Annotated in this window: 66 protein-coding genes (2 of these 66 only partly in view); 63 read left to right on the top strand and 3 right to left on the bottom strand. The window is 29.9% G+C overall.

The annotated features are described in order from the left end of the window. From FDK22_RS03235 to FDK22_RS03085, 32 genes are all read left to right on the top strand, one after another. A protein-coding gene (locus FDK22_RS03235) for a terminase large subunit (RefSeq protein ID WP_138151449.1) crosses the window boundary here: on the top strand, positions 1-1,061 show its 3' portion. It extends 628 nt beyond the left edge of the window; the window shows 1,061 of its 1,689 coding nt (coding positions 629-1,689); its start codon lies off the left edge, out of view; its stop codon occupies positions 1,059-1,061. 64 nt (positions 1,062-1,125) lie between these two features. Continuing rightward, positions 1,126-2,325, top strand: a complete 1,200-nt coding sequence (locus FDK22_RS03230) for a phage portal protein (RefSeq protein ID WP_138151448.1) — start codon at positions 1,126-1,128, stop codon at positions 2,323-2,325. Continuing rightward, positions 2,312-2,941: an HK97 family phage prohead protease gene (locus FDK22_RS03225; protein WP_138151447.1), complete on the top strand. Its 630-nt coding sequence runs from the start codon at positions 2,312-2,314 to the stop codon at positions 2,939-2,941. The genes FDK22_RS03230 and FDK22_RS03225 overlap by 14 nt, the downstream gene beginning before the upstream one ends. A gap of 2 nt (positions 2,942-2,943) precedes the next feature. Next, positions 2,944-4,104 carry a phage major capsid protein gene (locus tag FDK22_RS03220; protein ID WP_138151446.1) on the top strand — a complete coding sequence of 387 codons (1,161 nt, stop codon included), beginning with the start codon at positions 2,944-2,946 and terminating at the stop codon, positions 4,102-4,104. 12 nt (positions 4,105-4,116) lie between these two features. After that, positions 4,117-4,425, top strand: coding sequence for a hypothetical protein (locus tag FDK22_RS03215; RefSeq protein WP_138151445.1), 309 nt, complete (start codon positions 4,117-4,119; stop codon positions 4,423-4,425). Then, the gene (locus FDK22_RS03210) at positions 4,425-4,946 is read left to right on the top strand and encodes a head-tail connector protein (protein WP_138151444.1); all 522 of its coding nucleotides are present in this window, start codon (positions 4,425-4,427) and stop codon (positions 4,944-4,946) included. Before FDK22_RS03215 ends, FDK22_RS03210 begins: the two co-directional genes overlap by 1 nt. Next, entirely contained in the window at positions 4,946-5,263 is a 318-nt protein-coding gene (locus FDK22_RS03205; RefSeq protein WP_138151443.1) for a phage head closure protein, read from the top strand. The genes FDK22_RS03210 and FDK22_RS03205 overlap by 1 nt, the downstream gene beginning before the upstream one ends. Then, entirely contained in the window at positions 5,260-5,685 is a 426-nt protein-coding gene (locus FDK22_RS03200; RefSeq protein ID WP_138151442.1) for an HK97-gp10 family putative phage morphogenesis protein, read from the top strand. Before FDK22_RS03205 ends, FDK22_RS03200 begins: the two co-directional genes overlap by 4 nt. Then, positions 5,672-6,037: a tail completion protein gp17 gene (gp17, locus tag FDK22_RS03195; protein WP_138151441.1), complete on the top strand. Its 366-nt coding sequence runs from the start codon at positions 5,672-5,674 to the stop codon at positions 6,035-6,037. Before FDK22_RS03200 ends, gp17 begins: the two co-directional genes overlap by 14 nt. Next, the gene (locus FDK22_RS03190) at positions 6,037-6,498 is read left to right on the top strand and encodes a hypothetical protein (protein WP_138151440.1); all 462 of its coding nucleotides are present in this window, start codon (positions 6,037-6,039) and stop codon (positions 6,496-6,498) included. The genes gp17 and FDK22_RS03190 overlap by 1 nt, the downstream gene beginning before the upstream one ends. A gap of 66 nt (positions 6,499-6,564) precedes the next feature. After that, positions 6,565-6,858, top strand: coding sequence for a hypothetical protein (locus tag FDK22_RS03185; protein WP_138151439.1), 294 nt, complete (start codon positions 6,565-6,567; stop codon positions 6,856-6,858). Positions 6,859-6,929: 71 nt separating this feature from the next. Further along, complete coding sequence (locus FDK22_RS03180; RefSeq protein WP_138151438.1) at positions 6,930-7,154, top strand: phage tail assembly protein T; 225 nt, start codon at positions 6,930-6,932, stop codon at positions 7,152-7,154. Between the two features lie 3 nt (positions 7,155-7,157). After that, the gene (locus tag FDK22_RS03175; RefSeq protein ID WP_138151437.1) at positions 7,158-9,119 is read left to right on the top strand and encodes a phage tail tape measure protein; all 1,962 of its coding nucleotides are present in this window, start codon (positions 7,158-7,160) and stop codon (positions 9,117-9,119) included. Next, positions 9,119-9,448, top strand: coding sequence for a hypothetical protein (locus FDK22_RS03170; RefSeq protein WP_138151436.1), 330 nt, complete (start codon positions 9,119-9,121; stop codon positions 9,446-9,448). The genes FDK22_RS03175 and FDK22_RS03170 overlap by 1 nt, the downstream gene beginning before the upstream one ends. Further along, complete coding sequence (locus tag FDK22_RS03165; protein ID WP_138151435.1) at positions 9,448-10,074, top strand: hypothetical protein; 627 nt, start codon at positions 9,448-9,450, stop codon at positions 10,072-10,074. Before FDK22_RS03170 ends, FDK22_RS03165 begins: the two co-directional genes overlap by 1 nt. Further along, on the top strand, positions 10,067-10,465 hold the full coding sequence (locus FDK22_RS03160) for an NlpC/P60 family protein (RefSeq protein ID WP_138151434.1): 399 nt from the start codon (positions 10,067-10,069) through the stop codon (positions 10,463-10,465). Before FDK22_RS03165 ends, FDK22_RS03160 begins: the two co-directional genes overlap by 8 nt. After that, complete coding sequence (locus tag FDK22_RS03155; RefSeq protein ID WP_138151433.1) at positions 10,453-13,881, top strand: phage tail protein; 3,429 nt, start codon at positions 10,453-10,455, stop codon at positions 13,879-13,881. The genes FDK22_RS03160 and FDK22_RS03155 overlap by 13 nt, the downstream gene beginning before the upstream one ends. After that, positions 13,874-14,569 carry a phage tail protein gene (locus FDK22_RS03150; RefSeq protein ID WP_138151432.1) on the top strand — a complete coding sequence of 232 codons (696 nt, stop codon included), beginning with the start codon at positions 13,874-13,876 and terminating at the stop codon, positions 14,567-14,569. Before FDK22_RS03155 ends, FDK22_RS03150 begins: the two co-directional genes overlap by 8 nt. Before the next feature lie 2 nt (positions 14,570-14,571). Continuing rightward, a complete protein-coding gene (locus tag FDK22_RS03145; protein ID WP_138151431.1) occupies positions 14,572-15,111 on the top strand; it encodes a hypothetical protein in 540 nt (179 codons plus the stop codon). Continuing rightward, on the top strand, positions 15,104-15,313 hold the full coding sequence (locus FDK22_RS03140; RefSeq protein WP_138151430.1) for a hypothetical protein: 210 nt from the start codon (positions 15,104-15,106) through the stop codon (positions 15,311-15,313). The genes FDK22_RS03145 and FDK22_RS03140 overlap by 8 nt, the downstream gene beginning before the upstream one ends. A gap of 9 nt (positions 15,314-15,322) precedes the next feature. Beyond that, a complete protein-coding gene (locus FDK22_RS03135) occupies positions 15,323-15,577 on the top strand; it encodes a hypothetical protein (RefSeq protein ID WP_138151429.1) in 255 nt (84 codons plus the stop codon). Between the two features lie 151 nt (positions 15,578-15,728). Then, a complete protein-coding gene (locus tag FDK22_RS03130; protein ID WP_138151428.1) occupies positions 15,729-17,213 on the top strand; it encodes an SGNH/GDSL hydrolase family protein in 1,485 nt (494 codons plus the stop codon). A 52-nt stretch (positions 17,214-17,265) separates the two neighbouring features. After that, positions 17,266-17,442, top strand: a complete 177-nt coding sequence (locus FDK22_RS15655; protein ID WP_171012900.1) for a hypothetical protein — start codon at positions 17,266-17,268, stop codon at positions 17,440-17,442. Beyond that, positions 17,442-17,666, top strand: a complete 225-nt coding sequence (locus FDK22_RS03125; RefSeq protein ID WP_138151427.1) for a hypothetical protein — start codon at positions 17,442-17,444, stop codon at positions 17,664-17,666. Before FDK22_RS15655 ends, FDK22_RS03125 begins: the two co-directional genes overlap by 1 nt. A gap of 2 nt (positions 17,667-17,668) precedes the next feature. Further along, positions 17,669-18,013, top strand: a complete 345-nt coding sequence (locus tag FDK22_RS03120; protein WP_138151426.1) for a hypothetical protein — start codon at positions 17,669-17,671, stop codon at positions 18,011-18,013. Continuing rightward, the gene (locus FDK22_RS03115) at positions 18,014-18,352 is read left to right on the top strand and encodes a hypothetical protein (RefSeq protein WP_138151425.1); all 339 of its coding nucleotides are present in this window, start codon (positions 18,014-18,016) and stop codon (positions 18,350-18,352) included. Further along, a complete protein-coding gene (locus tag FDK22_RS03110) occupies positions 18,309-18,560 on the top strand; it encodes a hypothetical protein (protein WP_138151424.1) in 252 nt (83 codons plus the stop codon). The genes FDK22_RS03115 and FDK22_RS03110 overlap by 44 nt, the downstream gene beginning before the upstream one ends. Continuing rightward, entirely contained in the window at positions 18,557-19,096 is a 540-nt protein-coding gene (locus FDK22_RS03105; protein ID WP_138151423.1) for an N-acetylmuramoyl-L-alanine amidase family protein, read from the top strand. Before FDK22_RS03110 ends, FDK22_RS03105 begins: the two co-directional genes overlap by 4 nt. A 254-nt stretch (positions 19,097-19,350) precedes the next feature. Continuing rightward, on the top strand, positions 19,351-19,902 hold the full coding sequence (locus FDK22_RS03100) for a Spy/CpxP family protein refolding chaperone (RefSeq protein WP_138151422.1): 552 nt from the start codon (positions 19,351-19,353) through the stop codon (positions 19,900-19,902). Further along, the gene (locus FDK22_RS03095) at positions 19,899-20,588 is read left to right on the top strand and encodes a response regulator transcription factor (RefSeq protein WP_138151421.1); all 690 of its coding nucleotides are present in this window, start codon (positions 19,899-19,901) and stop codon (positions 20,586-20,588) included. The genes FDK22_RS03100 and FDK22_RS03095 overlap by 4 nt, the downstream gene beginning before the upstream one ends. Further along, positions 20,581-21,834, top strand: a complete 1,254-nt coding sequence (locus FDK22_RS03090) for an ArsS family sensor histidine kinase (protein WP_138151420.1) — start codon at positions 20,581-20,583, stop codon at positions 21,832-21,834. Before FDK22_RS03095 ends, FDK22_RS03090 begins: the two co-directional genes overlap by 8 nt. A gap of 29 nt (positions 21,835-21,863) precedes the next feature. After that, positions 21,864-22,967, top strand: a complete 1,104-nt coding sequence (locus FDK22_RS03085; protein WP_240534025.1) for a BaiN/RdsA family NAD(P)/FAD-dependent oxidoreductase — start codon at positions 21,864-21,866, stop codon at positions 22,965-22,967. Positions 22,968-22,980: 13 nt separating this feature from the next. Here the strand turns inward: FDK22_RS03085 and FDK22_RS03080 are convergent, their stop codons facing one another. Together FDK22_RS03080 and FDK22_RS03075 are read right to left on the bottom strand one after the other, a co-directional pair. Further along, complete coding sequence (locus FDK22_RS03080; protein WP_138151418.1) at positions 22,981-24,954, bottom strand: BCCT family transporter; 1,974 nt, start codon at positions 24,952-24,954, stop codon at positions 22,981-22,983. A 129-nt stretch (positions 24,955-25,083) separates the two neighbouring features. After that, the gene (locus FDK22_RS03075; RefSeq protein ID WP_138151417.1) at positions 25,084-26,637 is read right to left on the bottom strand and encodes a BCCT family transporter; all 1,554 of its coding nucleotides are present in this window, start codon (positions 26,635-26,637) and stop codon (positions 25,084-25,086) included. 229 nt (positions 26,638-26,866) lie between these two features. Between FDK22_RS03075 and FDK22_RS03070 the strand changes: the two genes are divergently transcribed. The 11 genes from FDK22_RS03070 to FDK22_RS03020 are packed head-to-tail and all read left to right on the top strand — an operon-like array spanning position 26,867 to position 36,261. Further along, positions 26,867-27,694, top strand: a complete 828-nt coding sequence (locus FDK22_RS03070; protein WP_138151416.1) for a TIGR00282 family metallophosphoesterase — start codon at positions 26,867-26,869, stop codon at positions 27,692-27,694. After that, positions 27,687-28,349: a 3-methyladenine DNA glycosylase gene (locus tag FDK22_RS03065; RefSeq protein WP_228711619.1), complete on the top strand. Its 663-nt coding sequence runs from the start codon at positions 27,687-27,689 to the stop codon at positions 28,347-28,349. Before FDK22_RS03070 ends, FDK22_RS03065 begins: the two co-directional genes overlap by 8 nt. Then, entirely contained in the window at positions 28,346-29,137 is a 792-nt protein-coding gene (locus FDK22_RS03060; protein ID WP_138151415.1) for a nucleotide-binding protein, read from the top strand. The genes FDK22_RS03065 and FDK22_RS03060 overlap by 4 nt, the downstream gene beginning before the upstream one ends. A gap of 5 nt (positions 29,138-29,142) precedes the next feature. Continuing rightward, entirely contained in the window at positions 29,143-29,382 is a 240-nt protein-coding gene (locus FDK22_RS03055) for a hypothetical protein (protein ID WP_228711618.1), read from the top strand. A 32-nt stretch (positions 29,383-29,414) separates the two neighbouring features. Continuing rightward, positions 29,415-30,125: a bifunctional demethylmenaquinone methyltransferase/2-methoxy-6-polyprenyl-1,4-benzoquinol methylase UbiE gene (gene ubiE / locus FDK22_RS03050; RefSeq protein ID WP_138151413.1), complete on the top strand. Its 711-nt coding sequence runs from the start codon at positions 29,415-29,417 to the stop codon at positions 30,123-30,125. A 25-nt stretch (positions 30,126-30,150) separates the two neighbouring features. Further along, entirely contained in the window at positions 30,151-31,338 is a 1,188-nt protein-coding gene (xseA, locus tag FDK22_RS03045) for an exodeoxyribonuclease VII large subunit (RefSeq protein ID WP_138151412.1), read from the top strand. 51 nt (positions 31,339-31,389) lie between these two features. Next, positions 31,390-33,567 carry a methyl-accepting chemotaxis protein gene (locus FDK22_RS03040; RefSeq protein WP_138151411.1) on the top strand — a complete coding sequence of 726 codons (2,178 nt, stop codon included), beginning with the start codon at positions 31,390-31,392 and terminating at the stop codon, positions 33,565-33,567. An 8-nt stretch (positions 33,568-33,575) separates the two neighbouring features. After that, positions 33,576-33,980, top strand: coding sequence for a PAS domain-containing protein (locus tag FDK22_RS03035; protein ID WP_138151410.1), 405 nt, complete (start codon positions 33,576-33,578; stop codon positions 33,978-33,980). 4 nt (positions 33,981-33,984) lie between these two features. Beyond that, a complete protein-coding gene (locus FDK22_RS03030) occupies positions 33,985-34,479 on the top strand; it encodes a chemotaxis protein CheW (protein ID WP_138151409.1) in 495 nt (164 codons plus the stop codon). Positions 34,480-34,495: 16 nt separating this feature from the next. Continuing rightward, positions 34,496-34,885, top strand: a complete 390-nt coding sequence (locus FDK22_RS03025) for a response regulator (protein ID WP_138151408.1) — start codon at positions 34,496-34,498, stop codon at positions 34,883-34,885. A gap of 2 nt (positions 34,886-34,887) precedes the next feature. Then, positions 34,888-36,261, top strand: coding sequence for a PAS domain-containing protein (locus FDK22_RS03020; protein WP_138151407.1), 1,374 nt, complete (start codon positions 34,888-34,890; stop codon positions 36,259-36,261). Positions 36,262-36,276: 15 nt separating this feature from the next. Here FDK22_RS03020 and FDK22_RS03015 read toward each other — a convergent pair whose 3' ends face one another. Further along, the gene (locus tag FDK22_RS03015) at positions 36,277-36,807 is read right to left on the bottom strand and encodes a peptidylprolyl isomerase (protein WP_138151406.1); all 531 of its coding nucleotides are present in this window, start codon (positions 36,805-36,807) and stop codon (positions 36,277-36,279) included. 152 nt (positions 36,808-36,959) lie between these two features. On the opposite strand from FDK22_RS03015, the gene FDK22_RS03010 reads away from it, so the two are divergent. The 20 genes from FDK22_RS03010 to FDK22_RS02915 form a co-directional block, all read left to right on the top strand. Continuing rightward, positions 36,960-37,322: a (2Fe-2S) ferredoxin domain-containing protein gene (locus tag FDK22_RS03010; protein ID WP_138151405.1), complete on the top strand. Its 363-nt coding sequence runs from the start codon at positions 36,960-36,962 to the stop codon at positions 37,320-37,322. 12 nt (positions 37,323-37,334) lie between these two features. Further along, positions 37,335-37,718 carry an aspartate 1-decarboxylase gene (gene panD, locus FDK22_RS03005; RefSeq protein WP_138151404.1) on the top strand — a complete coding sequence of 128 codons (384 nt, stop codon included), beginning with the start codon at positions 37,335-37,337 and terminating at the stop codon, positions 37,716-37,718. Further along, on the top strand, positions 37,711-38,031 hold the full coding sequence (locus FDK22_RS03000; protein WP_138151403.1) for a YbaB/EbfC family nucleoid-associated protein: 321 nt from the start codon (positions 37,711-37,713) through the stop codon (positions 38,029-38,031). The genes panD and FDK22_RS03000 overlap by 8 nt, the downstream gene beginning before the upstream one ends. 3 nt (positions 38,032-38,034) lie before the next feature. Further along, complete coding sequence (locus tag FDK22_RS02995; protein WP_138151402.1) at positions 38,035-38,901, top strand: polyprenyl synthetase family protein; 867 nt, start codon at positions 38,035-38,037, stop codon at positions 38,899-38,901. A 132-nt stretch (positions 38,902-39,033) separates the two neighbouring features. Continuing rightward, positions 39,034-39,291, top strand: coding sequence for a co-chaperone GroES (groES, locus tag FDK22_RS02990; RefSeq protein WP_138151401.1), 258 nt, complete (start codon positions 39,034-39,036; stop codon positions 39,289-39,291). Then, positions 39,291-40,928: a chaperonin GroEL gene (groL, locus tag FDK22_RS02985; RefSeq protein ID WP_138151400.1), complete on the top strand. Its 1,638-nt coding sequence runs from the start codon at positions 39,291-39,293 to the stop codon at positions 40,926-40,928. The genes groES and groL overlap by 1 nt, the downstream gene beginning before the upstream one ends. A gap of 156 nt (positions 40,929-41,084) precedes the next feature. After that, a complete protein-coding gene (locus tag FDK22_RS02980; RefSeq protein ID WP_138151399.1) occupies positions 41,085-42,902 on the top strand; it encodes a UvrD-helicase domain-containing protein in 1,818 nt (605 codons plus the stop codon). 264 nt (positions 42,903-43,166) lie between these two features. Further along, the gene (locus tag FDK22_RS02975) at positions 43,167-43,943 is read left to right on the top strand and encodes an inositol monophosphatase family protein (protein ID WP_138151398.1); all 777 of its coding nucleotides are present in this window, start codon (positions 43,167-43,169) and stop codon (positions 43,941-43,943) included. Between the two features lie 59 nt (positions 43,944-44,002). Beyond that, a complete protein-coding gene (gene glmS, locus FDK22_RS02970; protein WP_138151397.1) occupies positions 44,003-45,808 on the top strand; it encodes a glutamine--fructose-6-phosphate transaminase (isomerizing) in 1,806 nt (601 codons plus the stop codon). 217 nt (positions 45,809-46,025) lie between these two features. After that, positions 46,026-47,234 carry a methionine adenosyltransferase gene (metK, locus tag FDK22_RS02965; RefSeq protein ID WP_138151396.1) on the top strand — a complete coding sequence of 403 codons (1,209 nt, stop codon included), beginning with the start codon at positions 46,026-46,028 and terminating at the stop codon, positions 47,232-47,234. A gap of 52 nt (positions 47,235-47,286) precedes the next feature. After that, on the top strand, positions 47,287-48,159 hold the full coding sequence (accD, locus tag FDK22_RS02960) for an acetyl-CoA carboxylase, carboxyltransferase subunit beta (RefSeq protein ID WP_138151395.1): 873 nt from the start codon (positions 47,287-47,289) through the stop codon (positions 48,157-48,159). A gap of 50 nt (positions 48,160-48,209) precedes the next feature. Further along, a complete protein-coding gene (locus tag FDK22_RS02955; RefSeq protein WP_138151394.1) occupies positions 48,210-48,668 on the top strand; it encodes a 23S rRNA (pseudouridine(1915)-N(3))-methyltransferase RlmH in 459 nt (152 codons plus the stop codon). A 48-nt stretch (positions 48,669-48,716) separates the two neighbouring features. Further along, a complete protein-coding gene (gene dksA, locus FDK22_RS02950) occupies positions 48,717-49,070 on the top strand; it encodes an RNA polymerase-binding protein DksA (RefSeq protein ID WP_138151393.1) in 354 nt (117 codons plus the stop codon). A gap of 13 nt (positions 49,071-49,083) precedes the next feature. Next, positions 49,084-50,094 (top strand): hypothetical protein, encoded by a 1,011-nt coding sequence (locus FDK22_RS02945; protein WP_138151392.1) that lies wholly within the window; start codon positions 49,084-49,086, stop codon positions 50,092-50,094. Positions 50,095-50,097: 3 nt separating this feature from the next. Next, positions 50,098-51,030 (top strand): tRNA dihydrouridine synthase, encoded by a 933-nt coding sequence (locus FDK22_RS02940; RefSeq protein ID WP_138151391.1) that lies wholly within the window; start codon positions 50,098-50,100, stop codon positions 51,028-51,030. 43 nt (positions 51,031-51,073) lie between these two features. Further along, positions 51,074-51,880 (top strand): 50S ribosomal protein L11 methyltransferase, encoded by an 807-nt coding sequence (locus FDK22_RS02935; RefSeq protein ID WP_138151390.1) that lies wholly within the window; start codon positions 51,074-51,076, stop codon positions 51,878-51,880. Between the two features lie 15 nt (positions 51,881-51,895). Next, a complete protein-coding gene (gene ftsH / locus FDK22_RS02930; RefSeq protein WP_138151389.1) occupies positions 51,896-53,980 on the top strand; it encodes an ATP-dependent zinc metalloprotease FtsH in 2,085 nt (694 codons plus the stop codon). A gap of 2 nt (positions 53,981-53,982) precedes the next feature. Further along, positions 53,983-54,573: a phosphatidylserine decarboxylase gene (locus FDK22_RS02925; protein WP_138151388.1), complete on the top strand. Its 591-nt coding sequence runs from the start codon at positions 53,983-53,985 to the stop codon at positions 54,571-54,573. A gap of 239 nt (positions 54,574-54,812) precedes the next feature. Beyond that, complete coding sequence (locus FDK22_RS02920; RefSeq protein WP_138151387.1) at positions 54,813-56,366, top strand: 2-isopropylmalate synthase; 1,554 nt, start codon at positions 54,813-54,815, stop codon at positions 56,364-56,366. Between the two features lie 139 nt (positions 56,367-56,505). Next, on the top strand, positions 56,506-57,671 hold the 5' portion of the coding sequence (locus FDK22_RS02915; protein WP_138151386.1) for a DUF1538 family protein. Its footprint extends 862 nt past the window's final position; 1,166 of the gene's 2,028 nt are visible here — the first part of the coding sequence; the start codon lies at positions 56,506-56,508; its stop codon lies beyond the right edge, outside the window.

Here is a 57,671-nt window from a genome sequence, read left to right as displayed (position 1 = left end):
TTATGTCAGATGGTTTGGCAGGAAGAAACGAGCCTTTAGAGATACACCTTTCAACTGCAGGCTACAATATGCAAGGTTTCTTTTTTAGACTTATATATACTTATGCTAAAAAAGTTAAAAAAGGAATAATAAAAGATGATAGATTTTACCCTGTACTGTTTGAGCCAAGTGAAGAAGATTTAAAAAATGATGACTTTTGGAAAGACAGAGAGATATGGAAAAAAGCTAACCCAAATTTAGGTGTGAGTCCAACTTATTCATATATGGAAGGTAAAATCTCACTTGCTAATGAATCAGAAGAAGCATTAATCGCATTTAAAACAAAACACTTAAATGTTTGGTGCGATAAGCCTATGACTTGGATTAAAAGCAATGTGTGGACGAGAGGTCAAGAAAAAATTGGCTTCACTAAATTAAAAGAGTTAAAAACAAAAATAGCTTATGGTGGACTCGATTTAGCTTCAACAACAGATATTGCAGCATTAGTTTTAATTTTTCCTACTGAAAGTGGCTATATGGATATACTCACTAGATTTTGGATACCAAAAGACAACCTAAGAGAAAGAGCAAATAGAGACAAAGTGCCTTATTTAGATTGGGAAAAGCAAGGATTAATAACTGCCACAGATGGAAATATTATTGATTACAATGTAATTAAGAAAGACATTCAAAGATATTGTGAGTTTTTTAATATAAAACTACTAGCGTATGATAGATGGAATAGTAGTCAATTAATAACAGACCTAAATAATGAAGAAATTACAACTTTAGTTCCATTCGGACAAGGGTTTGCTTCAATGTCAGCACCAACAAAGCAAATTGAAGTTCTAGCACTACAAGACAATTTAAATCATGGTAATAATGAAGTGTTAAATTGGATGTGCAGCAATGTAGTATTAAAACGTGATCCATCTGATAATATAAAAATAGACAAAGATAAATCAATTGAAAAAGTAGATGGCATGGTAGCACTTGCAGAAGCAGTTGGAGTCTATCTGACAGATAAAAAAGAGGAAGAAGAAATAAACCCTTATGAAGATAGAGGCTTTAGATTTATTTAGTCTATATTGATTCCAAGTAGTCTAAAAACTTAAAGCTAAATAGCCTTAATGCTTAAAATAAGGCATGAATTTAAATCCATTTAATTGGTTTAGAAGCCAAGAAGTAGCAACATCATCACAAGAATTTAGTGAACTATTCGCACCTAGAGAATCAACAAGTGGCGAAAATATCACATTATCTAATGCAATGAAAATATCAACAGTTTTCTCATGTATTAGAGTTTTAAGTGAAACTACTGGCTCTTTACCTATTCATTTATACGAATACAACTCAAAAAACAATAAAAAATCAAAAGCATATACACACAACCTATACGATATTTTAAATTTAGAGCCAAATAAAGATATGACTTCTGTAACTTTTTGGGAAGTTTGTATCGCTCATTTATGTTTAAATGGGAATTTTTACGCACAAATTATTAAAAGTAGAGCAGGGAAAATACTTGAATTAGTACCTTTACTTGCTACAAATGTAACAAAATATAGATTAGAAGATGATTCTATTATATTTACATATAACAATGGAAAGCATACCTACGAATTCAAACAAGATGAGATTTTTGAAGTAATTGGTTTTTCAAAAGATGGGTGGAGTGGAATGTCTCCTATTGAATACCAAAGGGATTCTTTAGGGCTTTCAAAATCTGCCGAAAACTATGGAAGTAGATTTTTCAAAAACAATGCAACACCACCAATTGCAGTAAAAATCCCACAAACACTAAATGATGAACAATACAAAAGATTAAAGAAATCTTGGCAAAAAGCACATAGTGGCGAAAATGCACACAAAGTAGCATTATTAGAAGGTGGAGCAGATATAACATCAATCGGATTATCAAATAGCGATAGTCAGTTTTTAGAAACAAGACAATTTCAAAAATCAGAAATATGTGGAATGTATAGAGTTCCACCGCACTTAGTAGCCGACCTTTCAAAATCTTCATTTAACAACATTTCTGAACAATCGCAAGAATTAGTTAAATATACATTGCAGCCATATATCAACAGAATTGAAAAATCTATTAAGAAGCAACTTTTATCGAAAGAAGAAAGAAAAAAATACTATGCAAAATTTAATGTTGATGGGTTACTGAGAGGGGATATCCAATCAAGATTTAATGCTTATAACATTGGTAGAAATATGGGTGTTTATAGTGCAAATGAAATCCGAGAAAAAGAAGATATGAATCCTATCAAAGATGGAGACACTTATTTAGTTCCACTAAACATGACGGAGCAAAAGGACAATAATGAAGCCGAATAAAGAACAGTTAAGAAGTGCAATTTGTTCAAGGGTTATGTATAGAAGTGCATCCCTGGTTTCTAAACAAAAAGAAACAGAACAAAGAGCAGATGCACAAGCAAATACAAACGCTGATGCAACATTTATTTTAATCTCAACAGATAATGCGTGTGAAAGATACGATTGGTGGGATGACACAATTTTTATTGAGGAATTAGACATAAAAGGTGCTGATTATTCAGGCCTAAAGACTTTTTTCAAAGACCATAACCCAAGTGTAGATACTGCATCTGGTGTGGTTGAGAATTTAAGGGTTGAAAAGAATCAGTTAATTGGGGATGTGAGATTTGGAAAAGACGAACAATCACAAATACTCAAACAAAAATATGATGACGGAATCTTAACTGATGTGTCGATTGGTTATCGAATAGATGATTATGAATATACAGAAAAGAAAGATGACAATGACCTACTGCTAGTAACTAAATTTAGAATAATTGAGTTAAGTGCAGTTTGGAAAGGTGCAGATGCAGGAGCAATAAAAATCAAATCTAATGAGCCTGTTGAAGTTAATGAGAAAAGATATTCATATGAAATATATGAAAAAAAATTAAATTCAAATAATAGGAGAAAATAAACATGAATTTAGAGCAATTAAGAGCCTTATTAGCTTCTCTTGACGTTCAAATGAGAGGGATTATCGAAGGTGCAGACAAAGAAAAAGGTTTAACAGAAGAAGAAGCGACAAGATATGATTCTTTAGAAAAGCAATTTGAAGATGCACAAAGAAATATTGAGAGATTAGAAAAAGCAGAAAAAAGAGCCTCATTTATGAATGAGCCTGTATCTAAGCCAGTTGTTGTAGTTGCAGCAGATGAAAGACAAGATAATGATATTGATGAAGCAAGAGAAAACTTTTGGAATATGGCAAGAGGTTTAAATTTTGAGAAAAGATCATTAAACACAGCAACTAATTCAGAAGGTGGTTATTTAGTGCCTGAATCTTTTGCAGATACTATCATTATGAAAACTGCAGAAAAATCTTATATTAGAGATTTAGCAACAGTTTCAACATCAACACATACTGAAAATATGCCTGTAGAAGGTGACGATGGAGCAAATGGATGGATTGATGAAGAAGGTACTTACCCAGAAAGTGATCCAACAATCGGAACAATTCAATTGAAAGCATATAAGACAGGTAGAATCTTAAAAGTTACAGATGAGTCATTACAAGATTCAGTCCCATCAATTGAGGGATATGTTGCAATGAAATTTGCAAAATCTACTACAAAAGCAGAGGAAGCAGCATTTATTAGTGGTGATGGAAATTCTAAGCCAACAGGCGTATTAGTTACTGCAACAGTTGGTAAAACAGCGGCTAGTGCAACAGCGATTGCACCTGATGAAATCCTAGACTTAATGACTTCTTTAGATGAAGATTATGAAGGTAATGCTTATTTAATGATGAATAAAAACACTAGAAATGCTATTAGAAAGATGAAAGATTCTAACGGACAATATTTATGGGTACAAGGGTTTGGTGGAAATCCTGACACATTCGATGGGAAACCAATTAGAATTAATAAATATATGCCTGATATCGCAGCAGGAGCAAAACCTATTGCATATGGTGATTTTTCATACTACCACATTAAAGACAGAAAAGTTATGACTTTAAAAAGATTAGATGAACTATATGCAGGAACAGGTCATGTTGGTTTTAGAATTGACAAAAGAGTTGATGCGAAACTTGTTTTAGCAGATGCAGTTAAAACGCTTCAAATGGCAGCTTCTTAATAGGAGTTTGCCATGAAAGTTAAATTTTTAACTTCGCTTGTCGGAAAAGATATTAACTATCAGACTGGCAAAGAAGAAACAATAAATGACAACGAAGCTTTTAGACTTATAAAAAATGAAATTGCAGTACCTTTAGGGGATGCAGCAGAGAAAAAATATAAGTCAATGCTTGCAGCAGAAAAAAAAGAGTTAGAAGCAGAAAAAGAAAAAGAAAAAGCACTTGAAAAAGCACTTTTTGAAGATGACTTGAAAGCAGAAAAAGCAGAACTTGAAAAAAGAATTGCTGAAATTGATGATATTTTAGGAATCAAGGAAAAATAATGCTTAAAAAAACAGTAACACCAACTATTAATGTATTAGAAGAAGTAAAAGCATATATGAGGATAACAGATACAAATGAAGATGCAACTATCCAAATGTTGATAAATTCAAGTGTAGCTTTTGCAGAAAACTATACAAATAGACAATTTGGTGTTGCAACTTTTGAGTTTTATATTGATTCTTTGGTAAGTGGTACTTGTTTAGCTAAGACTCCGCTTGTGTCGGTTGATAAAATCGAATACATGGACGACAACGGAGATTATCAAATATTAGACACATCAATCTACTACTCTTACGAAGAAGATGGAATCGGGAAAGTTGAAATTATAGATGATATTCCAACATACAAAGAGCATAAATATGCTTTTAAAATCACATTTCAAGCAGGATATTCAGATATTCCTGAATTATTAATGTCATGGTTAGCTTATAAAGTTTTAGAGCAGTTTGATGGTGTTGAAACGCAAGTGTCAAAGTTTGCAAATAATGTATTAGACCAATTTAAAATAAGTGAATTTTAATGTATGCAAGAAACCTAAGACACAGAATTGCATTTCAAGAGCAAAGCAGCACTACAAATGCTTTCAATGAAAAAATAGACTCATGGAATGATGTTTTTGAAACTTGGGCTTCGATTCAAACTATATCAGGGAAAGAGCAGTATTTGAGTAATCAAAACTATTCAACACTATCTCATAAGATTAGAGTTAGATATTCAGTTTTGATTGATTCAAAACAAAGAATTTTATTTAACAATAGAGTTTTCAAGATTTTAAGTGTTTTAAATATCTTTGAAAAAAATCAAGAGTTAGAAATATTATGTGAGGAAGTTTTATGAGTATTGAAATTAAATCTACTTTAAAAACAGATGATTTACTTGAAGCACTAAAACAATTTCCACAGAATATTCAAAAAAATGTTTTGAATGGTGCATTAAGAGCAGGGTGTAAACCAATTCTTGATGCTGCTAAAGAAAATGTACCTAAAGATACAGGTAATTTAAAAAAATCTCTTGGAATCATAAAAAGAAGATCAAGAGATAAAAGTAAAGTTAGATTTTCTGTAACTCCTAGAAGGGGTGGTAAATATGATGGTTTCTATGCACATATGATTGAGTTTGGAACTTCAAAAATGTCAGCACAACCTTTTATGCGTCCTGCATTTGAGAATCAAGACAATCAATCTATTGAAGCAGCTAAAAAGTATATGGCAAAAAGAATAGATAAAGAAGTGGAGAAAGCAAAAAATGGTAGAAGTTGATTTAATAAAACACTTATTAAATGATGCAACATTACAAACACTTATTTCAAATAGTGTTTATCCACTGCTTGCACCAGAAAATTCACCTTCACCATATATTACTGTTCAAACAATAAATATAAATGATGAAACTTCATTAGAAGGTGTTAATTATTCAAGTAAGTACACTTTTCAAATTGATGTTTTTTCGAGTTTTTACGAACAAATGAAAGAGATAACAAGTGCTGTTAAAAGTAGTGTATATCAGTTTAGTCATATTGTCTATGAATTTAATTCAAGAGATATTTATGAAAAAGATACACAACTTCATAGACAGTTAATAGAATTCAAAATTAATAAAAGAGGTGATTAATGGCAATTTCAGAATCTCCTGAAGTATCAGGAATAAAAATTAGTGTTGATGCAGCACCAAGTGGAACACCTGCAGGAAGTGCATCAGTAATAGGGCATATCGATAGCATAGGAAATATTATTGACAAATCAAGAAACGTAAACAAATACACACCTGTAAATGATACAGAATATAGTGAAATTGTAGCACTTGGGAGTTTACAACTTGGAACATTTAACGCAACTGTTTTATACAATCCATCGGGGACAGAAGGGGTTAATAAAATTGAATCAGCAATTGATAACAACGAAGAAGTTCAAATTATTATAGAGTTAAATGATTCATTAGGAACAAATGGAACAACAATCGCTCAAATCTGCAAGATTTCGGGGTTTACTGTAGATGGTGAACAAGACGGATTTTATAAAGCGAATATTACAGCTGAAAGGGTTGGATTACCAACAATTACTGCTGCTGCATAAAATTAGGGGTTTTCGTTTTCCTTTCCCCTCACTCAAAAAAGGAAGAATATAAAATAAGGGAAAAATATGGTTGATTTAAAAGATTTAAAAAGTAACTTTCCAATTGAAGAGAAGAAGGTTAATGTTGATTCATGGAAAGGCGAAGTAAAAATCAAGAGATTAACGCTTGAGGAAACTAGCCGATATTATCAAATTCAGAAAAATGAAGGATCAATTTCTGGAATGATTCAAGCAGTTAGTGATTGTTTGGTAGAGCCAAAAATTAGTGTTGAAGAATTAAAGTCTTTAAATGAATCATCTTTTAAAGGTGTTGAAGAAATCTTCGGTTTTTTGATGGAGTTTTCTAACGAAAAAAAGTAGTTAAAAACCATAGGTTTATATTTAAACTTGCGGTTTTACTTGGTAAAACAGTAGCGGAGTTAAGAGCAACTTTGACTCATGCAGAATTGTTGGAGTGGCAAGAATATTATGATTTAGAGCCATTTCCTGCAGACAGACAAGAATATCAACTTGCAGTAATAAGTCAGATATTAGCAGCCTCTGTTGGAGCAGATAAAAAGACTGAAGATTTTCTTATAAGTCATAAGAAGAAAGTTAAGCCTAAAGACAATAAAAGGCTTGAAGAAAATATTAAAAAAATATTTGGAGTGAAATAACAGATGGCACAAACAATTGGATCAGTTCTTATTGATGTAAAAGCAGATACCCAAAAACTTATTCAAGGTTTTGAAAAGGCTGAGAAGAAAGTTGAATCCGCTACAAAATTAATGAAAAATGCCATCGTTGGACTTGCTTCTGCTGCTTCTGTTGGTGTATTTGCAAATATGGTTAAATCTTCTGTTGATTTAGCTGATGCCACAGGTGAAGCTGCTGAAAAAATTGGAGTAACTACAGAATATCTTTCTAAAATGAGATATGCAGCAGAATTTTCTGGGGTGAGTGTAGGTCAATTAGATGCTGCAATATCTGCAATGATTCGAAGAACAAACAATTTCAAAAGAGATGGTGGCGGTGCTGCTGCTAATGCTTTAAATGAACTTGGGATTAGTGCAGATTTTGCAAGGAAAAACTTTACTGATGTAGAAACTACATTTAATATTATTGCTGACAGACTTTCAAAACTTCCTGATGGGTTAGAAAAAACAGCAATAGCACAAGACATATTTTCAAAAAGTGCAAGTGATGTTGTAAGACTTGCTAATCAGGGTGCAGAGGGTATAGCAGAATTAGGGCGACAAGCAGAAATAACAGGGAATGTAATATCAACTGAATTTGCTGAAAATGCAGGTGCATTAAATGATAGTCTTGATACTTTATCTAAAGCATTTACAGGGATTGGAAATAAATTAGCGGTTGAGTTGGCACCATCTATCTTGACTGCGACAAGAGCCTTTGAGGGTTTACTAGGAATTCAAAGAGAATTATCAGAATATGAGATAAATCAAGAAATTAAAAAAACAACAGAAGAAATTCAGAAATTAGGATCTGAATGGAACTCTATGAATGATGATTTAAATGAAGGTTATAAAAACATTTTTAGTCTTTTTAAATCTGAAACAATGCTTGAAAATGGTATGGATTCCCATATTCAAAAGATTGAAAAACTTTCATCAAAATTAACAGAATTACAATCAAAATTATACAAAGAGACAAAGACAAAAGAAGAATCAGGAATTCAAGGTCAAAAAACTCTTAGAGAAATACAACTTGAAAGAGAAATAAAAGCACTTAAAGATAGATTGGCATTATTAAATAAAAGTAATAATCCTGTTATCGATAAAGATTTAGGCTACGAATTTTATCAAGCAGAAGCACAATTTGAAGCATTAGATGAATTATATGAGAAAAAAGACCAACTTGTAAAAAGTTTTGCAGATAAATATAAACGTTCAACTATGGATAAATATGACTATGAAAGAGAAATGCTTTTAAAAGAAGTTCAAGAACTTGAAACAACAGAAGCAGATAAATTACAAATCAGAGAATATTATGATAGTGAACTTCAAAAAATAAACGATAGACAAGTAAAAGAGTTTGAAAACTTACAAGATGAGTCTAAACCAATTTGGGAACAAATGGGAGAGGATTTTGATAGTGGCTTTGGAAATGCCTTTGCTAACACTCTACTAAATGGGGAAAATGCTTTTGATGGCTTCTTAAAATCACTTGCAAGTAAATTTATTAGTTCTCAAGTTAATAAAATGTTTGATGGAGTAGGAAGTAGTCTATTTGGTGGTGTAGGTAGTTTTATTAGTACATTATTCAACGCAAACGGAAACGCTTTCATCAATGGACAAGTTCAAGCCTTCGCAACGGGTGGAGTAGTTAATTCACCAACACTTTTTAGTCATAGTGGAGGACTTGGGGTTGCGGGAGAAGCGGGAAGTGAACTTATTGCACCTATGAGAATGGGTAATGGTGAAATGGGTGTGCAAAGTAAGCCTTCTAAAGTAACATTAAACATCACGAACAACACATCAAGTGAAATTACAGCAGAACAAGTATCAGAATTAACAAAAACAAATCAAAATGGAGAGCAAGAAAGAGTCATTACACTTGTACTTGATGCAATATCAAGAAATAAAAATGGAAGCAGAGATGCACTTAGGAGTTTAGTATAATGGCTATTTATCCAACACTAATCGCAACTTCAATTAAAGAAACAAGTTCTAAAAAGGTTTTAAAATCAGATTATCAAGGTGGATACACTCAAACAAGACCACAATTCACTAGAAAATTAAAAACTTTTACTATTGGGTATTCAGTTTTAACAGTAGCAGAAGCCGAAACACTAGAAAACTTTATCATGGATAATCAAGGTCTTTCATTTACATTCCAACATCCAATAACAGATGAAATACATGAGGTTTACTATACACAAGATGACATAGATATTAATTATGTATCACCTCTTTATAGAAGCACAACAGTTGTGCTTAAGGAAGTGTAATGTTAAATCTTAGTTCAGTTGTAGCGGTAGAAAAAAACAAACTAAATACAGATAGCTTATTCTTAGTTTTATTAGAAATAAACATTCCTGATACTGACACAATTAGAATAGTAAATAACAATGAAGATATTGCTTGGAACTCTTATACATGGCAAATGTTTCCTTTTTCTATTGATGAAAGAAGCGAAACATCAAATGCTGAAATTTCACAATTTCAAATTAAAGTAGCAAATATAAATAATGTAATAGGAGAGTATGTAAGGAAATATGAAACATATGTAAAAACAAATGGTTTTACACCTATTACTTGTACTTTGTATGTTGTTAATACAAAAGATTTAGACAATACTACACCCGTATTTAGTACAAACTTGATTTTATCATCAACTAGTATTAATTTTGCAGAGGTTTCTTTTAAAGTTAGTGCAAGAGATTTATTTAGAGCAAGAACTCCACTTTACAGAATGTATCCAAATAATTGTAGATTTAAATTTAAATCAACTCAATGTGGATATTCGGGAGTTGCCTCATCGTGTGATAAGAGTTTATCAAATTGTAGAACTCTTAGTAATTCATCAAGATATGGCGGTTTCCCTACTATTGGGAATGGGAGTGTAAATGTATAACTTAGAAAAACTATTAGACATTCCATTTGTAGATAATGGCAGAGATTTTAATGGAGTAGATTGCTACGGACTATTAATGCTTTACTATAAAGAAATACTTGGAATTGATGTTCCTGATACAAAAATAACAGCATATCAACCAAATAGAACAATGGCTATGTATTTAGATTATGTTAGTAGAAATTGGAATGAAATTAAAACTCCTAAAAAACATTGTGGAGTAGCATTATCCCTAAATCAAAATCACCCAAAACTAGTGACTCATTTCGCAGTTGCTATTGATGAAAAAAGAGCAATACATACAGTAAAAGGTAAAAATACACATATCATAGATATGGATTCACCAATGTTTAAACCATTTATAAAAGGATTTTACGAATGGCACAATTAATCGTAATAAATAATCCTTTTGATAGACATAATAAAACGATAACACAAATAGATGGTGGTTTAGCAATATTTCATTATTTAAACACACAAGATGAATCTATTGAATATGTTGCATCCTTAAATGGAAAGATTACAGAAGATTTTACTTATATTCTAAGACAACATGATTGTTTAGCAGTAGTGCCAATACCTAAAGGTGGTGGCGGTGGTAATAAAGTTCTTAGAACTGTTGCTATGTTAGCACTTTCAGTTTTTGCACCACAAATGGGAGCATATTTATCAAAGATTACTTTTGCTTCAAGTATAGCCACCTCAATATTTACTGGAGCGGTATTTTTAGCGGGGGGTATGATTATTAATGCTCTACTCCCAGTTGCTACTCCTTCTGTAAATACAAACACATCACTAGAAGAAGTTTCGCCAACATATTCATTTAGTGGTAGTTCAAACGCAAGAGAAGTTGGAACAACTCTACCTATTATGTTAGGGAAAGCAAGAATTACACCACCTATTATTGGAAGTTATTTATCACTAGAAGAAGATAAGCAATATTTAAATGTCTTGATGGCTTTAAATGATGGTGAAGTTGATTCAATAAGTGATATTGAGATAAACAATCAGGCAATAGATAACTTTGATAATGTTACTTATGATACTAGACTTGGAACTAACAATCAAACTTTAATTAACGGGTTTAGAGATTCTATTTTAACATCAAATGTTGGTATTGGATTAGATACAACGGGTGGAGACACAGTTTATACAACAATAGGAAATTCAATCAATGAGTTGGAAATTGTATTGACTTTAGGAAGCGGACACTATTATATAAATGATAGTAGTAAGTATGTTCTTCCAGACACCCCAATTCAATACAAAATAGAGTATAAATTAAGTACAGATACAGAATATACAACATACGAAACTAAAACAATAAGTAAGGTTTATAAAACTACTCAAAGACTTGCAATAAATATAAAAGACTTAGAGCAAGGTCAATATGATATTAGAGTTACAAGGGTGTCATCTTTTAGTGAAGATACAAGAACAGCAAACTCTTTAACTTTAGAATATGTAAATGAGATTATATATGATGATTTTATTTATCCAAATGTAGCATTGTTAAGCGTAAAAGCTATGGCAACAGACCAACTAAATGGAAATTTCCCAACAATAACTACAATAGTAGATAACACAAATACTAGAAATGTTTTATATCCTAAAAACAATCCCGCTTGGGCTTGTTATGATTTATTAAAAAGAGAAGGAATACCTGATTCAGATATCAACTTAACTAAATTTCAAGAGTGGGCGGATTATTGTGACACAGAAGGCTTTACTTGTAACTTATACTTAGATTCACAACAAGAACTACAATCTGCATTAAATATGTGTTCTGTTCTAGGAAGGGCAACAGTCGTTCAATTTGGAAGTATATTTACTCCTATTGTCTCAAAAGTTGTTGATGTTCCTACTCAATCATTTTTATTTACAAGTGGAAACATTTTAGATGGAACATTTCAAGTTGATTATGCACCATATAACGATAGAGCAAACATTATTGATGTTACTTATTACGATTCAACTGATTCATACAATGCTAAAACTGTTCAAGTACAAAGTGATGACTTTGATAGCACATCAACGGAGAGAAAAACAGAAATTAATTTATATGGATGTACCGATAGAACTATTGCTTTAAGATATGCAAAATTTCTTTTAAACCAAAATAGGTATTTAAGTGAAACAGTTTCTTTTGAAGCAGATATTGATTCAATTGCTTGTACTGTTGGTGATGTAATTAAAGTTGGTGTTAAGTATATGAGTAATACTTTAGCTGATGGTAGATTAAGTGGAATTAACGGAACGACTATAACTTTAGACCAAGAAATAGATTTAGAAGAAAATGAAGATTATGAAATTCAATTAAGGTTAGAAGATGATTCTATATATTCTTATAACTTTACAGCGGATACGACAGAATCAACCAATACTATTACAATAGATACAACACTTACAGATGAAGCAAAAAATGTAGTATTTGCTTTTGGTAAACTAGATACAGAAGCAACAAATTTATATAGAGTTACAAACCTTTCAACATCAAATGATTTTATAAAAAAAATTACAGCATTAGAATATAACCCAACTGTTTATGATGATGATGTGACGATAGAAGTAGAAGAATCAACAACTAGTGCCGAAGTATCAAACCTAAAAGCACAAACATTCTTAATCAAAAATCAAGAGTCTTATGAGGTTGGATTAAATGTATCTTGGGTTGGCAGAAAACTAAGCTACCCAATATACTACAAACTTTCAACAGATACAGAATATACATTTTTAAAAAATGTAAGTCAAAATAGCACAACAATAACTGATTTAATCTATGGTGAAACATACGATATTAAAGTTGATACACAAACTGTTCAAGTAGTATTTCAAGATAACACAATACCGCCTGATGTTAGCACTTTCACAATTAGTGGTGCTACAAAAGAAATGAAAACTTTAAATTTCACTCTTGCAAATAAACCTATTGATTTTAAAGGGTATGAAATTAGATATCAATTAGGTGATTATCCTGATTGGAACACAGCAATACCATTAAGTGATAGTTTAATTACCGCTTCACCATATCAAACTGAATTATTAAGCACAAAAGGTACTTACACTTTGATGATAAAAGCGGTTGATATTTTTGGAAATGAAAGTGCAAACACATCAAATATCATCTTCACTCAATCAATTTCTTTATACAACAATTTGGTATTCACAATGGATTATGCAGACAATGGATTTAATGGAACTATCTCAAATGGTACTGTAATAGATGGCGAATTAGTAGCAACAACTGACAATGGTGATAGCACTTGGGATATGTCATTTATTGGTATCTTTTATCCTGATGTAGGGGAAACAGCAAAGGTTATATATGAAGGGGATGGAAGTCCAACAATTTATTATAGAACTTTTGGTGATGAATTATTCTTTGATAGTGACGATGCTTATTTACCAAGTGGCGATTATCTTTATAGAGAAGCAACACAAAACGATTGGGAAGTTTATACAAGTGGATTTAAAGCAAAAGCAAACACACCCTATCAAATAAAAATAGAGTTTGATGATTCACCTACACAACCAATTATCAGAGAGTTTAAAGTTGAAATTGATGCAATAGATATATTAGAGACTTTAGATGATGTTGAAATTCCAATAGAAGGGAAAACAGTTACAGCAGAAAATATTGATTCAGTTAAATGGGTAGGTGGAGTTTTACAAGATGATGGCGGTGATGCTTATTCAGTTAAGTACATAAAAAATACAAACGGAGCATTAATCAAAGTATATGATATCAATGGCGATGCAACTACTGGATTGGTTGATATATTAATGAAAGGATATAACAATGGCTAATTTACCTGATTTTTCAGATAGTAATTTAACCAAAGGTGGATTTTACACCCTAATAAATACATTACGAGATTTTTTAAGTGGAAGCATTGGAACAACTGGAACTCCAGAAGGTGTTAAAATGGCTTTAGGCTTAGATAGTGTTGAGAACACAAGTGACTTAGGGAAACCTATTTCAACATTAACACAAGAAGCACTAGATTTAAAATCGAATAGTGATCACACCCATTCTTTAAAAACTATAAATGAACAATCAATATGGGGAAGTGGAGATTTAACTATTGAGGGTGTTCCAAGTGGTTGTATTCTTATGTGGAGTGGAGCAATAACTTCTATTCCTAGCGGTTGGTATTTATGTGATGGTACAAATGGTACTCCTGATTTGTCAGATACATTTATAATGGGTACAACAACAGAAGCAGATATTGGAACAACTGGTGGTAGTGCAGATGCAGTAGTTGTAAAACACTCTCATACAGGAAGTACAAATACAGCAGGAAACCATACTCATACCGCTTTTGTTGGAGGAAACACATATGATAGTAATGGATATGGAAATTCTTATTCTCTTAGCAATACAAATAGTGCAGGAGACCACTCTCATACAGTAACAATTGATAATGCAGGTGTGGATGGTGCAAATAAAAATTTACCACCATATATGAAGTTAGCATATATTATGAAAGGTTAATTATGAATTTTGCAGATATTAAAACTATGACAATTATTGGAAATCTTGTAATTATAGATGGTGTAGAAATAGAAATTGATACAATTTGTGAGCATGATGCAGTTCAGTTTCACAAAGGTAATAACTTTGTTTTAATTGAGCCTAATATGACAAAAGGAAATTTAGAGGATTATCAATATGCTTTAGATGAATTTGAAATAAAAAAATATGAAATTGAAAATCCTACTTATACAGATGAAGAACAATTTGCCATAAACTTAAATAATATTAATTCAGAGTATGAAACGAAGGTCGCTTTATTAACAAGTGGTGTTCCACAAAGTGAAAGATTAACTTGGACTAAGCAAGAACAAGAAGCAAGAGCATATTTACTTGATAACAAAGTTCCAACTCCACTAATAGATAGTATTGTTGAAAACAGAACAAAATATACCAAAGATGAGCTTATAGCTAAGATTATCTATAAAGCAGACAATTATGCAAGTGCAATAGGTACTTTAGTAGGAATAAGACAAGCACAAGAGGACTTATTAGATGAATAGATTATGGAACATTTTAATAGCTTTCGACCAACTTGGTAAAACAATAATCTATGGTGGAAACCCTGATGTAACAATCTCGCACGAAATTGGTGTGAGAATCAGAGAGAACAGAGCAAATAAGGTCGAGATTTTTATAGCTAAAGTCTTAAACAAAATAGACAAAAATCACACTTCAAAATCTATTGAAGAAGATGAAATTTAAAGGATAAATATGAACACTACAAAATTTACAGCAACATCAACTCCAACATATGTGCCAGTTTCAGGTTTAAAAATTACAAACAATTCTAACAGCATCATTTGGTATTCTGTTTCAGATACAGAAAAAACAATCAATAAAACAACCGATGGTAAACACCCATTAATGCCTTATCAAGGATTAGAAAAAGACGTGCATTTTGAAGCTGACGATTATGTTTATGTTTGGGTTGAATCAGGAACAGCCGAACTTGGTGTAACTTCATAAGGCTAACCCATGTTTAACAGTTTTAACGCATTTAGAGGGTTAAGGGGAAGTTTTGGAAGAATCAAAAAGGTTTTTTCATTCATACTTACAAGTGATGGATATTTAAGAATAACTAGTGATGGATATATAAGATTGAGAAAAAGGTAATAATATGTCAAGTTTAACAGAAAAAATAACTGGAAGTTTAGGAACACTTTTTAATTTATGGCAAAGCGGAAATGGATTAACAGCACAGCAAGAAGATGAAGCGATAAAAAAAGCACATGATAGAAGTGCTGAACTTGACAAGATTGAAGGATTAGAGAGTAGTGCTAGTAAGATTGATGAAACTATAAGTAGAAATCAAAAGTTTCCTGTATCGAAAGACATATCTTCTAGTGAAATAGAAATTAGTAATTATGGAGCTAGAAAAAACATTTGGAAATATACAGAAGATATACATAACAGTATTTATGTTGCAGTTAGTTTAACCAAAGAAGCAGACAATATTGAAATCGGGGGGATAAAGCTAACTAAAGTAAGCACAACCTCTTTCAATGGAGCACTTGTAGTAGCAGGTAGTAATGTGCCTTTAGTCGCAGGGGAAAGATATTTAATGTCCTTTTATTCTTTTGCAGGGAAAGAGTCTTTTTTTGGTTACCAAAGAAGAGTCGTGGCTACTTACAGTTACGGACATGGTGCAAGACTTCACACTAATGAAATTAGAAGACATTGGATTTTAATAGAAGCTTTATCTTCGGACTCTATTGACAATATTATAGACCCGACAATAGCTTTAGGAAGTGGTGAGGCTTCTTCTTTTACTTGGTATAAGCCTGACCATAACCCTAGAGAAGTCTATATAGGGGGGTTTCAATTAGAAAAAATTGAAGATTCTACTTACACTGATGGGATTGCAATGATAGGAGACTCTACAATGGCTGGAGCATCAGACCAACGTGATTTACCAACCAATCTAGAGGTTTCAAGATGGCTCGAAGCAGAGCTTAGAACAAATGTATTTAATAGAGCAGTAGGGGGTCAAAGATTGGATACAATGGATGCTAGATGGGAAACTGATATAACACCTTTAAAAGTAAATTCTAAGTATGTGATTATTCAAGGAGGTCTTAATGATATTGCACAGGGAAGAACTTTAGCTGAAATGCAAACAAGTTTAAATTCTATGAATACAAAAGCTTTAAATGATGGCTTTATTCCAGTATTTTTTACTGTTACACCATTTGACAATGCACACAATGATGCAGAAAAAGAAGCACTTAGAACAGATTATAACGCATGGTTAAAAGAAAACTTTGAAAATGTTATAGACATTGCTTCAATTGTTGCAGACCCTTATGACGAGAGTCGGTTAAATGCCTACAATGATATGAATGGTGATGGAGTACATTATACTCAAGAAGGAAGTCGATTAATAGGGCTAGAAGTTGCAAAATGGTCTGGTTGGGACTTTATTAAACCAAGTCCATACCAAAAAATTGAAGCTAATACTTGGAACAATGGTGGGGGTTTAACAGAAGGAATGGGAATAGAATTAAAAGGCTCTTTTGATACTTCTACTGCAACTACTGAGCAAACAGCACAAAGAGTATTAGCTTTAGAAACTATCCTTAGAGATAGTGGATTGATAGATTAAGCTTTATCATGAAAAACTTAACAAAACAAGCATCTAGTACAAAGCTAAAACAATGACACTAGAAACTATATTCTACACTCTTATCACAATAGCAGTTATTGCTATTGTATCTATTGTATTTTACATATCTAAAAAACAAGTTGATTTTGAGTTAGAAGATGATGGAGTTGATGAGTTGAGTGAAAAAAGAAGAATAAAAAGAGAACTAATGGAGAAAGTAGGAGCATAATGAATTATCTACCAATCTACTTATTCGTTTCAATCACTCTAATAGCTTTAACACTATTAGTTCTGCATATATATAGAAAACAAATTCCTTTTTTAAAGGAAGATAAAGAAGAAGTAAATCTCGACTTAGAAAAAAAGTTTGATGAACTTAATGAGTTGATTGAAAGTGCTAGTAAGAACATAGATAATCAACGAGAAATCAATAAAGAAATGAGAAGGTTGTAGTAATGATAAATCCCGAAGATACATCATATTTAATTAAGTTTTTAATCTCATTAAAAGATATATTTTTGGGATTTATTGGTGGCTTTATAGCTTACTTATTTGACTATTCAAAGGCGAGAAGAAGCGGTGATGACTTTGCATTTAAGTGGACTTCACTATTGATTAATATAATTTTAGGTGGATATGTTGGCTTTGTGATTGGTGGATTAATCCCGAATGAATTATGGTGGAGAGATGCAGTCATTTCAATGTGTGGTGTTTCTTCATATAAAATCTTAGAAGTAGCACAAGCAAGATTCGGAGATATTGTACTAGACAAAATCTCTAATTTATTCAAAGGTAAATAAATGATTTTGGATTTAATTAAAAATATCAAATATATAAAATATATTCCTTATTTACTAGTGGCTATTGCTTTATATTTCGCAGTATCTTTTATAGTTGATACATATATCGAAAACAAAGAATTAAAGCTAAATATCGCAACTATGAAACAAAATGAAAAGGATATTATAAATGCTTACGAATACTCTATTAAAGAACTTGAAATTAAAAATAAAACAGAAGCTACTAATAAAGAAGCTAAAAGCAACGCAGAAAAATCAATTGTACGATTAAAAGAATTGAATGAAAGGCATAAAGATGAAACTGTTACTAGTAACAATTTTGTTGATTTTAGTTTTTAGTGGATGCTCGCAAAAAGAGCCACAAGTAGTTATTCAAAAAGAATTAATTTGTGTGACACAATATAAAACTGAAAGACCTAACGCAAATATCAAAATTTTGAATGAAGATTGGAATATTGAAATTGCAAAAGCATATAAGGATAGCCTGAATGAAGTATTTGATTTTTATGAGGATCAAGTAGATAGAAATAATAGGATGTGTAAATGAAAAGAATAGCAATTGTTGTAGGTCACAGCGTGTGGTCTAAAGGTGCATATAATGAGAATCTAAATTTACATGAGTTTTATTTAAATGATGTACTTGCAAAAGAGATAAAAAATGCACTTAGTTTAAATGATGATTTTACACCTTATTTAGTTTATAGAAAAAATGGTTACGCAAAACTACCAAATGATATAAACCATACAAGTCCTGACATTATAATTTCAGTTCATCATAATTCAAGTGCAAATAAAAATGTTCAAGGAACAGAAACACTTTATTATCATAAGTCCACAAATGGAAAAGATTTAGCTACTTTAGTTCAAAACAAAATGCTTGAAGTTTTAGAGTTTAGAGATAGAGGTATTAAAGCAGTTGATAGTGAAGATAGAGGTGGATATGTTTTAAGATATACAAATGCACCTATGATTTTAATTGAGCCTTATTTTATGAGCGATGATGATGGCGTTGCAAAAGGTACTAAATTAAATACTGAATTAGCAATGGCAATAAGAGAAGGCATTGAGGAATATTTAAAATAAACTTAAAAATAGCACAGTTAAGAATTTTACTTTTTTAATGTGTCGATTTTGTGCTAAAATTTAATGTATTAATTGTATTTATTATATATGTAATATTTTTAAATATAAATAGAAAGTGCGATTTTATGGTTAAATCTTATATATATTATATACAAGAAAAACAAGTATTGTTAAACTGTCGTTAATATAAAATTAAAAATCCATTAAAAGCTTCGTGTCATAATTTCACTGTAATAAATAAAAAAGGATTTACAATGAAAAGAAAGATTTTAGCTACTGTAGCATTAACAACATTATTAGGAACAGGTCTTTATGCAGCTGGGTGTAATTTCCAAGGTCAAGGTATGCCAGGAATGTATGGTATGCAAGGACAAGGGATGCAAGGCATGAAAGGTCAAGGTATGCAGGGGATGAAAGGAATGCAAGGAAATAAATCTTGTGGCATGTCAAAAAAAGGTTCAAAAGGATCAAGAAATTCAGTTATGAATATCTTTAGAAAATTGAATTTATCTTCTGACCAATATATGAAAATGGCACAAATTAGACAAGAGGTATTCAAAAAATATGCAAATTCTACTAGTGTAGCTTTTACAAAAGATTCATTTGATAAAACAAAATATATTGAATTAATGAAACAAAAAAGAGATAATATGATAGAATCAAAAGCTGAAATTGTAGAAAAATCATATGCATTATTAACTCCAGAACAAAAAGAACAGTTTAAAGTTCTTTTAGATTTAAGAGAAGAAAGAAGAAATACAATGATGCAAAATAGACCTTATATGAGAAAAGGAATGAATTTTTGATAAAAATTGCAATGGTTGAAGATGATTTAGAACTTGCAGATGTTTTAACTCAATATTTAAAGCAATATAATATAGAAGTAACTAACTACGAGGAGCCTTTTTTGGCTCTTAGTAGTTTAAAGTTCAATAAATACGATTTGATTATATTAGATTTAACTCTTCCTGGAATGGATGGTTTAGATGTTTGTAAACTTATTGTAAAAGATTATAATATACCAATAATCATTTCTAGTGCTAGAAGTGATATAACTGATAAAGTAACAGCTTTACAATTAGGAGCTGATGATTATCTTCCAAAACCTTATGACCCAAGGGAATTAGAGGTTCGAATAAAAACAATTCTTAGAAGATTTAATTCCAATCATGAAGATACAAATTCAACACAAGAAAAAGTAAAACTTTTTAATTTAGATATTGAAAAAAGAGAAATTACAAAAAATGGAGAATATCTTAAACTAACTGCTGCAGAATATGAAGTTTTGTCTTTGATGTTAAAAAGAGAGGGCTTTATAATAAGTAGAGAAGAGATATTTGATAATGCAGATTTACTAAATTCAGACTTTGAAAGTTCAGGTTCACTTGCTGTTATTATAAATAGAATAAGACATAAAATAGAAGATAATCCAAAAGAACCTAAATATTTACATACAATAAGAGGAATGGGATACAAATTTACAAATGAATAGACAGTCAATATTTTTTACACTGACAATTAGTTTTGTCATAAGTATTATTTTAGTTGTTATAAGTTTTGGAATTTTGATGATAGGAAACCAAAAAAAATTGGACCATCATCTAGTTGACAAATATAGACCCCTTACAAAAATGCTTATGAGAAAAGAGTTTAGACAAGGTGGTTTAGACGAAGTCTTTGCACAAGATCTAAAAAGATTTAATTATGATGTTTTTTTAGACCAAAATAAAATTAATGCAATAACATATAATCCAAAAACAAAAGTGATTGCCCAAAGACAATTTAATGATGTTTTATTTAGAGTATTACAATTAAACGATAGACAGTTTTTATATTTAAAAAGAAACAATAAAACTTTTTTTGTAGAAGATAAAAATGAAATTACTCAAACTTCTAAAACATACATAATTTTGGGATTTGTAATAATTTTATTAACTTTAATTTTATCATTTATAGTTACCCTTAGAAAACTAATGCCATTAAAACTTTTAAAAGAAAAAGTTAATACTTTAGGTGATGAGAATTTTGATTTTGAATGTTGCAATATGGATGGTAAAGATGAAGTTTCACAACTTGCTAGAGAGTTTAAAAATAGTGCTAAAAAATTAAAAGATATAAAAGAAGCTAGAAATGTATTTATTAGAAATATAATGCATGAATTAAAAACACCTATTACAAAAGGAAAGTTTTTAGCTGAACTTGAAAAAAGCCCAGAAAATGATTTAAAACTAAAAGAGGTTTTTAATAGATTAGAATCTTTAATCAATGAGTTTGCTTCAATTGAGGAGTTAATTTCTTCAAATAAAAATATTGAGAAAAAACCATATTTTTTAAATGATATTATGGATAATGTAAAAGATATTTTGATGATTGAGGATGAAGAGATTATTAGTTCATATGATAATAAAAAATTTGAAGTTAATTTTAAACTATTTTCAATAGCTGTAAAAAATTTAATTGATAATGCACTTAAATATAGTGATGATAATAAAGTAGAAGTAAAAACAGAAGAAAATGATATATTGTTTATAAATAGTGGAAAAGAGCTTGAATATGAGCTTGAACAATATTATGAACCATTTTTTGCAAATGAGGAAAAAAGAAAAAACTCTTTTGGATTAGGTTTGTATATTATCCATAATATTTTAAAAGCAAATGGATACACATTATTTTATGAATATAAAGATGGGAAAAATATTTTCACTTGTAAAAAGGATGAAGAATTATCTACGATATAGCTATTATAGGAGCAGGGGCAAGCGGCCTTATGCTTGCAAGTCAAATAAAAAATAAAAAAATCTGTTTAATTGATTCTAATGATAAAATTGGTGCAAAGATAAAAGTTAGTGGTGGGGCAAAGTGTAATATCACAAATGAAAAGGTAAGTTTTAAAAACTATTTAGGAGATGAAGATTTTGTAAAAAATAGCTTATCTCAATTTTCAAATAAAGAGCTTCTTAATTTTTTAAATGAAAATGGAGTTTATCCTAAAGTAAATCCAAAAATCGTAAAAGGAACATACTTTTGTAATAGTTCAAAAGAAGTGATTTCTATGTTTGAAAAACTAACTACTCATGCTAAAAAGTTTATGAACACAAAAGTTTTAGAAGTAGAATTTGATAAAAATTTTAAAATCAAAACAAATAAACAAGAAATTCTTACAAAAAAACTTATAGTTGCAAGTGGTGGATTGTCATATGAAACTTTAGGGGCAAGTTCAATTGCCTATAATATAGCTTTAAAATTTGGACATACTCTTACTAAAACAAAACCAGCTTTAGTTGGGTTTACTGTTCAAAAAGAGCAGTTTTGGTTTAAAAATCTAAGTGGAATTTCAACTATGGTTGAAGCAAAAATACCTTATAAAAATCAAGAAAAATCATTTTATGGAAGTTTACTTTTCGCCCATAAAGGATGTTCTGGTCCTGTTATTTTAAACTCCTCTTTATATTGGCAAAAAGGTAAGATGAGTTTAGATTTTTTACCAAATAAAAAAATAGAACCACTTTTAAAGGGGAATAAAAAAGTTTCTAGTGCATTTCCTCTTCCAAAAAGATTTATGACAGAGTTTTTAAGTTCAATTGACCTTGAAGATAAAGCAGTTAGTTCTTTATCAACTGAGGAAAAAGAGAAGTTAAAAATGTTAAAAAATTATGAGTTTTCTCCCGCTGGAACCTTTGGCTATACAAAAGCAGAAGTTACAAGTGGTGGTATCAATACCGATGAAATCAATTATAAAACCTTTGAAAGTAAAAAACAAAAAGATTTATATTTTATTGGTGAGTGTTTAGATGCTACAGGAGAATTAGGTGGATATAATTTTCAATTATATTTTGCACAAGGATATGTATGTGCAAAAGCATTAAGCTAGTAAGAAAATCTTACTAACTTAATAAATGAATAAAGTGCATATGTTTTTGATAATGGTCAACTATATCATTTCTTATACCATCTTTTGACCATCCCATGATATCGTAATCTTGTCCACCTTCTATTAAGTGTACTACTGCACAGTAATATAATTCTTCTTCTGTTCTTTCTGTTTCTTCTTTTTCATCAACTGCAAAACTTGGTTTAACTCTAGGTACAACTTTAACCTTGTAAATAAAGTTTTTATTCTCACCAAAGTTACCTTCTTCTCCAAGAAATACAGTAAGCGATATTCCATCATCAGTTTCTTTTATAGAAACATCTAATTCATGTTTTTTTAATTCTTCTGCAACATCCGTAATAGCAGGATATGCAATTTTTTGAATAAACCTTTTTACATTGTTTTTAGATGGAAAATCAATAATATTGCTTAATCTCGTATCCCAATTTGCTGTATTATTTATAGTTGTAATTTGAGTTGGGCTATATAATAGACTTTCTTTTTTTGCAATATCAACTCGCAAGGCTTTCATTAAACCATAACAGGCAATTAATAAGACAATGGAAAAGGGCAGGGCACTAGCAATAGTCATTGTTTGTAGAGCACTTAATCCACCAACTAAAATTAATATAGAAGCAATTACTCCTTCTCCTACAGCCCAATAAACTCTTTGCCAAATAGGTGTATTATCATTTCCATTTGAGCAAAGCATATCAATAACCATAGAACCAGAATCTGATGATGTTACAAAAAATACAATTACCATAATTGTTGCTACAATTGAAGTTAAACCACTAAAACTAAAATGTTCTAAAAATGCAAATATTGCAACAGGCACATTATCTTTAACAATTTGTCCAAAAGCAATAAATCCATCATCTAAAATTAAACTAATAGCTGAGTTTCCAAAGAAAGTCATCCACATTAAAGTAAATCCAGTTGGAACAAGAAGTACACCAAGGGTAAATTCTCTAATTGTTCTACCTCTAGAGATTCTTGCAATAAATAAACCTACAAATGGCGACCAAGAAATCCACCATGCCCAATAAAGAATAGTCCATCCACCTATCCAATCAGTTTTTTGATAAGCAAAAAGATTAAAGGTACTTTTTAACAAGTTTGATGCATAATCTCCAATATTTTGTACATATGCTTGAAGTAGGAAAATAGTATTTCCTGCAACTAAAACAAAAAGTAAAAGTAACACTGCTAATACAAGATTTACCTCAGATAAAATTTTGATACCTTTATCAAGTCCTGTTGTTACTGAAAGTGTAGCAAGCGCTGTTATAGCAATAATCAAAATAACTTGAGAAGTAGGACTTACAGGAATATCCCATAAATAATTAAGCCCTGTATTTACTTGAAGAACACCATAACCTAAAGATGTAGCAACACCAAATAATGTTCCAATAACTGCGAAAATATCAACAGCATGACCAATAGGCCCATAAATTTTATCCCCAATTAAAGGATAAAGTGCAGACCTTAAAGTTAAAGGTAGATTGTGCCTGTAACTAAAAAATGCAAGAATAATTGCAACAATGGCATAAATAGCCCAAGCATGTAATCCCCAGTGAAAAAATGTAATTTTTAAAGCCTCTTTAGCAGACTCAATAGTACTTCCTTCTCCAACAGGAGGATTTAAAAAGTGCATTACAGGCTCAGCTACACCAAAAAACATTAAACCAATTCCCATACCAGCTGAAAATAGCATAGCAAACCATGAAAGATAAGAGTAATCAGCAGTAGAATGATCAGGGCCTAATTTAATATCTCCATATTTGGAAATAGCTAAATATAAAACAGTAATTAGAATTATTGCAACAGTTAATACATAAAACCAACTACCATTTTGCACAATTACATTTTGTAAGCTTTTAAAAAAATTATCAGCGACTTTTGGAAATATTGAAGCAAATAATGCTAGTAAAACAATTATTCCAGAAGAGGTGAAAAAAACTTGTTTGTTCAATTTTGAACTCATCAGTTTCCTTTTAGTAGTTTTAATTAGTATACTAATTATATACAGTTTTCATTTTACAATTTTTTTCTTAATCTTCAATTCAATAATTTTTAGGAGTAAACAATCAGGTGTAAAAACACCTGATTTAATTTATAGTTTTTCTGATTTTAACCCTTTGTATAAAGAGAAACACATTACAAGTAAAACTAGGGTAAAAGGTAATCCTGTGGTTACAGAACCAGCTTGAAGTGCTTTTAAAGCCTCTTTCCCTCCAACAAATAGTAATGAACCAGCAATTAAACCTTCAACTACAGCCCAAAAAACTCTTTGAGGAACTGGTGCATCAATTTTACCACCTGCAGTTATACTATCAATTACAAGGGAACCTGAATCAGATGAAGTGATAAAAAATACTAAAATTAGAACAATGGCTAAAAATGAAGTGATTGAAGAAAATGGCATATTTTCAAGCATTTGGAACATTGCTAAAGATACATCAGTGATTCCATTTGCTAAAGCTCCAACATTATTCATAGCTTGATCCATAGCTGAACCACCAAAGGCACTCATCCATAAAATCGTAATTAATGTTGGGATTAATAAAACAGCTAAAATAAACTCTCTAACTGTTCTTCCTTTTGAAACTCTAGCAATAAACATCCCCACAAAAGGTGACCATGAAATCCACCATGACCAATAAAATACAGTCCATCCATGGAACCATGCTGTATCTTCTCTACCTACCCAGTTACTTAAAGGGATAATATTTGTTAAATAGTTGCCAGCTGTTGAAAAAAACTCAGAAAAAATTCCAAATGCTGCACCAGCTAAAATAACAAAAAATAAAAGACAAGCTGCAATAAACATATTTATATTACTTAACAGTTTTACACCACCTTCAACTCCTCTAATTACTGAAAATGTTGCAATAGCTGTTACAAAAACTATAATACCAACTTGAGTTGAAATTCCTGCATCAATTCCAAAAAGATAATGAAGTCCACCACTTGCTTGTTGTGCACCAAGTCCAAGTGATGTGGCAAGTCCAAAAATAGTTGCAAAAACTGCCAACATATCAATAATATGACCAGTCCAGCCCCAGATTTTTTCTCCAAATATTGGGTAAAATGCAGATCTTATTGTAAGTGGAAGCTTTTTATTGTAAGTAAAAAAAGCCAAAGATAAACCAACTACACTATATATAGCCCAAGGGTGTAGTCCCCAGTGATACATAGTTGCAGCCATAGCCATATCTGCAGCTTCGGCTGTGTTTGCTTCAACTCCCAGTGGTGTTTTATACCAACCTGTATAGTAAGCTATTGGTTCAGCAACACTCCAAAACATAAGTCCAATACCCATACCTGCTGCAAATAACATAGAAAACCATGAGATTCTAGAAAATTCTGGTTTAGCATCTTTTCCACCAAGTCTAATTTTCCCAACTGGAAGAAAAATTAAAATTAAGCAAAACAGAACAAAAATATTACCAGCTAACATAAAAAGCCAATCAAAATTATTAATTGACCACCATTTAGCACCATCTAATGCTTCCTTTGCACCTGCCGGAAAAATAAGTGTTAAAACTACAAAAAGTAATATCACAACGGCACTTATAAAAAATACAGGGTTGTGCAAGTCCATTCCCATCAATTCTACATTGTCCTGACCAACTTCATAGTCAGTCTTATATGCTTTATTGGGCATAAAGTAATCCTTTTATAATTGATTTTTTATGAAATATTTTTACATTAGAAAAGTTTTTTTAATACTTATAAAATGTAAAAATAAAACATAAGATGTGTAAGCAAAATATCAAAATATTGTTTAAAATAAACATAAAGATAAATTTTTGAATAATTAATTATTTACAAATGCTACTGTGGATACAATTCTTTCATTAAAATTTGAGTAAATTAACTCCATAAGGATAGATTTGAGAATTGCATTTATAGGTGATATAGTTGGTCGACCGGGAAGAAGAATAATAAAAGAGAATCTTTCAAAAATAAAAAATGAATATAATATTGATTTTGTAATAGCAAATGCTGAAAATGCTAGCCATGGATTTGGATTAACAGTAAAAAATTGTAATGAATTATTAAAGTGTGGAATTGATGTAATCACAGGAGGTAATCACTCTTTTGATAAAAAACAAGAGATGTTTGCTTTACTAGAAACTCCTTATGTATTAAGACCTGATAACTACCCTGAAGGTGTTCCAGGATCTGGACTAAAAATTTTTGAGATAAAAGATTCAGAAGATAAAATAGAAAAATTAGCAGTATTAAATTTAATGGGTCAGTTTTCAATGCCAACTGTTGAAAATCCATTTAATTGGGCAAAAAGAAAAGTTGAAGAGTTAAATCAGCAGGGGATTAAAAATATTTTTGTGGATTTTCATGGAGAAGCTACAAGTGAAAAAAGAGTTATTTTTATGATGTTGAAGGGTAAGGTTAGTGGAATATGTGGCACACATACCCATGTTGGAACTGATGATTTACAAGTTATTGATGGTACATCTTATTTAACTGATATTGGTTTAACTGGATGTAGGGATAATATAATTGGGATGAATGAAAAGATTCCAATTCAAAAAGCAACAACAGGTATTGGTGGACACTTTGAAGTTCCTAATGCATGTAAATCAATACTACAAATGATGGTTTTAGAGATACAAGATGGTAAAACCATTGAATCTTTTAAATTAAAAAAGTATTGTGATAGAGCTGAAATAATTAAAACTGAGGCAATTTTTGATTGAGATAAAAGATAGTTTTGATTTATTGAAGTTTTTAAAAAAACAAAATTTATTAGAAAATTCTCCAGAATTTTGGTGGCCAAATAGTAATGATTTTGAAATTACTATTGGAGCAATACTAACACAAAATACAAAATGGGAAAACGTTGAAAAGTCTTTAAAAAATTTAAAAGATTTAAATCTTTTATCTTTGGAAGCTTTAATTGAAGTAGATATAGAAATATTGATAAAAGCTATTACTCCAAGTGGTTTTAAAAATCAAAAATCCCATAGAATTAAATTATTTGCAAAAAATATTCTTGATGAGTTTGGAAGTTTTGAAAACTTTCAAAAAAATGTTTCTAGAGCGTGGCTTTTAAGCCAAAAGGGAATAGGTCAAGAAACAGCTGATGCAATTTTATGTTATGGTTGTCATCAAGAGTTTATGGTTGTTGATAAATATACACAAAAACTTTTATTATTATTTAACTATAAATTCGATTCATATGAAGATTTATCAGCATGGTGTGAATATGGAATTAATGAAAATTTAGATAGAATTTACGAACTTTATGGATATGAAATATCTCTTAACAAGCTATATTGTAGGTTTCATGGGAAGATTATTGAATATATGAAGCAGAGTAAATCAAAGAGTTTCACAAGGGTTGAAAAATGATTATTATTCCACAAACTAAAGGTGGTGTTGGAAAGTCAACAGTTGCAATGCAAGTTATTGCACCTTATTTGTATAAAAAACATGGAAAAAAAGTAACATATATTGAGATTGATGATGAAAATAATGACAGTCAATCTTTTACAAGAACGCAAATTGTAAATAAAAGGATGTTAGGAACAAACAAACTAACTGAACTTGATGAACTAATCTTGATGGATGACAAACACGAAATCATTGTTGATGTTGGTGGAAATAAAACTTCAACATTAGTTTTAGAAGAGATTAAAAAAGTTGGTTCTTTTGGAAATGTAAAATGGATTATCCCTTTAGGCGATGGTGAACTTGACGGTAAAAATGCTATTGCAACTATGAAAAAAATCAAAAAAATTGAACAAAACATGGAAGATAATATTCTTTTTGCATTAAATAGAGCTATCTCTATGGATAAAGATTATATTGAAGAACAGTTTATTAATTTTTTTGGTCATAAATATTTAGATAGTAATTCTGTGATTTGCGATTTTGTAAAAGACCCAAAATATTTCCCTGTTAAAAATGATAAGGTAATTACTATGAGTAGATATCTTGGTAGTACTGTTTGGGAAATGGCATATAATAATACAGATTTTGCAAAAAAAGCAATGCAGGCAAAAGAGTTAGGTGATATTGAAAGTGCAAGAAAATTTCTTTTCTTTAGAAGAATTCAAACTGAAGCAAAAGATTATGTTCTTGGAACATTAAATAAAATATTTACAGATTTAGATAAATGGCTTGAAATTAAAAAATGAGTGATATGACTTTTAAACAAGCTAAGGAGATAGTTGAAAGACTTGAATTAGCTGAACTTAGTTTACGAAACTCTTTTGATAATATTGATCATGCAAGAAGATCTTTGGATGATTCAATTATTGCACAAAAGAAAATTTTAAATCAAATACCACAAAAAGATAAAAAAATATCAATTTTATTTTTAATCATCATGTTAAATGTTGGTTTTATTGCTGGTCTTTTTGTAGGAAAATATCTAATATAGTCCAATGGGACATTTTTTAAGGAAATGAATTAATGGGAAAACAAGAAAAAATCGTATCAATGTTCAATGACATTGCAGGTACTTATGATGTAGCAAATAGAGTTTTAAGTATGGGAATTGACAAGTCTTGGAGAAACAAAGCTTGTAATTTGGCATATAAATTTTATGATAAAGATAAAATTGAAAAAATTGTAGATGTAGCTTGTGGTACTGGTGATATGATTGAGTTCTGGAAAAAGATTGCTAAAAACAATGGAATTGAACTTAAAAATATTGTTGGAGTTGATCCAAGTGTTGGTATGATGGATGTTGCTAGAGTTAAATTACCTGAAGTTGAGTTTATTGAAGCAGGAGCAGCACAAATGCCACTAGATAGTGATAGTGCAGATATTATCTCTATCTCTTATGGAATTAGAAATGTAGTTCAAAGACAAGAAGCTTTTGATGAATTTGCAAGGGTTCTTAAAAAAGATGGATTAGTTGTAATTTCAGAATTTACTAAAAATGAAAAAAACTCACTATTAGATTATATAACTGATTTTTATATGAATAAAATTTTACCAACTTTAGGTGGATTAATTTCAAGAAATAAAGAAGCATATACATATTTACCAAACTCAATTGATGAATTTTTAACAACTGAAAATCTTTGTAAAGAGTTAAAACAAGCAGGCCTTGAGCCAATTCATACACAAGCTTTTTCTATGAATATATCTACTTTAATCATAGCAAGAAAACTTTAGTTTTCTTGCCTTTAACAGGTTTTTGATGAATTCCCCAATCTCTGTTTCAACTTTAAATACCCAAATTAAATCTTTATTAGAAACAACCTTTATAAATGTCTATGTTGAAGGTGAAATTTCAAATTTAACATATCATAATTCAGGGCATATCTATTTTTCTATAAAAGATGAAAATTCTACCATCTCTTGTGTAATGTTTAAAGGAAATGCAAAATATTTAAAGTTTCAATTAGAAGTAGGACTAAAAGTTGTAATTACTGGGAATATAACTGTTTACACACCAAGGGGAAGTTATCAACTTATGTGTAACAAAATTGAACCTTCAGGACAAGGTGCTTTAGCCTTAGCCTATGAGCAGTTAAAACAAAAACTTCAAGCAAAGGGTTATTTTGAAGCCTCAATAAAAAAACAACTTCCCAAATATCCAAAAAAAATTGCATTGGTAACATCTCCTACTGGTGCAGCCATTGAAGATATGAAAAAAGTTGCAAGTAATAGATGGCCTTTAACTAAATTTATTTTGATACCAACTCTAGTTCAAGGTGAGGGTGCTAAAGTAGATATTGTTAACTCAATAAATTATGCAAAAACTTTAGATGTAGACCTTTTAGTAGTTGGACGTGGTGGTGGAAGTATAGAAGATTTATGGGCCTTTAATGAAGAAATGGTTGCCGATGCAATTTTTAATTGTGAAAAACCTGTTGTCTCAGCAGTTGGTCATGAAATAGATTTTTTGATATCTGATTTTGTTGCTGATGTTAGAGCTGCAACGCCATCAAATGCAATGGAGATAGTATTACCCGATGCTAATGAACATAGAATCTATTTAGATAATTTAGAAAATGAATTTAGACACAGGATATCAAATACTTTAGAAAATAAACAAAACTTATTAGATAATCTATCTAGACTTTTTGAACAAAACTCTTTAAAAAATAGATTTAATCTAATTGAAAAAGAGATAGTTTTTATGAAAAACTCTTTTAAAACAAATTTAACACAAATTTTCAATTCTTATCAAAATGAGATTAATTCATTAAAAAATAGTTATAAAACAAATGATCCCTCAAAAAAAGATTTTAAAGGCTATGTTCAAATATCTCAAAATAATGAGATAATAAACTTAGATAAAACGAAAGTAGGTGAAAAAATAACTCTTCAAACGCCTAATACAATCGCACTTTGTGAGATAAAAAAATTAAATAAACAATAATAATTTAAGTTTACACACGATAGAATATCTCATCATGCTCAAAGGTATTTTATGAAAAAAGACTCGATTGCTGGAAAAATTATTATTAGAGTTTTATTTGTTGCACTTGTTGTTATTGCTATAGCTGGTGTAATCTCTTATTTCATCTTAAATTCAATGAAAGAAGATGTTGAAATAAAAACAAAAAACCACTTTAAGGTTTTGATTGAAGAAAGAATTCAATCAAAAATGGATGTGGCAATTTCAAATGCTGTAACCCTATCACAAAACACGGATTTACTTTTAGCTTTAGAAACAAATGACAGAAGTATGTTAAAAGTTACCCTAACTTCTCTTTCAAATGCTATGAAAAATGGCACTAATTTTAATAATGTAAAAATTCATGTACATGACAAAGATATAAAATCTTTTTATAGAAGTTGGCAACCTGATAAATATGGAGATGATTTAAGCTCTTTTAGGAATACAATTTTAGAAGTTAAAAAAACAAAAAAACCACTCGCTGCAATAGAAGTTGGTCGAGCAGGACTTGTTTTAAGAGGTTTATCACCAATATTTGATGTTGATGGAAAGTATGTAGGTTCTGTTGAGTTTATTCAAGGCTTCAATTCTGTAGTTGAAGATTTTGCAAAAGATGATGAGTTTTTAATTGTTTTAATGGATGAAAAATTAAAAAGAGGTGATGCTTTAAGCTCACAAGATAAAATTGGAAAATATTATTTGTCACAAAAGGTTTTTGATAAAGAGTTTAGAAATTCTTTAGAAAAAATAGATTTTAATAGATTTGAAAAAACAGGATTTACTATTGATAAAAACTTTTTTTATACAAGATTCCCAATACTAGATTTTAAAGGACAAAAACAAGGTTTTTATATACTTGCTGATCATGTTGAACAAGTTAATAATACATTTGATGAATCTGCAAAACTAGTTTATACAATGCTTGGAATGATGGCTGTTTTAACTATTCTATTGGTTATTACAATAATCTATTTCTTTAATAAAATTATTAGTGGGGGATTAAATAAATTTAAAAAATCTTTTGCAGAATTTTTAGATTTTATTACTTTTAAAACCAATAGTTTCAAAAAGCCAGCAGTTTATACAAGTGATGAAGTTGCTGACATGCTAGTATTATTAAATAATACAGCAGATGAATTTGATAAAAAGTTAAAAGATGATATGAGAGTTATTGGGGAAATTGTTCTTACAACTGATAAGGTTGAACAAGGTATTTACAGATGTAGAATCCATTCTTCTTCAGATAATCCAATGATTGTAACTTTAAAAGATACAATTAATAAAATGCTTGATACAGTTGATAAAAATATGATTGAACTTATTAGAACTGTTACAAACTATGCAAATGATGATTTCACAGATAAAGTTGAAATTAGTCCAAAACTAAAAGCTAAGATGTTGGAGGTTATGGAAAGTACAAATAAACTTGGACTTGCCCTAAGCCAAAGTGCAAAAAGAAACCTTCATAATGGACAAACTTTAGAAAAAAATGCTGATATGATGAACAGTTCAATGAAAAATCTTGCCGCAAAAGCAAATGAACAAGCAGCGTCTTTAGAAGAGACAGCTGCAGCTTTAGAAGAGATTACTTCAATTACAAGAAGTAATGCTAATAATGCTTCAAAAATGGCAACTCTTGGTGAAACAGTAAAACAATCAGTTAAATCAGGTGAATCTTTAGCGAGCAAAACTGCATTTTCAATGGATGAAATAAATGAAAAAGTTAGTTCTATTAATGAAGCAATTACCGTAATTGATCAAATAGCTTTCCAAACAAATATTCTATCTTTAAATGCGGCAGTTGAAGCAGCAACAGCAGGGGAAGCAGGAAAAGGTTTTGCAGTTGTTGCCCAAGAGGTTAGAAATCTAGCTAGTAGAAGTGCAGAAGCGGCAAAAGAGATTAAAGATTTGGTTGAAGATGCAAATTTAAAAGCAAATGAGGGTAAAAATATTTCCGCTGAGATGATTCATGGTTATCAAGAATTAAATACTCATATAAATGAAACTTTACACTTAATCGAAAATGTTAGTAGTGCAAGTAAAGAACAAATGACTGGAATTGAACAGATTAATGACACTGTTACTATGCTTGATAGAGTTACTCAAGAAAATGCAAATGAAGCAAATCAAGTTAGAGCTATAGCAAATGATGTATCATCAATGGCAAAAGATTTAGTTGAAGATGCATTAAGTAAAAAGTTTAATTAGGGGAAATTATGGCAAATGGACAAGAAATAGTATTAGATCATAATGCATTTTTAGTAAGTGAAACTGATGAAAAAGGTATAATAAGATTTGCAAATGATGATTTCTGTAAAGTGGCAGAATATACCCTAGAAGAATTAATGGGACAACCCCACTCTATGGTAAGACATCAAGATATGCCAAAAAAAGCATTTAAATCCCTATGGGATACTGTACAAGCAGGTGAAACATGGACAGGTTATGTTAAGAATGCAACAAAATCTGGTGGGTTTTACTGGGTTTATGCAACTGTTTATCCTTTTGAAAGTTGTGATGGGTCAAAAGGGTATTTGTCCTGTAGAAGAAAGCCATCAAAAAAAGAGATTGAAGAGATTGAAAAAGTATACAAAGAATGGAATAAAGAAGAAGGGAGATAATTAAATGGAAACAAATAATATAAATCAAACAGAAGAAGAGATTATAAATTACGCAAATACTAGTGAGTTTATGACTTTTGAATTAGGTAAAATGAAGTATGCAATTGAATTGCCTAAAATTAGAGAGATTTTAACTTATCCAAAAAATATTACAGTTTTACCAAATACTACAAAGTGGGTAAAAGGTTTAATTAATTTAAGAGGTGAAGTTGTTCCTATTTTAGATATAAGAATCAAATTTCAAACTGGAGAAGCTATTTATAATGATAGTACTGCTGTAATTGCTGTTATAACAAAAGATAACAGAATGATAGGTATTGTTGTTGATAAAGTTGACGATGTACAAAGATTAGATACATCAAGCTTAGCACCTGTTTCAGATATGGGGTCAGCTATCCCATCTAAATACCTAAAAGGTTTTGTTAGACTTGCAAATAATCAAATGTTAGTTGTTATGGATATAGAATCTGTTGTTCATAAAGATGAACTAAAGAATTAAAGTAATAAAATACATTATGCAAGAAAAAATTGAAAAATTAAAAAAATTAAAGCTTCTATTTGTTGAAGATGAAGAGGATTTAATTGAGATCATTACTGATACATTAAATAAACTTCAAGCTAGTTTTTTAACTGCAAAAAATGGAGAAGAAGCTTTAGATGTCATTAAACAAAATCCTGACATCGATGTTGTAGTAACAGATTTAAATATGCCAATAATGAGTGGTTTAGAGTTAATCGAAAAGTTAAAAGAAGATAATTTTAACAAGCCTATTATCATAATGTCTGCCCATACAGAAGTTGATTACATAAACAAGGCAAAAGAGTTTGGCGTTGACAATTATTTATTAAAACCTTTTGATTTTATCAAATTTATTGATTTAGTTACAACAATGGATAATAAATAAATATGGCATCAGTGGATAAAAAGCTTTTAAAAAGATTAACGGTTCTTTATGTAGAAGATGATGATAATGTAAGGAATGAGTTAACAAAACTTTTATCAAGCTTTTTTAATAAAATTTATACTGCCTGTGATGGAAAAGAGGGTTTATCTTTATATAGTGAAAAAAAAGATGAAATCGATATTATCATAGCAGATATAAATATGCCTAAACTAACAGGTATTGAGATGCTTGAAGAGATTAGGACTATGAATAAATCTATTCCTGTAATCTTCACAACAGCATATTCTGACACTAAATTTTTAGTTGACTCCATAAAATTAAAAGTTTTTGAATATATCATAAAACCAATAGATATTAGACTTTTAATGACAGTATTAGGTGAACTTGCAACTATACTTTATCATGAGTTTTTATTAAAACAACAAAATAAAGAACTAAAAAAATACAAAGATATAATTTATAATAATAATATTGTAATTAGAACAAATAAAAATCTAAAAATTTCATTTGTTAATGACTTATTTATTGAAATAACGGGTTTTGACAAAAAAGAATTAATTGGAAAAGATTTACTTTTTCTAAAGCACAAAGATTTGGATGAAGAGGTTTATAAAAAAATTTACAATTGTGTTTATAATAATAAACAATGGAATGGTATTTTAAAAAATATCACAAAAGATGGGAATTATTATATTGCAAACAGTTCAGTTATTACAACTTTGGATGATACTGGTGTTATGACTGGGTGTTTAATGATTCAAAAAGATGAAACAAAAGAAGCTCTAAAACGTAGAGAAGTTCAAACATCATTAATAAGAGATAAAAGTGAAATCTTTAAAAAAAGTAAAGAGACGACTGCTTCCCTTGAACAAAAAATTAATATTTTAGAAGAAGAGATTAAGATATTAGAAACAAAAATAGAAAATGAAGAAATTGAAAAAAATAAATATATTAGTACTTCTGAAATCTATTCAAAAGAAAATAGAAAACTAAGAACAGAAGTAGCCCTTTATAAAAAAGATTTAGAAGAGAGTAAAAACTTTTATAAAGATAAGCAAAAATATGTAAAAGAAATAAGTGATTTAAAAGTTGAAGTGAAAAGATTATCAACTAAACTTGAAACAATAGAAGAGGATCACCAAAAATATCTTAAACAATTAAGACTTAATTATGAAGTTAAAATTGACGATTTAGAAAAAGAACTTAGAAGAACTACAGATAAATATGATGATTTAGAAAATGCTGAAGCGATATCTCAAAAATTGACTTACTGGAAAGAAAAAGCAAAAAGTGAAGCAAAGAGGGCTGAAAAACTTGAAAGGGATATTTTAACTCACGGAGATAAAACGATTCTTTCAAAACTATTTGGAAAGTAAAACTTTCCAAATAACTTATTTTATAGTTATAGAAATAATTTTTTGGTCATTTAAAGGTCTATTACCTTGGTATTGACTTGTAGTTGGAACATTTTCAATTTTTTTAACTATGTTCATACCATTTTTTACATATCCAAAAATTGTATGTCTACCATTTAACCAATATGTTGGCACAGTTGTTATAAAAAACTGACTTCCATTTGTATTTGGTCCTGCATTAGCCATTGCTAATATACCAGCTTTATCAAATACTGCATTAGGTGCAAACTCGTCTTTAAAAGCTTCTCCCCAAATTGATTCTCCACCTCTACCTGTTCCTGTTGGATCTCCACCTTGGATCATAAAGTTTTTAATAACTCTATGGAAAATTAGTCCATTATAGTAACCATTTTTAGCATGAGTTACAAAGTTTTCTACTGCTTTTGGTGCAATATCTGGCCTTAATTCAATTTCAATTTCACCTTGATTCGTTTTTAACAGAGCAATAGGATTAGCTGCTTCTAAAAGTAACACAAAGCTGAAAAAAAGAAATAAAATCTTTTTCATTTTTAACCTTTCTATATGATTTATTCAGAAGAATTAGTATATTATGTAAGGTGTTAAAGGTTTATTAAAAATCTATTTTTAGATACCTTTAAAAAATATTTGATAAAATCGCAACATAATTTACAAAAGCAAACTAAATTAAAGGACTTTTTATGGAAATGCCAGCAATTCCACAACCAACATTCTACATTTTTAAATGTGAACAAAGTGCTCCTCCCGGTATGCCAAAACCTTCATGTGTAACTGATGAATCTAGAGATTTATTTAATCATTTAGCACAAACAATGATGCAAAAAGGTTTAATGGGACCAGTTCAACCAATTAGAACATCATGTTTAGGAAGATGTCAAATGGGGCCAGTTATGTTAGTTGAACCTGGACATCATATGTATTGTAAATTATCTAAGGAAAAAATAGATAAAATTGTGGAAGAACACATAATTGGGGGTAACCCTGTACAGGAGTATTTGATACCTGAACAATTCTGGGGAGAGCCTATTAATTTAGTGCAATAGAGGACGTTATTAATGACATTTGATATGCTTTATAGCAAAATTCATAGAGCAACTGTTACAGATGCAAATCTAAACTATGTTGGTTCAATTACTATTGATGAAGACTTAATGAAAGCTTCAAAATTAAGAGTTGGACAAAAAGTTGAAATTGTAAATGTAAACAATGGGGAAAGATTTGCTACTTACGTTATAAAAGGGAAAGCAGGTAGTAAAGATATGTGCCTAAATGGTGCTGCTGCAAGAAAAGTAGAAATTGGTGATAAGATTATTGTTATCTCATATGCTTCATATTCTGAAGAGGAGTTGGAAAACTATTTACCAACTGTTGTAATTGTTGATGAACAAAACAATATAGAAACAATTACAAACGAATTAGTAGGAAGTGACCATGTTTGATGGAATAGACTTAAGTAAAATAGACCTAAATCAAGTTATGGGACAAGTTCAAGAGATGGCTGAAAAAGCTAAAGAGGAAAATGCCCAAAAACTTTTCACAGCAAAAGCTGGTGGAGGAATGGTTGAAATCTCTATAAATGGAAACTCTGAGGTTGTTGATTTAAAAATTGATGACTCACTTTTAGAAGATAAAGACTCTTTACAAATATTACTTATCTCTTGTATGAATGATGTGATTAAGCAGTCTGATGAGAACAAGAAAATGATGGCCATGAACATGATGGGTGGTTTTGGTTCTTTTGGACAAAAATAAGAAATGGAAAAACTTTTAAAAAATTTTGAAGATTATCTTCTTGATAATCTTCCTACTTCAAAAACCTTTCATCCTTATTTTGAAGATGCTTTAGCTGATATGTTAAAAGCTGGTGGTAAAAGATTTAGGCCAATGCTTTTACTTTCTGTTTTAAAATCTAAAAAATCTTTACTTATTCCTAATGCTATGCCTGTAGCTCTTGGAATAGAGATGTTACATACTTATTCTTTAGTTCATGATGATTTACCTGCAATGGATGATGCTGATTTAAGAAGAGGTTTTGAAACTTTACATAAAAAATATGATGAAGTTACGGCAATTTTAGTTGGTGATGCACTTAATTCAGAAGCATTTAATTTAGTTGCATCTGCACCTTTACATAATGATATTAAAATTGAGTTAGTTAAATGTTTAGCAACTAATGGTGGTATTGATGGGATGATTATTGGTCAAGCAATTGACTGTTATTTTGAAAATCAAAAGTTAGAATTAGAGCAATTAGAGTTTTTGCATATTCATAAAACTGCAAAACTTATTGCTGCAAGTTTAAAAATGGGTGCAATAATTGCTGAATATGATTTATCAACACAAGAAAAACTTTTTAATTTTGGAATAGATATAGGTTTATTATTTCAAATACAAGATGATATTATTGATGAAACACAGTCTTCTGAAGAAGCTGGAAAAACAACTCAAAATGATGAATCTAAAAATTCATTTGTGAATTTATTAGGTCTTGATGGTGCAATTAATGCAGCTGATGAATTAGCAAATAAGTGTGAAGAACAATTAAATAGTTTAGATGAAAATTTAAAAGATTCATTATCTGAATTACTTTTAAAATATATTACAAGACATAAAAAGCAATAAAAAATAAAACTTTAGTCAAATTAACTCATACTACTTGACATTTAATCAAATTTTTTTTATAATTTGGCACTCTAAAAAAATGAGTGCTAAAATTTAAAAATTATAATAATAAAAATTTATAGGAGAATAGAAATGGCTTTTAAACCACTAGGAAAAAGAGTTCTAGTTCAAAGAACTGAAGTAGAAGAGAAAACTGCAAGCGGGATTATTTTAGTAGATTCTGCAAAAGAAAAACCAAATACAGCAGTAGTTAAAGCAGTTGGTTCGGAAGTTACTGAATTAAAAGAGGGTGATACTATTATTTTTGAACAGTTTAGAGGAACTGAATTATCTTTACAAGGTGAAGATTATTTAGTATTAGATATTGAAAATATTATAGGAGTTATGTAATGGCAAAAGAGATTAAATTTAGTGATAATGCAAGAAATAAATTATATGCTGGTGTTGAAAAATTAGCAGATGCTGTAAAAGTTACAATGGGACCAAGAGGAAGAAATGTATTATTACAAAAATCTTTTGGAGCTCCATCAATTACAAAAGATGGTGTGTCTGTTGCAAGAGAAATCGAATTAGCTGATACATTAGAAAATATGGGAGCTCAACTTGTAAAAGAAGTTGCTTCAAAAACTGCAGATGAAGCTGGAGATGGAACTACGACTGCAACTGTTCTTGCTCATTCTATTTATAAAGAGGGATTAAGAAACGTTACAGCTGGAGCAAATCCTATTATTTTAAAAAGAGGTATGGATAAAGCTTGTGAAGCTATTTTATCAAACTTAAAAGCATCTTCTAAAGTAGTTGCAAACAAAACTGAAATTGAGCAAGTTGCTACTATTTCTGCAAACTCAGACCATGCTATTGGTTCAATGATTGCTGAAGCTATGGATAAAGTTGGAAAAGACGGTGTTATCACTGTTGAAGAAGCAAAAGGTATTTCTGATGAGCTAGAAGTAGTTGAAGGTATGCAATTTGATAGAGGATATTTATCACCATATTTTGTTACAAATTCTGAAAAAATGATTGCAGAATTAGAAAATCCATATGTATTATTATATGATAAAAAAATCTCTAATTTAAAAGAGATGTTACCAATCTTAGAAGCTGTTAACCAATCACATAGACCACTATTAATCGTTGCTGAAGATGTTGATGGTGAAGCATTAGCAACTTTAGTTGTAAATAGATTAAGAGGTTCATTAAATATTGCTGCTGTTAAAGCTCCAGGTTTTGGTGATAGAAGAAAAGCAATGTTACAAGATATCGCAGTATTAACTGGTGGTACAGTAGTTTCTGAAGAGATGGGAATGAAACTTGAAACTTGTGGAATTGATGTTTTAGGTACAGCATCTAAAATTGTTATTGATAAAGATAACACAACTATCGTTGATGGATCTGGTTCAAATGAACAAGTAACTGCAAGAGTTAACCAAATTAGAGCAGAGATTGAAAATACAACTTCTGATTATGATAGAGAAAAATTACAAGAGAGACTTGCAAAACTTTCTGGTGGAGTAGCTGTTATTAAAGTTGGTGCTGCTACTGAAACTGAAATGAAAGAGAAAAAAGATAGAGTAGATGATGCACTTTCTGCAACAAGAGCTGCTGTAGAAGAGGGTATTGTTATTGGTGGTGGAGCTGCATTAATTAGAGCTGCTGCTAAAGTATCTTTAGAGTTAGAGGGTGATGAGCAAATTGGTGCAGATATTGTATTAAGAGCTATTAAAGCACCTATGAAACAAATTGCAATTAATGCTGGATTTGATGCTGGTGTTGTTGTAAATGAAGTTGAAAAATCAGAAAATGATAATTTTGGTTTCAATGCTGCAACAGGTGAATATGTTGATATGTTTGAAGCAGGAATTGTAGACCCAGCTAAAGTTGAAAGAGTAGCAATGCAAAATGCAGTTTCTGTAGCTTCATTATTATTAACAACAGAAGCAACTGTTACAGATGTAAAAGAAGATAAACCAGCTGGTCCAGCAATGCCAGATATGGGTGGAATGGGAATGCCTGGAATGGGAATGTAGTCTAAGATTTAGACTAAATGACTATAAATATAGTAGAGAAGTTAATTTTTCAACTTCTCTACTAATCTTTTACAATATTTAAAAACATACTTCAATATAAAATTACAAAATGTAATATTTCCTTTAACTTTTAATTTTTTCAGTTAATATACGTCTATGAATTTAACAACACAACAAAATGAAATAATAGAATCAATTCCTAAATACAAAAATATCAAAATCAATGCCTTTGCCGGAACTGGTAAAACAACAACTTTAAAGCTTATTGCAAATAAATATAAAGAAAAAAAGATTTTATATTTAGCCTTTAATTCAAGTATTAAAAATGAAGCTTCAAAGATTTTTCCATCAAATAGTTTTATTAAAACTACCCATGGATTAGCCTATTCAGCTGTAAGTAAATATACAGATATAGATTTGTCATCATTGGTAAACTATAGAGCAATTGATATATCAAAAGAGTTTAAAATAAACTACAATCAAGCAATTAGTGCTTTAAAAATTTTTGAGAATTTTTGTAATAATAAACATGATACCATTGAAAAAGATGATACAGAACATAAAAGTGCAAAAAAAATGTTTGATAACATGTTGTTAGGGATTATGAAACCAACACATAGTTTTTATTTGAAATACTATTATCTATTGTTGAAAAATGAGCAAATACCACAATTTCAATATGATATATTAATGTTAGACGAAGCCCAAGATACAAATGAAGTAACATTAGGAATTTTTGAAAAACTGTTTGCAAAAACAAAAATTTTTGTTGGTGATAAACATCAGCAGATTTACTCATTTAGAGGCAGTAAAAATGCCCTTGAAAAAATAGATTGTGATATAGAATTTTATTTATCAACAAGTTTTAGGTTTAATGAATCAATTTGTGAATATGCAAATACTCTTTTAGAAAATTTTAAAAATGAAGAGGTAAAAATAGATTCAATTGGTGATAATAATGATTCAAATATAAAAACAAATGGATATATTTCACGAACCAATGGTTCATTGATTTCAATAATTGCAAAAAGAATTGAATCAAGAAAACCTTTTGTAACTGTTAGAAACCCAGATGAAATATTTAATCTTACAATAGAAGTTTATTACTTTTTAAACAATGACTATGATTCTATAAAAAGAAATAGATTTTTAAAAGATTTTATATGTGAAGATGATTTAAGTGATTATGCAAAAGAGGTTGAAGATTTTGAATTAAAAGCAGCCATAAAAGTTGCAAAGGAATATAAAGAAAATATTTTTCATTTTAAAGATATAGCAACAAAATTTTATAAAGCCTGGCAAAATAGACAAACCAATGGTTTCGAAAATAGAGTTGAGGAGATTTTATTTTTAACAACAGCCCATACTAGTAAAGGTTTAGAGTGGGATAAAGTGATTGTTGCAGATGATTTTAACGATTTTGCTGATTTAATTTTAGATATGGGATTTACTACTTTAAAGGATTTTAAAAAAGAGCAAAAGAAAAATTCAAAGTTAGAACTTCTTGATGAGTTTAATCTTTTTTATGTAGCAATTACAAGGGCTAGGAAAGTTTTAGTAAAAGATAGCGAAAACTTCCACTATCTTATGTCAAAAAATATTGAAAAATTAATTGATAGTAGAATTAGTGAATTAGATGAAAATATTGAATCTAATATAAAAGATAAAAAAATAAATTTTAGAAAAATGGATCAAGAAGAAAAAAATAAACTTAGAGAAGAGAAAAATATAAAAGAGGGTAAAGCAAAAAAAAGTGGTTTTAAATGGAGTTTAGAAGAGAAGATAAAAGTTAAAAGCTTATATAAAAAAGATGAAGCTATAAATAGTATTGCAAACAAATTAGATAGAAGTACAAGCTCTATTTTAGGTGAATTATTAAAAAGTGAAGTGATTACTAAAGCTGAACAAATAAACTTATCAAAAATTATAAAAGATGGAAAAGTAGCAAAAAAAAGTGCTTTGGCATTTCTTTAAGGCATTAAAAAAGGGAAGCTGATTTCAAACCATCTTCCCTTTTTTTATAAATATTGTAAATAAACTTTCATTTACAAATTTACTTTGTAGTAAATTATTGTTTATCTAAATGTTAACAATAAAAAGTAGTGAATCGTTTGTCATTGACACCTCCACTAAATGTTCTTAAAAGTATTATACTCCTTTTTAAAATTAAATTTCAATTAAATTTATCTATTTACTAAACAAATTTAAATATAATTTCGAAAAAATTAGGTTTAAATGATGATTGATAGATTAAAAGAGATAGTTAAAGAAGCTGGTGAGATACTAAAAGAAGGGTATTTCTCAACAAAAGAGATAAATTTTAAAGCAAAAAAAGATTTAGTAACAAAATATGATGTTGGTATTGAAAACTTTTTAAAAGAAAAGTTTTCAAAGGAGTTTAATCAATTCAATCTTATAGCAGAAGAGTCAGATAATAGTGATATTAAATTTAATGACTCAATAATTATTGATCCAATTGATGGTACAACAAATTTTGTAAATGGTGTACCCCATACTGCTATTTCTGTTGGAGTATACAAAGATAAAAAACCTTTTTATGGAATTGTTTATAATCCTATATTAAATGAATTATATGAAGCTCAAGTAAAAAAGGGTGCTTTTTTAAATGGAAAGAAAATTGAAGTTTCAAAGGAAAATGATTTTCAAAAGGCATTAATTGCAACAGGATTTCCTTATACAAGTGGAACAAATCAAGATGATTTAGATTCTGTTTTAAAAATGATGAAAAATGTTTTACCAAATTGCCAAGATATTAGAAGGTTAGGTTCTGCATCCCTTGATTTGTGTTATGTTGCAAAGGGTGTTTTTGATTCTTATTATGAAATGAACTTAAAACCTTGGGATGTTAGTGCAGGAGTTATAATTTTAAGTGAAGCAGGTGGAGCTTTTACTAATGAAAAAGGTGAAGAATATTCACTTTTTGAAGATAAATATATTGTAGCAACAAATGGTTGTTTGCAAGATGAGCTTGTGAAGATTCTAGAAGTAAAGTAATTTTCTAAGATATTTTTAGTTAGAATATCCAATCAAAAAAGAAGAATAAGGGTTGATAAATGTGTGGAATAGTTGGTTATATAGGTAAAAATGATACTACAAAATTTTTACTAGATGGTTTAAAAGAGTTAGAATATAGAGGTTATGACTCTGCTGGTATTGCTCTTTTAAATTGTGATAAAATTGATGTATTTAAAGCAATTGGAAAATTAGATAATTTAAAAAATAAAATTGATAGTGCTAAACTTTCACCTTCGTATGATATTGGTATTGGTCATACAAGATGGGCAACACATGGAAAACCAACAGAATTAAATGCTCACCCACACCTTGGCGAATACTCTTATGTTGTTCATAATGGTATTATTGAAAACTATAAAGAATTAAAAGATGAATTAATTGCTAAAGGGCATAATTTTGTATCTCAAACAGATACAGAAGTAATTGTTCACCTTTTTGAAAGCTATAATAATGAATTTGAAAATTGTGAAGAGGCTTTTAAAACTACAATCTCTAGATTAGAAGGGGCCTTTTCTATCCTTTTAATCTCTAAAGCAGCTCCTGAAAAAATATTTTTCTTTAAACATGGAAGTCCTTTAATTATAGCAAAGGGTAATGAAGATGGTGAGGTTTTATTTGCCTCTTCTGATGCTCCTTTAATTGGACTTGCTAATGATGTTGTTTATTTAGAAGATGGAGTTGGTGGGATCGCTTCTTCAAATGAAATTGTATTTTTAAATGATAATTATTCATGGTCAACTTTACCAACATCAAAACAGTTTGCTCAAAAAGATGGCTTTAGATTTTTTATGGAAAAAGAGATTTACGAGCAAAGTGATGTTGTAAGTGATTGTATGTTAGGGCGTTTAAAGGATGAAGAGATTCTATTTGATGAGATTGATAAATCTTTAATTGATGGAATCAATGAGATTAAAATTTGTGCTTGTGGGACATCATACCACGCAGGGTTAACATCTTCATATCTTTTTGAAAGACTTGCTAAAGTTAAGTGTAATGTAGAGATTGCAAGTGAATTTAGATATAAAGAACCTTTATTAACTAAAGATACTTTATTTATAGTTATCTCACAAAGTGGTGAAACTGCTGATACTTTAGAAGCTTTAAAAATGGCAAAAAATGCAGGCTTAAAATCACTTGTTATTTGTAATGTTGATAACTCTTCTATGACAAGAACAGCCAACAACACAATTTTAACAAGGGCAGGTATTGAAAAAGGTGTTGCATCAACAAAAGCATTTTCAACCCAAACTGTAGTATTATGGATGCTTGCTTTATATTTTGCAAAAGCAAAGAATGTTATTTCAAAAGAGAAATTACAAAGTGAGATACATGCACTAAGAGAGGTTCCAAAATCTTTAAAAGTTTTAGATAAGGTACATGAAAAAGCTAGAAGACTTTCAAAAAGATATCTTCATGGACATGGATTTTTCTTTATTGGAAGGGATGTATTTTTTCCATTAGCATTAGAAGGTGCTTTAAAATTAAAAGAGATTTCTTATTTACATGCGGAAGGGTATCCTGCTGGAGAAATGAAGCATGGACCAATTGCTCTTGCTGACCCAGAGTTATTTACAATTGCATTGATGCCAGAAAATTTATTATATGATAAAATTAAATCAAACGTAGAAGAGTTAAGTGCCAGAGACAGTACTATTTGTGCTATCTCTCCACTTGATTTTGAGCTTGCAGATGATTTTATAAAAACATGTAAAACAGACCATTATATGCTTGAGTTTTTTGAGATGCTAGTGGTTCTACAACTTCTTTCTATGGAGATATCAATTAGACTTGGAAATGATGTTGATATGCCAAGAAACTTAGCTAAAAGTGTTACTGTTGAGTAGTAACACTTTAGTTTTTACTTTTCAAATTTCTAAAAGAATAATTTAGATAAAATATGCGCTACTTTTTTGCAATTTTGCAGGAGAGTATTCAAACTTTTATTTTTTATTTATTTTTTAACTTATTTTTTAGTTGGAAAACGAAGATGGAAAACAAAGGAATGGAAAACAATAAGGTCAAGAAAAAGACCTTTGGAAAACAAAAGGATGGAAAACAAAAATGGAAAACAAGACTCAATACTTATTTACTAGTGAAGTAGTAAGCCCAGGACACCCTGATAAATGTGCAGATATCATTGCAGATTCAATTGTGGATAAACTAATTATTGAAGATAGTGAAAGTAGAGTAGCTTCTGAAGTATTTGTAGCAGGTAAGCATGTTGTAATTGGTGGTGAAGTAAAATCAAAAACTCAATTAACTCAAGAAGATTATGAAAAGATTGTAAAAGATGCACTTGCAAAGATTGGATATGATGGAAAGTCTGCTTTTACAAAAGAGCAATGCTTACATCCAGATGATGTACAAGTTCAAGTATTATTAAATCAACAATCTCCAGATATATCTCAAGGGGTTGATCAATCTACAGGTGAAATTGGAGCAGGTGACCAAGGTATTATGTTTGGATTTGCTTCGTCTGAAACAGCTGATTTAATGCCAGCGGCTATTACATATGCAAGAATGCTTGCAGATAAAGTTTATAATTATGCTTTAAAACACAATCATAAACTTGGTGTTGATATTAAAACACAAGTAACAGTTGATTATGGAACAAAAGAGAATTTTGAAAACTGTAAACCTCAAAAAATTCACACAATTGTTGTAAGTGCACCTTCTGTTGAAGGTATGCCAATTGAAGAGGTAAGAGAGCTTATTCAAGGTCTTATTGATGATACAGGTTTACCAACTGATATGTATAAAAAAGATGAAACTATTATACATATTAACCCAACAGGTAGATATGTAAATCACTCATCTTTACACGATAGTGGATTAACAGGTAGAAAACTAATTGTTGATTCATTTGGGGGATATTCTCCTATTGGTGGTGGAGCACAATCTTCAAAAGATTATACAAAAGTTGATAGAAGTGGTCTTTATGCAGCAAGATGGATTGCAAAAAATATTGTTGCAGCAGGATTAGCAAAAAAAGCGATTGTTCAAATTTCATATGCAATTGGTGTTGCAAAGCCTACTTCTGTTGCTGTTGATACAATGGGTACATATACAAAGCTAGATGATGATAAACTATCAGAATTTATTATGAACGAGTACTCTTTAACTCCAAAATGGATTACGGAAAAGTTTGGTTTAGATAAACCTTCTGAAGAAACATTCCTTTATGCAGATGTTGCTTCTAGAGGACAAGTTGGTCAAAGTGATTACCCTTGGGAAAAACTTGACGAAGTTGAAAAACTAAAAAACCTATAAGATATAAAACAAAAGGTTCCTTTTTTAGGGAATTAATTTTAAGGAAATAATAATGGATTTAAAAAACCTGTTTAGTAAAATTTCATTTGACAAAAGTGATAAAGAACAACCAACACAAAAAGATGCACCTACACATTGGGTAAAATGTCCTGAATGTGCTTCTTTAATGTTTTTTAAAGAGGTTGAAAATCAAAATAATATATGTCCAAAATGTAATTTTCATATGAGAATTGGTGCTAAAAGAAGAATTGAAATTTTAGCTGATATTGATTCATTTGTAGAATATGATTCTGAATTAAAACCAGTTGACCCTTTAAAGTTTGTAGATAAAAAATCTTACAAAAAAAGAGTTGATGAAGCTGTGAAAAAAACAGGTAGAACATCAGCTGTTGTAAGTGGTGAATGTACTATAAATGGTGTACCAGTTCAAATCGTAGTATTTGATTTTGCTTTTATGGGTGGAAGTTTAGGTTCAGTTGAAGGTGAAAAAATTGTAAGAGCTGTTGATAGAGCAATGGAAAAACATCAAGGACTTATTATTGTATCTGCTTCAGGTGGAGCTAGAATGCAAGAATCAACTTTCTCATTAATGCAAATGGCAAAAACATCAGCAGCATTGAAAAAAATGGATAAAGCTAAATTACCATTTATTTCTGTTTTAACAGATCCAACTATGGGTGGTGTATCTGCATCATTTGCCTTTTTAGGTGATATTATTATGGCAGAGCCAGGTGCACTTGTAGGTTTTGCAGGTCAAAGAGTTATTAAACAAACAATTGGTGCTGATTTACCAGAAGGTTTTCAAAGAGCTGAATTCCTACTTGAAAAAGGTTCAATTGATATGGTTGTTAATAGAAGTGAAATGAAAAAAACATTATCAGATCTTTTAACAATGTTTAGAAAAACACCTATTCAAGCAAGTTAATTTAATTTGAAGTCTTAGTTTACAGGTTCTAAGACTTCATTTTCTAATTTATGAATAAAATAAATATATATGCAATTGTAAAACCTTCAAAAGATGAGTTTGATAAAATCTCTAATGATTTTATAAAAATGTGCTCAAAATATGCAAAGGTTGAAGTACATTGTATTTTTAATAAAAATATAGCAAAAGCTCAAACAATATCTGAAATTGAAGCTCAAAAGTCATATACCCAAGCCTTTGAACCATATATGAAAGGTTATTGTATTGCCCTCGATGTTTTAGGAAAAAAGTTAGACAGTTTTGAGTTTTCAGAAATTATTAGTAATAATAATGAAGTTAATTTTTTTATAGGTGGCGCATTTGGTTTTGAAAGAGACTTTTTAAAAAAATGCAATAAATCTATAAGTCTAAGTTCTTTAACAATGGCTCATAAAATCGTTACTCTAGTACTACTTGAACAAGTTTTTAGAGGATTAGCTATAAAAAATAATCATCCATATCATAAGTAATTTATGTTAATTTCAGTATAATTGCGAAATTTTTTTATAGGGAAAAATATGGCTAACACAAAACAGATTGATGAGTTAAAGATAATCTTACTAGAGAGAAAAGAAAAAATCACTAAGAATATTCAAGGAAGCAGGGACAGCATTGATTCTTTAAAAGATTCTGAATGTAAAGATGAGTATGATTATGCTGAGGTTTCTAGTGATAGTTTTAAAGAAGGCATCATTGCTAATCAACAAATAAAAGAGCTTGAAGAGATTGAAGCAGCTTTAAAAAGAATTGATAAAGGTACTTATGGTATTTGTGAAATGTGTGACGAATCTATTGCAATTGGTAGGTTAAGAGCTAAACCTTTCGCTAAATATTGCACACCATGTAGAGAGATTCACGAAAAAGAACAATAAAAAAGGATTAAGCGTGGGACTTAAAAAATATATAGGATTTTCGTTATTATTAATTATAGCCGTTGGGCTTTATGTGTACAGTATTGAAAATGGAGATTATAGATTATCATTCTTAGATTTTTCACTTTTATTACCAACTGTAATTTGGATTCTAGTTCCACTAGTAGTACTATTTATTTTTTCTGTCTTACACCTTTTATTTTATGGTTCAATAAACTATTGTAAAAATAGATCTTATATAAAAGATGAAGAAGCAATAATTGATGTTTTAAAATCAATGTTACTTCAAAAAAATGAGAAAAAAAGACTTAAAACTCCAGGTTTTAAAAATCTTAGTTCAATTTTAAAGCAATTTAAACTTGAAGTTGGTGATTCAACATTTACTTCTACTAATGAAGGTTTAAATTTAGTTGTTTCTCAAATTAAAGATATTAAAGCTGGAAAATATGTAAATGAAAAAACTCTTAAATTAGATCCAAATAGTGAACTAGCTAAACAAAATCTAATTAATAAGATGAATGAGCAACCTGATTTTTCACTAGACATTCTAAAAAAATCAACAAACTATTCTACTGATATTGTTAATGTTGCTTTTGACAATGTAGTTGAAAATAAAACAATGACAACAATCAAAAAAGTTTATAATAATATTAAATTAGATAGAGAAAAAGCTTATAAACTATTTTTAAAAGATATTGAAAATATCGAATTTGGTTTAACAAAAGAAGAGATTTTAAAAATTACAAAATCATTAAATTACACTCAAGAAGAGTATGTGAATTTAGCAAGACTTTACAAAGAGGTTTTATCACCAGATAAATTACTAGAACTTTTTGAAACATTATCAAATGAAAATGATGAAGCAACAACTGCATATTTTTATGTTTTATGTGAACTTGAGATGATTGAAAAATTAAGAGATCTTTTAAGTGGATATGAAGATAATGAAATGGTGCCATTTAGAGCTATTTTAGATCTAAAAGAGGCTGGAAAACACTACTCACTTGATGATATTATAATTTAATATATGACTAATAAAATAGATTTTAGCCAGCCCCTTATGGTGCTGGCACCCCTTGCTGGATACACTGACTTACCCTTTCGTGCTGTTGTTAAAAAGTTTGGTGCTGACATTACAATATCAGAGATGATTTCATCAAATGCCCTTGTTTATAAATCTGAAAAAACAAGAAAAATGATTGAAAAAGCACCTTCTGAAGATCCATATATTGTTCAAATAGCAGGAAATAAACCTGAGTTAGTTAGGGATGCAGTACAAATACTAAATGATATTGATGGTATTGATGGTATTGATTTAAATTGTGGTTGTCCTGCTCCAAAAGTTTTTAATCATGGTAGTGGTTCAAATTTACTAGGTGATTTAAAAAAACTTGAAGAGATTTTAACAACTGTAAAAAAATACAATAAAAAACAATACACTACAGCAAAAGTTAGAATTGGTGTAAATGAAAAAATACCAGTTGAAATAGCAAAAGTTGTTGAAGCTTGTGGTGTTGATTATATTGCAGTTCATGGAAGAACTAGAGCAGGTAAATATAAAGCACCTGTTGATTATGATGCAATTAAAGCTATGAAAGAAGCAGTTTCAATTCCTGTTATTGCAAATGGAGATATTACTGACTATGAAAAAGCAAAAGATGTTTTAGCCCATACTAATGCAGATGGTCTTATGATTGGTAGAGCTGCAATTGGAAAGCCATGGATTTTTTATCAATTGAAACATGGTATTGAAAATATTACTGAACAGAAAAAAAGAGAAATTATACTTGAACATTTTGATGAAGTTTTAAAGTTTCATGGAGAACATGGTGCTATAATGTTCAGAAAACTTCTTCACTCTTACTCTAAAGGCTATAAAGGTGCCGCTGAATTTAGAGATATTATTAATCGTGTAAATGATAAACAAATTATGCGTGATATGATAGAAAACTTTTTTTAAAAACTTTTTAGATAGAATATTGAACTTTTAAAAAAGGAAATATTTGTCTGAATATTATTATGAATTAATTATTAAACCCTCAGGAAACTTTGAAATATTTGTTGATCTTATATCTTCTTTAACTGGTGATGCAATTGAAGAGTTAGATAATACTATTATTGCAAGAAGTGAAGAAGACTTAAGTGATGTAGAATTTGGAATAAAAGAGTTTTCAAAAGCTGCAAATATAGAGTGTGAAACTATATTAACAAAAAAAGAGAATATTGATTGGATAAAAAAATATCAAGAATCAGTAAAATCGATTGAGATTGATAGATTTTATATAAGACCATCATGGGAAAAGCCTAAAGATGATAAAATAAATATTATTATTGACCCTGCTTTATCTTTTGGTTCTGGTCATCATGAAACAACACACAGTTGTATAGAAGCAATCAATAAATATGTTGATGAGAAAAAAAACGTTTTAGATGTAGGTACAGGAAGTGGTATTTTAGCACTTGCTGCTAAGAAGCTAGGTGCTACAGTTGATGTATGTGATACAGATGAAGTTTGTGTAAAAGATACAAAATCAAATTTTGAATTAAATAATGAGACTTTTGATAATTCTTGGTTAGGTAGTGCAAACAATGCAACAAAAAAATATGATGTAGTTATTGCAAACATAGTTGCAGATGTTTTAGTTTTTATATCAAATGATTTAAAGAAATGCTTAAATGAAGATGGTATTTTAATTGTATCAGGGATATTGGATAAACATATTGATAAGGTTTTAAGGAAATTTCAAGACTTAGAACAATTAGAACTTATTCAAAAAAATGAATGGGTTACTGTTGTATTTAAAAAATAAAGGGAGTTATATTTAATGAAAGACAGAAATAACAAAAATAGTGGAGATAATAACAATAATTTTTTCAATAATAATCCACTTTTAGTATTTGTAATTTTTTCTATAGTTACAATTTTTGTGTTTAAAGCAATTTTCCCAGAGGGAAGTTCAAGCCCTATGGGTACACAAACAAGTTCGTCTGCATTTGGACAAGCTGCTAAAAAAACTGTTCCATATTCAGATTTAAAGAAATTGATTGAAAATGGTCAAATTGAGTATGTTGGTATTGGTAACACACAAATTAAAGCTGTTAGTAAACCTTCTGGTGGAAAAGTTACAACTTATACAGCAAGAAGAGTTGTTCCTGATGAAACTTTAATTCCAAGTTTAGAGCAAAAAGGTATTGCGTATGGTGGAATTAATGAAGAAAATTTAATAGCAGATATTCTTTTTGGATGGGTATTACCAATTTTTATTTTCTTTGCAATTTGGATGTTCTTAGCAAAAAGAATGTCAAAATCAATGGGTGGAGGTTCAGGGGGAATCCTTGGAATTGGAAGCTCTAAAAAAATGATTAATTCTGAAAAACCAAATGTAAAATTTGATGATATGGCAGGAAACGTAGAAGCAAAAGAAGAGGTTCAAGAGGTTGTTGATTTCCTTTCTGACCCAGAAAGATATATTAAACTTGGAGCACAAATTCCAAAAGGTGTTCTTTTAGTAGGACCTCCAGGTACTGGTAAAACTTTACTTGCAAAAGCAGTAGCAGGGGAAGCAGATGTTGAATTCTTATCTGTATCTGGTTCTGCATTTATTGAGATGTTTGTGGGTGTTGGAGCATCAAGAGTTAGAGATTTATTTGAACAAGCAAAAAAAGTTGCACCTGCAATTATCTTCATTGATGAAATTGATGCTATTGGTAAAAGTAGAGCAAGTGGTGGACCAATGGGTGGAAATGATGAAAGGGAACAAACTTTAAATCAGTTACTTGCTGAAATGGATGGTTTCTCAACAGAAGCTGCACCTGTTATTGTTTTAGCTGCAACAAATAGACCAGAAGTTCTTGACCCAGCATTATTAAGACCTGGTAGATTTGATAGACAAGTTTTAGTTGATAAGCCTGATTTTGAAGGTAGAAAAGAGATTTTACAAGTTCATATTAAAAAAGTTAAATTAGGTAAAGATGTTGATTTAATTGAAGTTGCAAAAATGACTGCAGGACTTGCAGGAGCAGATTTAGCAAACATTGTTAATGAAGCAGCATTATTAGCTGGTAGACATAATAAAGATGAAGTAACAGCTTCTGATTTTAAAGAAGCAGTTGAAAGACAAATTGCAGGACTTGAAAAGAAATCAAGAAGAATCTCTCCAAAAGAGAGAAAGATTGTTGCATACCATGAATCTGGACACGCTGTAATTGCAGAAATTACAAAAGGTGCTAAAAAAGTTAATAAAGTATCAATTGTTCCAAGAGGTCTTGCCGCATTAGGATATACATTAAATACTCCAGAAGAAAATAAATATTTAATGCAAAAACATGAACTTATAGCGGAAGTTGATGTATTACTTGGGGGTCGAGCCGCAGAACAAGTGTTTATTGGTGAAATAAGTACAGGTGCAGGAAATGACCTAGAAAGAGCAACTGATATTATTAAATCTATGGCTTCTGTATATGGAATGAGTGATATTGCAGGTCTTATGGTTTTAGAAAAAAGAACTAATCAATTCTTAGGTGGACAATCACATAAAGATTTTTCTGATGATATGGCAAAAAAACTTGATGAGTTTATTATAAATATTTTAAATGAGAGATATGAAGCTGTATTAAAATCTTTAGAAGATAATAGAGATGCAATTGAAGAGATGACAGCTGAGCTTCTTGATGTTGAAGTTATTTCAGGAGCAAGAGTTAGAGAATTAATTAAAGCCCATGGTGGAGAAGTTTTTGAAGATGAAGACTTACACTCAGGTGCAATTGATGAAGAAACAAATGAAGAAAAAGATCCTCATACACCTAATGACGAATTAGAAGAAAAAAATTTAGATACAACTGAGAATGATGAAGAAAATGTTGAAACTTCAGAAGATGTATCTGAAAACAATGAAGGTAAAAAAGAATAATTATGTTTGATAATATGATAGCAAAAGAGGGATATCAAAAAATTTTAGTGGCATTTATTGCCTTTTTGTTTTTTACAATTTTAGAGTGTGGCCTTTTAGCCTTTATCTCTTTTGCTTCATTTATCTTTTTTATTTATGCCTATAGGTATAAATATATTGATTTAAATACTTTAGAAAAAAATAAAATATATGCACCTATATCAGGAAAAATTTCAGCTATTGATGTAAAAGATTTTAAAAAAATTATCTATATTGATGTTTCTTTATGTGATTCTCATATATTAAGAAGTTTAGACTCAGGACTTACAAAAACACAAATCAGATATGGTTTGAATTTAGTTTTATCTTCACTTAAATCTAAAAAACTTAACAGTCAAGCAATCTTTGAATATAAAGATACAAGTATGCAAATTGTTTCATCTTTATTTAATGATTCAATTGAAATAGAAAAAAAAGATAAATTCATCAAAGGTGAAAAAATAGGAACATTTTTAAATGGGCAAGTAATAATCACTTTAGATGAAAGTTATAAAACTGACTTAAAAATAGGACAAAAAGTAGAATCAGGTATTACTATTTTAGCAATAAAATAATAAATGCTTGACAAAGAGAAATAAACACATTATAATTTCTAACTTTAAAATTTATAGGAGAGTACAATGAAAATATTTAATTTTTATAATAACCATTTCATAAAAAGTGTTAACTCTCTGCTACTTCTTACAAAACCACTCTAATATTTAATAACAAATATTTAAAATAATCAAAATACAGTTTTTCTTTTTTTATACAAAAAAAGATATAATAATCGACTTTTTAAAAGGTAATAACAATGGATAAAAATAAAATTATAGTTTTTGATACAACTTTAAGAGATGGGGAACAATCTCCTGGTTGTTCTATGAATACAGAAGAGAAAATTAAAGTTGCTTTACAATTAGAAAAATTAGGTGTAGATGTAATTGAGGCAGGTTTTGCAGCGGCAAGTCCAGGTGATTTTGATGCTGTTAGTAGAATTGCAGAGATTGTTAAAAATTCTTCAATCTGTTCTTTATCTAGAGCAATTGAAACTGATATTAAACAATCAGGTTTAGCAGTTTCAAAAGCTCCATTACATAGAATTCATACATTTATTGCTACTTCTCCAATTCATATGAAGTACAAATTAAAAATGGAACCAGATGAAGTTATAAAAAGAGCAATCCATGCTGTTGAATATGCAAGAACATTTGTTGATGATGTAGAGTTTTCTTTAGAAGATGCTGGACGTTCTGAAATCTCATTTATGAAAGAGGTTATGGATGCAGTAATTGCAGCTGGAGCTTCAACAATTAACTTACCTGATACAGTTGGATATAGATTGCCAACTGAGTTAGGTGCAATGGTTAAAGAATTATCTGATTTTGCTGGAGATAGAGCAAGAATTTCAGTTCACAATCACAACGATTTAGGTTTAGCAACAGCGAATACTTTAGCTGCAGTTCAAAATGGTGCAAGGCAAATAGAAGTTACAATCAATGGTTTAGGTGAAAGAGCAGGTAACTCTTCTTTAGAAGAAGCAGTTATGGCTATTAAAACTAGAAAAGATGCTTTTGGTGATTTATATACGACTATTAATACTCCGGAGATTTACCCAACATCAAGATTAGTTGCAACAATTACAGGTGTTGAACCACAACAAAATAAAGCTATTGTTGGTAAAAATGCCTTTGCTCACGAAAGTGGAATTCACCAAGATGGTGTTTTAAAACATCAAGAAACATATGAGATTATGAAACCTGAAGATGTAGGTGTATTTAAAGATTCTACATTAATTTTAGGAAAACACAGTGGTAGAGCTGCATTTAGGGATAAAATCAATCATTTAGGTTTTGATAAAGTTACTGATGAAGAGTTAAATGCAGCTTTTGAAAGATTTAAAGTATTAGCTGATAAGAAAAAAGAAGTTACTGATGATGATGTAAGAATGTTAATTACTGATGAGTCTTTAAACCAAGACAAAACTTATGAATTAATTGGTTTACAAATTTCCGATTGTTCATCTGGTACTCCAATGGCAGCAGTTACAATTAAACATAATGATGAGATTTTAAGTGATGCAAATATTGGTGATGGAACAATGGACGCAATCTTTAAAACAATTGATAGATTAACTGGAATTTCTGGTGATTTACAAAGTTATAATGTAACTTCTGTAACAGAAGGTAAAGATGCTTTAGCAAAAGTTACAACAAGAATTGTATTTGACAAAAATACTCCATCATTTGTAGGACATGGATTAAGCATAGATACAATGCTTGCAACTGCAAAAGCATATTTAGGTGCAGTTAACTCTTACCTTTCTCAAAAAGAAAGATTATCTAAAAAAACAGAACATCAAGTGTAAATAATAGGTAGCAAAAGCTACCTATTAACTTAAAAATATATTAAATTCAAAATAAAAAAATTTTACTTAAATAACTTTCAGTAGTTACTTTGAAAAAAAATAATAAAATATTATAAGTTATGACGAAGGGGAAAGTTTTATGACTCAATTTAATTTCTTTCTAAAATTATTGAAAGAGTCTTTTCGAGATTTATTACCTATTATTATTGTAATCTTATTTTTTCAACTTGCTATTATTCAAGCAGTTCCTGAAGGATGGGTTAGTACAGCAATTGGATTAGGTATTGTTGGTGTTGGTTTAGCAATTTTTTTACAAGGTCTAGAAATTGGTGTGTTTCCTGTTGGTGAAGGGCTTGCTAGAGATTTTGCAAAATATGGGAACATGAAATGGGTATTAGTTTTCGGTTTCTTAATAGGTTTTGGTACAACTATTGCAGAGCCTGCCCTTGCTGTTATTGCTGATAAAGCAGCTTCCATTTCTAGTGGAAGAATTGATGCAACAATTTTAAGATTGGTTGTTGCTGGTTCAGTAGGGTTTGCTATCTTCTTAGGTGTCTTTAGAATTTATAAAGGCCACCCAATTCATTATTATATTATTGCAGGATATATTGCTGTAGTTGGTGTAACATTTTTTGCACCACAAGAGATAATTGGACTTGCATATGACCTTGGTGGTGTTACCACTTCAACCGTAACCGTTCCATTAGTTGCTGCCCTTGGTATTGGTTTAGCTTCATCTATTAAAGGAAGAAATCCTGTTGTAGATGGATTCGGTCTTATTGCCTTTGCTTCATTAACTCCAATGATATTTGTTCAGATTTATGGAATTGCAGTATATAATTTAGTTGATGCAAAAGATGTTGCTCAAGTTGTAGTTGAAGCAACTGTATCTTCAACAGCAGATATTAGTGTTCAATCAATTATTACTGGAATAATTGCAGTTGTTAAAGATGTTGCACCTATTTTATTAATTATTCTATTTTTTCAGTATGGTGTTATCAAAAAAAGAATTGAAAAAATCAAAACAGTATTTTTTGGATTTTTTCTTGTAATTATTGGTTTATATGCATTTATTCTTGGACTTGAGATGGGTCTATTCTCTCTTGGTGAGACTATGGCTTATCAACTTACAAAAAGAGATTCTGTATTTGTAATTTATGCCTTTGCTTTTGCAATTGGTTTTTCAACAACTATGGCAGAACCTGCACTTATGGCAATTGCTAAAAAAGCTAGAGAGATATCTGATGGTAAGATTAACGATTTTGCTTTAAGAGTATTCGTAGCAGGTGGTGTTGCTATTGGTAT

This window comes from Arcobacter arenosus (assembly GCF_005771535.1).
Lineage (GTDB): Bacteria > Campylobacterota > Campylobacteria > Campylobacterales > Arcobacteraceae > Halarcobacter > Halarcobacter arenosus.
Note: the sequence above shows the minus strand (reverse complement) of the source record. Positions and strands in the feature narration are given on the sequence as shown.

What these genes read in the sequence shown, in the direction of transcription:
- FDK22_RS02920 (WP_138151387.1), top strand. Translation starts at nt 54,813, where the DNA reads ATGGATAAAAATAAAATTATAGTTTTTGATACAACTTTAAGAGATGGG.
- FDK22_RS03190 (WP_138151440.1), top strand. Translation starts at nt 6,037, where the DNA reads ATGGCAATTTCAGAATCTCCTGAAGTATCAGGAATAAAAATTAGTGTT.
- FDK22_RS03170 (WP_138151436.1), top strand. Translation starts at nt 9,119, where the DNA reads ATGGCTATTTATCCAACACTAATCGCAACTTCAATTAAAGAAACAAGT.
- FDK22_RS03015 (WP_138151406.1), bottom strand. Translation starts at nt 36,807, where the DNA reads ATGAAAAAGATTTTATTTCTTTTTTTCAGCTTTGTGTTACTTTTAGAA.
- FDK22_RS03120 (WP_138151426.1), top strand. Translation starts at nt 17,669, where the DNA reads ATGATAAATCCCGAAGATACATCATATTTAATTAAGTTTTTAATCTCA.
- FDK22_RS03115 (WP_138151425.1), top strand. Translation starts at nt 18,014, where the DNA reads ATGATTTTGGATTTAATTAAAAATATCAAATATATAAAATATATTCCT.
- FDK22_RS03145 (WP_138151431.1), top strand. Translation starts at nt 14,572, where the DNA reads ATGAATTTTGCAGATATTAAAACTATGACAATTATTGGAAATCTTGTA.
- FDK22_RS03210 (WP_138151444.1), top strand. Translation starts at nt 4,425, where the DNA reads ATGCTTAAAAAAACAGTAACACCAACTATTAATGTATTAGAAGAAGTA.
- FDK22_RS03200 (WP_138151442.1), top strand. Translation starts at nt 5,260, where the DNA reads ATGAGTATTGAAATTAAATCTACTTTAAAAACAGATGATTTACTTGAA.
- FDK22_RS03220 (WP_138151446.1), top strand. Translation starts at nt 2,944, where the DNA reads ATGAATTTAGAGCAATTAAGAGCCTTATTAGCTTCTCTTGACGTTCAA.
- FDK22_RS03160 (WP_138151434.1), top strand. Translation starts at nt 10,067, where the DNA reads ATGTATAACTTAGAAAAACTATTAGACATTCCATTTGTAGATAATGGC.
- FDK22_RS03090 (WP_138151420.1), top strand. Translation starts at nt 20,581, where the DNA reads ATGAATAGACAGTCAATATTTTTTACACTGACAATTAGTTTTGTCATA.
- FDK22_RS03105 (WP_138151423.1), top strand. Translation starts at nt 18,557, where the DNA reads ATGAAAAGAATAGCAATTGTTGTAGGTCACAGCGTGTGGTCTAAAGGT.
- ubiE (WP_138151413.1), top strand. Translation starts at nt 29,415, where the DNA reads ATGGGAAAACAAGAAAAAATCGTATCAATGTTCAATGACATTGCAGGT.
- FDK22_RS15655 (WP_171012900.1), top strand. Translation starts at nt 17,266, where the DNA reads ATGACACTAGAAACTATATTCTACACTCTTATCACAATAGCAGTTATT.
- FDK22_RS03215 (WP_138151445.1), top strand. Translation starts at nt 4,117, where the DNA reads ATGAAAGTTAAATTTTTAACTTCGCTTGTCGGAAAAGATATTAACTAT.
- FDK22_RS03140 (WP_138151430.1), top strand. Translation starts at nt 15,104, where the DNA reads ATGAATAGATTATGGAACATTTTAATAGCTTTCGACCAACTTGGTAAA.
- FDK22_RS03125 (WP_138151427.1), top strand. Translation starts at nt 17,442, where the DNA reads ATGAATTATCTACCAATCTACTTATTCGTTTCAATCACTCTAATAGCT.
- accD (WP_138151395.1), top strand. Translation starts at nt 47,287, where the DNA reads ATGGATTTAAAAAACCTGTTTAGTAAAATTTCATTTGACAAAAGTGAT.
- FDK22_RS03000 (WP_138151403.1), top strand. Translation starts at nt 37,711, where the DNA reads ATGTTTGATGGAATAGACTTAAGTAAAATAGACCTAAATCAAGTTATG.
- FDK22_RS03165 (WP_138151435.1), top strand. Translation starts at nt 9,448, where the DNA reads ATGTTAAATCTTAGTTCAGTTGTAGCGGTAGAAAAAAACAAACTAAAT.
- FDK22_RS03155 (WP_138151433.1), top strand. Translation starts at nt 10,453, where the DNA reads ATGGCACAATTAATCGTAATAAATAATCCTTTTGATAGACATAATAAA.
- xseA (WP_138151412.1), top strand. Translation starts at nt 30,151, where the DNA reads ATGAATTCCCCAATCTCTGTTTCAACTTTAAATACCCAAATTAAATCT.
- FDK22_RS02925 (WP_138151388.1), top strand. Translation starts at nt 53,983, where the DNA reads ATGTTTGATAATATGATAGCAAAAGAGGGATATCAAAAAATTTTAGTG.
- FDK22_RS03025 (WP_138151408.1), top strand. Translation starts at nt 34,496, where the DNA reads ATGCAAGAAAAAATTGAAAAATTAAAAAAATTAAAGCTTCTATTTGTT.
- FDK22_RS02975 (WP_138151398.1), top strand. Translation starts at nt 43,167, where the DNA reads ATGATTGATAGATTAAAAGAGATAGTTAAAGAAGCTGGTGAGATACTA.
- FDK22_RS03080 (WP_138151418.1), bottom strand. Translation starts at nt 24,954, where the DNA reads ATGAGTTCAAAATTGAACAAACAAGTTTTTTTCACCTCTTCTGGAATA.
- FDK22_RS03030 (WP_138151409.1), top strand. Translation starts at nt 33,985, where the DNA reads ATGGAAACAAATAATATAAATCAAACAGAAGAAGAGATTATAAATTAC.
- ftsH (WP_138151389.1), top strand. Translation starts at nt 51,896, where the DNA reads ATGAAAGACAGAAATAACAAAAATAGTGGAGATAATAACAATAATTTT.
- FDK22_RS02995 (WP_138151402.1), top strand. Translation starts at nt 38,035, where the DNA reads ATGGAAAAACTTTTAAAAAATTTTGAAGATTATCTTCTTGATAATCTT.
- FDK22_RS03135 (WP_138151429.1), top strand. Translation starts at nt 15,323, where the DNA reads ATGAACACTACAAAATTTACAGCAACATCAACTCCAACATATGTGCCA.
- FDK22_RS03075 (WP_138151417.1), bottom strand. Translation starts at nt 26,637, where the DNA reads ATGCCCAATAAAGCATATAAGACTGACTATGAAGTTGGTCAGGACAAT.
- FDK22_RS02955 (WP_138151394.1), top strand. Translation starts at nt 48,210, where the DNA reads ATGAATAAAATAAATATATATGCAATTGTAAAACCTTCAAAAGATGAG.
- FDK22_RS03040 (WP_138151411.1), top strand. Translation starts at nt 31,390, where the DNA reads ATGAAAAAAGACTCGATTGCTGGAAAAATTATTATTAGAGTTTTATTT.
- FDK22_RS03010 (WP_138151405.1), top strand. Translation starts at nt 36,960, where the DNA reads ATGGAAATGCCAGCAATTCCACAACCAACATTCTACATTTTTAAATGT.
- FDK22_RS03055 (WP_228711618.1), top strand. Translation starts at nt 29,143, where the DNA reads ATGACTTTTAAACAAGCTAAGGAGATAGTTGAAAGACTTGAATTAGCT.
- FDK22_RS03130 (WP_138151428.1), top strand. Translation starts at nt 15,729, where the DNA reads ATGTCAAGTTTAACAGAAAAAATAACTGGAAGTTTAGGAACACTTTTT.
- FDK22_RS03185 (WP_138151439.1), top strand. Translation starts at nt 6,565, where the DNA reads ATGGTTGATTTAAAAGATTTAAAAAGTAACTTTCCAATTGAAGAGAAG.
- panD (WP_138151404.1), top strand. Translation starts at nt 37,335, where the DNA reads ATGACATTTGATATGCTTTATAGCAAAATTCATAGAGCAACTGTTACA.
- groES (WP_138151401.1), top strand. Translation starts at nt 39,034, where the DNA reads ATGGCTTTTAAACCACTAGGAAAAAGAGTTCTAGTTCAAAGAACTGAA.
- FDK22_RS02980 (WP_138151399.1), top strand. Translation starts at nt 41,085, where the DNA reads ATGAATTTAACAACACAACAAAATGAAATAATAGAATCAATTCCTAAA.
- FDK22_RS03020 (WP_138151407.1), top strand. Translation starts at nt 34,888, where the DNA reads ATGGCATCAGTGGATAAAAAGCTTTTAAAAAGATTAACGGTTCTTTAT.
- FDK22_RS03060 (WP_138151415.1), top strand. Translation starts at nt 28,346, where the DNA reads ATGATTATTATTCCACAAACTAAAGGTGGTGTTGGAAAGTCAACAGTT.
- FDK22_RS03225 (WP_138151447.1), top strand. Translation starts at nt 2,312, where the DNA reads ATGAAGCCGAATAAAGAACAGTTAAGAAGTGCAATTTGTTCAAGGGTT.
- FDK22_RS03110 (WP_138151424.1), top strand. Translation starts at nt 18,309, where the DNA reads ATGAAACTGTTACTAGTAACAATTTTGTTGATTTTAGTTTTTAGTGGA.
- FDK22_RS03205 (WP_138151443.1), top strand. Translation starts at nt 4,946, where the DNA reads ATGTATGCAAGAAACCTAAGACACAGAATTGCATTTCAAGAGCAAAGC.
- gp17 (WP_138151441.1), top strand. Translation starts at nt 5,672, where the DNA reads ATGGTAGAAGTTGATTTAATAAAACACTTATTAAATGATGCAACATTA.
- metK (WP_138151396.1), top strand. Translation starts at nt 46,026, where the DNA reads ATGGAAAACAAGACTCAATACTTATTTACTAGTGAAGTAGTAAGCCCA.
- FDK22_RS03100 (WP_138151422.1), top strand. Translation starts at nt 19,351, where the DNA reads ATGAAAAGAAAGATTTTAGCTACTGTAGCATTAACAACATTATTAGGA.
- FDK22_RS03150 (WP_138151432.1), top strand. Translation starts at nt 13,874, where the DNA reads ATGGCTAATTTACCTGATTTTTCAGATAGTAATTTAACCAAAGGTGGA.
- FDK22_RS03175 (WP_138151437.1), top strand. Translation starts at nt 7,158, where the DNA reads ATGGCACAAACAATTGGATCAGTTCTTATTGATGTAAAAGCAGATACC.
- FDK22_RS03230 (WP_138151448.1), top strand. Translation starts at nt 1,126, where the DNA reads ATGAATTTAAATCCATTTAATTGGTTTAGAAGCCAAGAAGTAGCAACA.
- groL (WP_138151400.1), top strand. Translation starts at nt 39,291, where the DNA reads ATGGCAAAAGAGATTAAATTTAGTGATAATGCAAGAAATAAATTATAT.
- FDK22_RS02940 (WP_138151391.1), top strand. Translation starts at nt 50,098, where the DNA reads ATGACTAATAAAATAGATTTTAGCCAGCCCCTTATGGTGCTGGCACCC.
- FDK22_RS03035 (WP_138151410.1), top strand. Translation starts at nt 33,576, where the DNA reads ATGGCAAATGGACAAGAAATAGTATTAGATCATAATGCATTTTTAGTA.
- FDK22_RS03085 (WP_240534025.1), top strand. Translation starts at nt 21,864, where the DNA reads ATGCTTGCAAGTCAAATAAAAAATAAAAAAATCTGTTTAATTGATTCT.
- glmS (WP_138151397.1), top strand. Translation starts at nt 44,003, where the DNA reads ATGTGTGGAATAGTTGGTTATATAGGTAAAAATGATACTACAAAATTT.
- dksA (WP_138151393.1), top strand. Translation starts at nt 48,717, where the DNA reads ATGGCTAACACAAAACAGATTGATGAGTTAAAGATAATCTTACTAGAG.